The organism is Streptomyces xylophagus, from assembly GCF_000716435.1.
GTDB lineage: Bacteria > Actinomycetota > Actinomycetes > Streptomycetales > Streptomycetaceae > Streptomyces > Streptomyces xylophagus.
The window spans coordinates 513,324-569,966 of record NZ_JNWO01000007.1 but is presented as its reverse complement, the minus strand read 5'-3'; the positions used below and the strand labels follow the sequence as shown (position 1 = coordinate 569,966).

The following is a 56,643-nucleotide window of genomic DNA, read 5'->3' as shown; positions in this document are numbered from 1 at the left end:
GTTTCAGCGACTCGGAGGAGTGGCGCTTCGACTGGCAGCGCACCTACACCCGGGACACCTGGCTGGACCAACTGCCCACCATCGGCCTGCTGACCCGACTCCCGAAGGAGAAGCTGGCGGAACTCCTGGAGGGTGTCGGGGCTGCGGTGGACAAGGCCGGCGGCAGCTTCACCATGCGCTATGCCACGGTGGCGGTCACCGCGACGCGGACCGGTGCGGGTGCCTTGTGACGGCGGTCGGTTGGGCGAGTGATCGAGCGCTGCTCGGCCTGACGGCGACAGCAACTCAGGCTGAGTGGACGTGACTTGGCGCGGTGGCGGGCGGCTCACAGCGACCGGAGCATCTCCGCGAGCCGCGCCGCGACGGTCTCGGCCGCGCCCTTCTCGTACCGGGAGTTCATCGCCTCGTAGGTGATCCGCTCGTAACTCCCGGCGTCCGCCATGTACTTGGCGGCGCCGTTCACCATGGTGACCACACAGGTGGCGGGGAACGGCGACGCGGCCTTGAGGTCCAGGCCGGTGCAGGCGTTCAACTCGGCCTGGAGGCCGGTGAGTACGGTGTCGCCGGCCGGGCAGCTCCACGGCCGCCCGGCCGGCGCCCGCGCGCAGCCGCGTGCTCGTGGAAGCTGAGCGGCCTGATCACTCTCGTCTACATCGTCGGCCTCAACCGCATCCCGGAGCAGCTCCTCCAGGCGGCGATCCTCGACGGCGCCGGCGCGGTCCGCCGCACGGCGAGCGCGCTGAGCTTCGGCGTCACGCTGATGGTGATCGTCACGGCGGTCCCGCTGATGGGATGGCTGCGCCGACGGGAGGTGCCGATGTGAGCGCGATCGCCGTACGAACACGGGGAGTTGCCCGGTACGGGGGACTCAACTGGCCCAAGCACTGGAGCGCCGGGGCGAATTACCACACGGTGATCGACAAAGGCTCGTACTTCACCGGCCTGCGCAACAGCGCGCTGCTGGCCGTTCCGACGATCCTCGCCGTGCCGCTGCTCGGCTCGATGGCGGCTTGGGCGTACGCCCGTTCCGACTCGAGGACGCTGCGGTTCGCGTACTACACGTCCGCGCTGTCGATCCTGCTGCCCGTGCTCACCCCGGTGCTCTTCACCGGTGCGGTCATGCTGATCATCTCGGTCTGGAACGACTTCTACTTCGCCCTGTTCCTGCTGCGGGGTACCGAGTCGGCCACGCTGCCGCTCACCCTGTACTCCTTCGCCTCCTCGTCCACGCACGGTGTCAGCTGGAACCTGGTGTTCGCCCATGTGGTGCTGACCAGCCTGCCGCTCGTCCTCGTCCACCTCGTCCTGCAGCGCCGCGTCCTCGCGGGCCTCACGGAAGGAGGTGTCACCGGCTGAGCGCCCCCGTCAGGACACACAACCCACGTGCGCCAGCGCCTGCTTGAGCAACACTCCATGCCCGCCCGGCATCTCGCTCCGCAGCGCCTCCGAGGCGGCCTCCTCGGGGCTGAACCAGACGAGGTCGAGAGCGTCCTGCCGGGGTCGGCAGTCACCGGTGACAGGCACGACGTAGGCGAGGGACACCGCGTGCTGCCGGGGGTCGTGGTACGGGGTGACGCCGTGCGTCGGGAAGTACTCGGCGACGGTGAACGGCTGCAGCGAGGTCGGGATCCGGGGCAGCGCGACCGGACCGAGGTCCTTCTCCAGGTGACGGAGGAGGGCGTCGCGGACCCGCTCGTGGTGCAGCACGCGGCCGGAGACGAGGGTGCGGTTGACCGTGCCGTCGGGGCCGATGCGCAGCAGCAGGCCGATGCTGGTCACCTCCCCGCTGTCGTCGACGCGGACGGGAACCGCCTCGACGTAGAGGATCGGCATGCGGGCGCGTGCCTGTTCGAGGTCGTCGGCGGACAGCCAACCGGGCGTGGTATCGGTCATGTCAGACATTGCTTGATCATACTTTCAGTGTCCGTCGGATAGCCGGTAGACCCGGCGGGCATTGTCGGCTCCCGCCCAGCGTGCCAGTCGCAGCGCGTCGGGCAGACCCAGTTCGTCGGCGTCCACCCGGTCCTGGAGCAGATCCCCCAGACCCCGGCGGAACGCCAGCGCGCCGAGACCGTAGAACTCCGCCAGACCATAGGCGTCGGAGCTGTACAAAAGTTTGCGGAACGGTGTGATCTCCATCGCCTCCGCCAGCACTGCCCGCGCCCGGACCGGTCCCACATGGTGCAGGGTGAGCCCCATGTCCAGGTACACCTGTTCGAAGACGGCGGCCAGATAGCCGGCCTGACGCTGATACGGCCAGCAGTGCAGGAGCAGCACCGGGATCGTGCCGGAGGTCAGGTGCAGCCAGTCCGTGAGCAGGGCGGGGTCCGTCCGGTGCAGCCGGATGTCGTTGTCGCCGAAGCCAGTGTGCAGTTGGAGGGGAAGCCCCAGGTCGACCGCCGTCCACAGCAACTCCCGTACCAGCACCGGGTCTTCGAGCCGCCCACCACGGGCCAGCCAGGCACGGGCCGCCCGGGTCACCTCTTCCGCCGACGGCCTTGCCGGATCGAGGTCGAACCCGGTCCGATACGCGGCCACCGACTTCACCCCCACCACCCCCGGCCGCCGCACCGCGTCCAGCGCGTCCGCCCGGAACGCGTGCGCGTACCCGTCCGGCTCGACACCCCGCGCGGCCACGGACTCCGCTACGGCCTCAAGTCGTACGACCTCATGGGCTACGGCGCCCGCCGCCTCGGCGAGTTCGGCGGGCGAGGTGATGACGTGCGGCGCGAACCCCGTGTCGACGCAGAAAACGCCGGTGCCCGCGGCGGCCAGGAAGCGCCGGTTGACCTCGTGCGGCCCCAACTCGGCGCGCCGGGCCAGGTATTCGTCGGCGGGCGCGTGCCGCTCCAGGTCCAACAGCGGTGCGCAGTAACGGCGTACGGCGATCCCGACCGGGCTGTCGAACGTCGAGATCCCGCTGCCGGGCCAGAGGTCCCCCTCTGTGAGCAGCGATTCGAAGGCCGGCCGGTCGAGGTCGCCGGTGACCACTCCGTGGCAGTGGTGATCCACCAACTCCAGTGCGGCGAGCGCCTCGTGGACCGGGCCGGTGCCCATCGTCAGTACTTCCAGCGGTACGCGGCAGCCACTTGCTCGTCGTCCAGCTCCGCTACGGCCGCGATCTCGCCCTGCCGTACGGCGATCACCGCGTCGGCGAGGACCGGACCCAGCGCGGCCCGCAGGTGTTCGTCCTTGCGGAACTCCGCGACGGACTCGGCGAGGGAGGCCGGCAGACGTCGTACGCCACGGGTCTCGGCCTCCGAGGCGCCGAGGTGCGCGGGGTCTCCGGTGGTCTCCTCGGGCAGGGCGGCGGACGAGGTGAGGCCGTCGAGGCCGGCGGCGATCAGGCAGCCGAGGGCGAGATAGGGGTTGGCGGCCAGGTCGACCGGCTTCACCTCCAGGTTCGCCGCCTGGGCCCTCTGGCCCGCCGTACCGGTGACGACGCGCACCGCGGCCTCACGGGTCTCGCGGCCCCAGGCGGTGAACACCCCTGCCCACTGGGAGGGTTGGAGGCGGAAGTAGCTGGCGGGGCTGGGCGCCGTGACGGCGGTGAGGGCCGGGAGGTGGGCCAGGATGCCGGCCGCGAACGACTCGGCGTCGGCCGTCATGCCGTAGCGGCGGTCGCCCCCGGTGTGCAGGTTCGTCCCGTCGCGCCACGCGGAGAGGTGGATGTGCCCGCCGTTGCCGACGCCCTGTGCGAGGACGGCCGGCGTGAACGAGGCGCGCAGGCCGTGGCGTTGGGACACCGCGCGGATGGTCTGTCGTACGAGGACACTGCGGTCGGCCGCCGCGACCGGGTCGAGTGCGGCCACGGACAGTTCGAACTGCCCGGCCGCGTACTCGGGGTGGAACTGGTCCACGTCCACGCCCTGGGTCGCCAGGGCGGACAGCAACTCGGCGCCGTAGTCGCTCAGTTCGACCTGTCGGGTGGCGCTGTACGCCGGGCCGGTCGTGGCGGGGACGAACTCGCCGGCGGGTGTCGTGTCCAGGCCGAGCGCCCATTCGATCTCGATGCCCGCCCGGAAGGTGAGCCCGTGGAGCCGCTCCGCGTCGACGAGCGTACGGCGCAGGAAGGTGCGGCTGCAGCCGGGGTGCCGCTCGCCCTCCTGGGTGATGCGGTCGACCGGTGCCCAGGCCCAGCCGGGTTGTGCGGCCAGGACGGCCAGGTGGTCGAGGTCGGGGTAGAGGCGCAGGTCGCCGTCCGGGGAGCCGAGGACGTCGGTGGTGACGATGGAGTCGTTCGCGAGGAACGTGTCGAACACCGGGGACATGCCGACGCCCCAGGCCGCCGCCGAGGCGAGCTTCGCGGTCGGGACCGTCTTCACCCGGCCCACGCCCGCGGTGTCGACGTAGGCCAGGACGATCCCGTGCACGCCCCGCCCGGTCAACTCCGCGGCCAGCGCGGTGGCGCGCTCGACCTCGCCGGGACGGCCGCCGGGCAGGGGGTCGGCAAGGGTGGTCATACGTCCTCCACGGTCGCGTCCTGAACGGTAGGCGTCTCCGTGTCAGGGTTTCACGGCCACCGCGCCGAACTGCGGTACCACGGCCGGGGAGTCGGAGTCCGGGCGCCACCGCGAGCACGGGACGAGGCCCGGGTCGAGGAGGTCGAGGCCCTCGAAGAAGGCGGCGACGTCGGCGCGGCTGCGGGCGGTGATCGGGGGAGTGGCGTTCTCGTTCCAGAACTCCATGGCCGGGACGTTGCCCTCGCCGCCGAGGTCGGCGTCGTAGGTGGGATGCGTGAGGACCAGGAAACTGCCCGAGGGGACCGAGGCCATGACCCGGCGCACGACCTCGCGGGCCTTCTCGGTGTCGAGGATGAAGTTCAAGATGCCCAGCATCATCACCGCGATGGGCTGGTCGAAGTCCAGTGTGTCGGCGGCTCGTTGGACGATCGACGCCGGGTCGTGCACGTCCGCGTCGATGTAGTCGGTGACGCCCTCGGGGGTACTCGTCAGCAGTGTGCGGGCGTGGATCAGGACGAGGGGGTCGTTGTCGACGTACACGATGCGCGCGTCCGGGGCGGCGCGCTGCGCGATCTCGTGCGTGTTGTCGACCGTCGGCAGTCCGGTACCGATGTCGAGGAACTGCCGTACCCCGCGCTCGGTCGCGAGGAAGCGGACCGCCCGGCCGAGGAAGTCCCGGTCGGCACGCGCCACTTCACGGATCACCGGGAACATTCCGGCGACGTGCTCGCCGACCCGCTGGTCGATCTCGTAGTTGTCCTTGCCGCCGATCCAGTAGTTCCACACGCGCGCGTTGTGCGCCACACCGGTGTTGAGCCGGGTCGGTCCGTCTGCCGGGGTGTCGCTGTCACTCACGTCGTGGCTCCTTGTCGCCCGTGCGGTCGTCCCCGCCATTGTGCCGCCAGATGATCACTCGGCCCAGGGGTTCGCGACGATCGGGGCGAATCTTCTTCGGGGTGGCGAACTGTCAGTCCAGGTTGCCGGGTTGGGCGGGCGGTGTCCGTCCGGCCAGGACGTCCTTCAGACGCGAGGCGCCCTGCTGCACGGCGGCTTTCGTCGTGTCGGTCTCGGTGCCGTCGAGTCCGCCGGACGTGACGGTGATCGCGTCGGTGCCGACCCGGACGACGGCCAACTGCAGTGTGAGAGTGGTCGGTTGGCTGCTGCTCGTGCCGGTGACGGTGACCTGCAGACCTTGCCGGGCGTCGCCCACGGAGGGCACCGGGTTCTCGATGACCTGGACCGTCCGGTGGCCGCCCTTGGAGTCGGTCGCGGTGAACTGGTCGCACTTCACCGGCAACGTCTTCAGCCAGTTCAGGGAGGTGCCGAGGCGGGCGCGGTCGTAGGCGGCGACCTGGTAGAGCAGCCGGGAGTTGCTCTCCTCGAAGCCGGTCAGCGCGGACGCGCCGGACGGCTTGCCGAGGAGATCGTTGCCGTAGAGCGCGTCGAGCAGTTTCTGGCAGTCGGCGGCGTTCGTCTTCGCGGTGAGGAAATCTGCGACGTCGACGTTGCCGATGACCAGCTTGTCTCCCCAGCCGGCGGCGTCCTTGACCTGCGTCCAGTTGTCCTCGAGGTCGGCCTCGGTGATCAGCGCGGCCTTGGCTCCGGCTTCGGTGAGGGTTGGGGTGGCGGACTTCCCGGTGCGGGGCGAGGCGAGGGGGGACTCGGCGGCGAGCGGGGAGGCGGCGACGTCCGAGGCGCTGTCACGGCCCGCATCGCCGCCGCCCTCGCCCTGGCCGGAGCAGGCCGCGCAGGTCAGCAGCGCGCCCGTCGCCAGGACCGAGGCGAGGACACGGGCGGTGCGGGAAGGCGGGCGACGGTGCATGGCGAGGCCTCCAGGGGGAGTGGCAGGTCCCCTCAGCGCACCATCGGGCCGCCCGACCCTCCAGCGCAGGGGGCCGTTCGGGTGAGTCACCGCGGGTCAGGAGGTCGCGTTCCCGCAGGTGAGTGGTGTAGGGCGGGGCATCGCGTGCCCTCGGGCGAGCGGAATGCCAGGGCGTCCAGTCCCCTCGGGCGAGCGGCGCGTCAGTGGGCCTGGTCCTCCGGCGGGCCGGAATGCCGGTGCGGCAGATGCAGACGGTGTTCGTGGTGTTTATGGGGCGGACGGGGTTGGTGCTGCTCCGCGCGACGCGCCCGCTCGGCGAGCCCGGCCTCCAGCACATGCACCGTGCGCCCGCCGCATTTGGGGCAGATCGCGTCGGCGAGGGGTGACCTGAGGGCCTTCCCGTCCTCGTCGACGTACTCCTGTGTGGTCAGTCCGGAGGCGTCGGTCGGGTTCGTGAAGAACATGACCTGGAAGGTGGCCTCCCAGGAGTGGCCGCAGTCACCACAGGTGAACGCGAAGGTCTCCGGCACGGCTCGGGGTTCCGCGGTCATGGCAGGGACCTCCGTCGAGTGGGGCGCGTGGTCGGACGACCGGCACTGCCCCCAGCGCACAACGCCGTACGTCGTACGGCAACTCGAACGCCCCGCCCGGCATGCCCGCGCCCCCGCCCGCCCCGACACTGGCCCCAGGCCCCGGCACCGTGACGCGAAGGAGTGACCATGCTGCCCGGATTCCTCACCAGGGCGGTCGAGTTGCTGCTCGGCAGAGAGGGCCGCTCGCTCCACCTGAAGGCGGCGGGCGCGGCGACGGCGGTCCTCGGCGTGGTGATGCTCGTCGGCTCCTGGGCGGTGACCGTCGCCGAACAGGGAGCACGCGGCGCCAATCTGACGACGTACCCGAAGGCCCTGTGGTGGTCGATCGAGACGGCGACCACCGTCGGCTACGGCGACTTCTACCCGGTGACACTGTGGGGCCGCGTCGTCGGCTCGGTGGTGATGGTCGTCGGCATCACCACGTACGGCCTGGTCACCGCAGCGCTGGCCACGTGGTTCGTGGGCCGCGAACAGCGCCGCCGGCATCATCTCGCGCGCGGGGCCGAGGAGTTGGGGGAGGAGACGGTGCGGGCCCTGCACGAGCGGTTCGACCGGCTGGAGCGGATGGTGACAGGGAAGGGTGCGGACACGGCCTAGCGGCGCCGACCGGTTGTCACCCCGGGCCGACGCGTCCACGGTGAGCGGACCCGCGGATCAGGTACTCAAGTGCTCGTGCTGCACCTTCCACCCACCATCCCGTCTCACGAGCACGTTCGTGCCCCGTCCCTGTCCGGACCGAGGCCGGCCGTCGACCACTCCCGTCCAGAAGAAGCGATACCGGCACACGGCGTGGTCGGCGGCCAGGACGATCCACTCGAGCTCCTTGATTTCGTACACCTCGTCCTGGATGGCCACGAAGGTCCGCTCGATCGCTCCGGTGATCTCGCCCAGGCCCCGATGGGAACCGTCGGAGAACCAGTAGACGGCATCCGAAACGATCAACGGCGCCACCCGACCGATGTCGTGACTGTTGGCGGCCTGCTCGTACCGCCTCATGAACGCGGTGAGCTCGGCAGCAAGATCTGACATGGGGACAGTCCCTCTCCGGTGTCGGAGCCACGGCCGATTCTGGCGGGCTCGGACTTGCCCTCGGACCGGGGCTGAGATGCGCCGTGTTCGGAAAGTTCGGCACGCAGTCAACTCCCGGCATCAACCCCGGACTTCACGCTCCGCTCCGTGCTTTCGCGAGCCCCGACAAAGAGCCTTATGGCTGCGCGGGAGGCCACCGTCACACCCCGGCACACGCGACTGCCATGTGGCACGCCTTCATCAACCGTCACATCGTGTGAGCCGACGCCGACCGTCCTCCGGTGTACCCGACGAACCGCCGCGGGACCGATGAACCCGGAGCGTCAGAGCACGGTGTCCAGGCTCAAACCGTCCGCTGTGGGCTGCTGCGACTCCTACCCGATCAAGGGCAGCGCAGCGAACACATGCCCCTTCCACAGTCGCCGCGAAGCCTCCTCCGGATACGCCGTGACCACGGGCTCCGCGTCGAGTAGCTGCACCGCCCGCCGCTCGATGTCGTACGCGGGCCAGCCCGGGTCGCCCGTCCTCGCGAACGCCGTCCAGGACGCGCGGAAGCGGGACGACAGTGCCAGCGCCTCGGGGGAGGGTTCGACGTCCGCGAACAGCAGGTTGCCCAGGTCGGCGGTGAACGTGCCGAACAGCAGCGGAATGTCGAGGCCGTGGCAGGCGCCCAGGACGCCGCCCAACCCCGGTGCGGGCCAGGTGAGTTCGTAGACGTGCGCGCGACCGCCGGCGGCGAGCTGTGCCTCGGCCAGGTGGAGGCAGGGCATGCGGAACACCCGGTCGGAGTTGACGATCTCGTGCAACTCGCCCGGTGAGGCGTCCGGGAAGGCGGTGCGATAGGCCTGGGCGGCATCGGGCCCGGGCCCGAACCGGCGCAGCGCGGTCGTCGCGTCCTCCTCGGTGAGCTTCCCGAACTGCCCGTCGAGGACGGTGAACAGGCGGAACTCGTCCCGGTTGTGACCGAGGATCAGTTCCACGTCGCGGGCGGCACCGGCCGCGAGGCCCTGCCAGGGTGTGGTGGGCAGCACCTCGCCGTCGACGACGGGCGCGAAGGGACTCAGCGTGTGGGCGAGGGTGCCCCACCGGTCCTCGTACTGGTGCATCTTGTCGGTCAACGTCTCACCAGCCATGGGCAGTTGACGCGGGTCCACGGTCGAGAGGTCGGCGGCCGTGGGGCGCAGTCCCGCCTCGGCGGCGATCGCGGCCGCGATGTCCTTGGCCAGCGGGTCGGAGAAGAAGGGGCTCGGCACGCTCTGCGCGATGGCCCGCCGGAACAGTCCGGACGCGCTCGGCATGACCAGCAGCGAGGCCACCGACCCGGCACCGGCCGACTCGCCGAAGACGGTGACCTGTTCGGGATCACCGCCGAACGCCGTGATGTTCTCCCGCACCCACTCCAGCGCGGCGACCTGGTCGAGCAGCCCGCGGTTGGCGGGGGCGCCGTCGATCCGGGCGAACCCCTCTATTCCGACACGGTAGTTGAGGGTCACGACCACGAGGTCGCCGTCCCGCGCGATGTGCTGCGCGTCGTAGCCGGGGCTGCCCGCGTGTCCCAACTTGTAGGCGCCGCCGTAGATCCACACCATCACCGGACGCCGGGCCGCCGGATCGGGAGCGGGTGTCCACACGTTGACGGTCAGCCAGTCGTCGCCCGTCGGCGCCACCAACACACCTCTGCGGCCCTGGAATCCGGACTCCTGCGGGGGCGGGGGCCCGAAGTCGAAGGCGTCCCGCACGCCGTCCCAGCCGCGCACCGGGCGCGGTGCCTGGAACCGGGCGTCCCCGACGGGCGGTTCGGCGAACGGGATGCCGCGGAAGACGGCCAGCCCGTTCTCCAGCCGTCCACGCACGGCACCGGCGCCGAACCGCACCACGGGTTCGGGTGTCGAATCGGCTGCTGTGTCACGGGAGTTGGGTGTCGTCATCGTGGACTCCTCGCTGTGGCAGGGGGGACTGACGGGGCGTGCGGGCAAGCGGCGGGCGGTCGCCGTCCCGTCGGGTGCGGGGCGGCGACCGCCGTGTGCTCGATGAACCAGAATGCCTCAGGCCTTTGCCTCGGAGACCTCCTGAGCCGGGGCGGGTGTCACGTCGGCCGGTGCCTCGACAGCCTTACGGGGCTTGGGGATCAGGCTCGCGAGGAAGAAGGCGAGCAGCGCGGCCCCGGCGCCGATCGCCATGACGACCTTGAAGCCGTTCTCCGACGGGAGGGCGGCGCCGCCGAAGTCGGTGGTCATCTGGGCGAGGATCACACCGGCGATGGCACTGGCGAAGCTGGTGCCCAGGGACCGCATCAGGGTGTTGAGGCTGTTCGCGGCGCCGGTCTGGGACGGGTCGACCGCGCCCATGATCAGGGCGGGCAGGGCGCCGTAGGTGAAGCCGACGCCCGCGCCGATGATGCAGGACACCAGGACGAGGTGCCAGACCTCGGACATCAGCAGGATGTTGAGGGCGTACCCGGAGGCGACGATCAGCGCGCCGATCATCAGGGTGACCTTGGGGCCCTTGGCCTTGGTGACGCGGGCGGACACGGCTGACATGGCCATCATGACCAGGCCCTGCGGGGCGAGCACCAGGCCGACCATCAGCATCGACTTGCCCAGGCCGTAGCCGGTCTGCGTGGGCAGTTGGAGGAGCTGGGGGAGTACCAGGGACATGGCGAACATCGAGAAGCCGAGGGCGATCGAGGCCAGGTTCGTGAACAGCACCTGCGGCTTTGCGGTCGTGCGCAGGTCGACCAGCGGCTGCGGGCTGCGCAGCTCGTACCAGCCCCACGAGAGCAGGATCGTGACGGCGGCGACGCCGAGGATCAGGGTGGTCGCGCTGGTCCAGCCCCAGTCGGAACCCTTGGAGATCGCGAGCAGCAGGGAGATCAGTCCGGCGGAGAGTCCGAGCGAGCCGACCAGGTCGAAGCGGCCGCCGGTGCGGACCTTGGACTCGGGCACGATCGACAGGACCAGCAGGAAGGAGACGGCGCCGAGAACGGCGGAGACCCAGAACAGGATGTGCCAGTTGTAGTGGTCGGCGATGAAGGCCGCCGAAGGCAGACCCAGGGCGCCGCCTACGCCGAGCGAGGCGCTCATCAGGGCGGTGGAGCCGGCCAGCCGGTCGCTGGGCAGGACGTCACGCATGACGCTGATGCCGAGCGGGACGACCGCGGCGGCCAGACCCTGCAACGCGCGGCCGATGACCATCGGGATCAGCGAGTCGGCCAGGGCGCACACGATCGAGCCGGTGACCAGCAGGACGATGCTGGTCAGGAGCATGCGGCGCTTGCCGAACATGTCGCCGAGCCGGCCCACGACCGGGGTGGCCACGGCGGCGGCCAGCAGGGTGGCGGTGACCGCCCACGCGGTGTTCGACGCGGAGGCGTTCAGGTACTTCGGCAGCTCCGGGATGATCGGGATGACCAGGGTCTGCATCAGCGAGACGACGATTCCGGCGAAGGCCAGCACCGCGACGACGGCGTTCGACCTCGGCGGAGCGGAGGAACCCGCTTCGGCGGGTCGGGCAAGGGCGTCGGACATGGCAGTGCCTCCATCGGGAACGAGCTGTGACGATCAGGGACGAGTGACGACGATCAACGGCAAGCCGACTTGCTTGACTCACTCAACCATAATGAGATTGATTGAGTTAAGCAAGTGCATTCTGGGTGTGAGGCTGGGCGGGGGAGAGCAACGGCAGTTCGGTGACGACCTCGAAGCCACCCTCGGGCCGGTGACCTGCGCGAAGTCGGCCCCCGGCGGAGAGCGCACGCTCCCGCATGCCGATCACGCCGTACCCGCTGCCGGACGCGGGGGGCGCGGGGGACGAGGGTGCCGCCGTACCGCCGTGATCCGTGACGGTGATGCCCAGCCGGTCGTGCGAGTAGGTCAGCCGCACCTCGGCCGAACCGGCGCCCGCGTGCTTGGTCACGTTGGTGAGCGCTTCCTGCACGATGCGGTACGCCGTGAGGTCCGCACCGGCGGACAACGGCCGTTGCCTGCCTTCGGTGTTGACGGTGACGGACAACCCGGCGGGCTCGAACGAGGCTGCCAGATCTGCCAGTTGGGCCAGACCGGGTGCGGGCCCCGCTGGAGTCTCCGAGTCGTCCGCGTGACGCAACAGGCCGACGGTGGCCTTGAGTTCGCGTACGGCCGACAGGGTGGTGCCGGCGAGTTCACCGGCGATCCGCTCGGCCTCCTCGGGCCGGCTGCGCATCAGCCGTACGACCGTACCGGCCTGGAGGTTGGCCAGGACGAGGTGATGGGCGACGACGTCGTGGAGGTCCCGGGCGATCCGCATGCGTTCCTCGGTGACACGGTGCCGTGCCTCCTGCTCCCGGGTCCGTTCCGCGTGCTCGGCACGTGCCCGCACGGCCTCCAGGCAGGCCGCGCGGAGCCGGGTCGTGGTGCCGAGCGAGGTCGGCAGCAGCAGCCAGAAGGCCGGGCCGAGCAGTTTCAGGACCAGCGGCTCGTTGTCAGGCCCTACGACGAGGGACGTGCCGGCCAGCAGGGCGATGCCGGAGGCGGTGAAGACGTTCGCGGTGGTCCGGTCGGAGCGCAGGGCCAGCGTGTAGAGCGCGACCATCAGCGGTCCGATCACCAGGACCGTGAGGATGTACCCGAGCGCGGCCACGGCCATGGCGCAGCACAGGGTGACCACCACCGTGGTGCGCGGCAGGGTGCGCCGCCACAGCAGGGCGAGCGAGGAGACAGCCGCGACCAACACGCCGGGCCACCACGGGACTTCGAGGTCGTGGCCCGGGAGCGTCATCACACTGCCCGGGAAGGAGCAGGCGAAGAGCGCGGCGGCGACGACCAGGTCGACGGTACGGGGATGGCAGCGCAGCACCCGCTGCAGGCTGTGGATCATGGCGTGGGGGGTTCCTGTCCGAGAGGGCCGGCGCCCGCCGGTTCCCACCGCGCATGGCGGGAACCGGCGCGCCTGCCCCTACTCGTCGAAGGTGACGACGATCTTCTCCGCCGCGCCCGGCGTCAGCGCGAGCTCGAAGGCGTCCTCGACCTCGGCGAAGGGCACACGGTGGCTGATCAGCTTGGCGAACCGCTCGTGGTGCTCGACGATCTCCCGCGTGACCTCGAAGATCTCGGTGGGGTAGCCCTGCGAGGCGATCAGTGTCAGCTCGCTGCGCAGCATCCCGCCGAGGTCGATGTCGGCGCCCTTCTTCTGTACGGCGACCATGACCAGCTTGGCGCCCCACTTCGCGGAGTCGACCGTGGTGTTGACGACCGCGGCGACGCCGGCGGCGTCGATGTAGATGTCGGTGCCCGGGCGGGGCTGGCCGAGCGCGTTGGCGGCCTGGCCGTGCAACTCGGTCAGCCGCGAAGTCACGTCCTCCTCGGCGGAGTTGATCACGGCGTCCGCGCCGACGGCGAGCGCCGTCTCCAGGCGCGAGGCGATGACGTCGGCGACGACGACGTGCTCGACCCCGCGCAGCTTCAGCCAGATCGCCGCGCCCAGACCGATGGGCCCGGCACCGAAGATGACGACCTTGTCGCCGGGTTCCGCCCCGGAACGGTTGACGGCGTGCCGGGCCACCGCCATCGGCTCGTTGAGGGCGGCGACGTCGAAGGGCACGCTGTCGGGGAACACGGTGACGCTCTTGCCGATCTCGCAGTCCTCCAGCAGGAGGTAGTCGCTCATGGCGCCGTGCTTGCCGCCGCAGCCGATGATCCCGGAGGGCGCACCCTGCGGGTTGACGACCACCCGGTCACCGGCCTTCAAGCCCTCGACCTCCGCACCGACCTCGACGATCTCCCCGGCCGGCTCGTGGCCGAGGGGGACCGGGACCATGGCGCCACCGGCTCCGAACGGGCCGCCGCCGATGTGGAGGAAGAAGGTGTCGGTGCCGCAGATCCCGCAGGCGCGGATCTTCATGAGGGCGTCCTTGGGCCCGGGCACCGGACGCTCGACGTCCACCACGTCGATCTTGTCTACGGCGCCGGTCTGCACGGACTTCATCGTGGCCATGAGGGGACTCGCTTTCCATGTGCGTGAGGGGTGTCACCGGCCCCGGCGGCGGACGGGGGGAGTACTCCGGCCGCCGGGACCGGTGACGGCGCCATACTCCGTCCCCACGGCGTACGGCGCGACGGGGACACCTCCGCTTCGGTGACCCCGGCTCTGGACTTGCTTGAGTTAGGCAACCATAAATGCGTTACTTAAGTCAAGCAACCGTTTCGACCTTGCTTAACTCAGGCAAGTAGCTGTTACGGTGGACGCATGTCCACACCGCCACCCGCGCCGCCACCCGTTCCGGCGGACGTAGTCGAGATCGAGCGGGTCCTCACCCGGATCGCCTACCTGGCCGGGCGGGCCCGGCAGCACGAGCGTCTGATGGCGCTCGCCGGGCTGCCGCTGGACCGGGCCGCCGTGGCGATCCTCCGCTACATCGCCGAGAGCGAGCCGATGCGCCCCGGCGTGCTGGCCGTCCGGATGTCGGTGGAGGCCTCTCATGTCACGCGCCAGCTACGGCAGTTGGAGCAACTCGGCCATGTGATCCGAATCCCGGACCCCGACGACGGCCGTGCTCAGCGCGTCCAGCTCACCGACAGCGGACTGGCCGCCGTCACTCGCATACGGGACGCGAGTCGCCGCGGCATGGAGATGGCGCTGGCCCACTGGTCCTCCGAGGACCTACGGCACCTCGCGGCGCTCTTCCACCGGCTGGTCGACGACTTCGTCACCCACGCCGAGGCCGCCGTGGACCTCGAAGCCTCCGCCTGACGGCTCGGGAAACCGGCCGCACCCGATCAACTGCCGGGCCCCGGTGGCAAATCGGCATGGGTGCCGGCGTCTCAGGCCTTGAAGCCGACGCCGCCGTACAGCGAGATCGGGCCCTCGCCGAGTGGCGTCTCGCCCTCCGCGAGTTCGGGATGCCAGTCCGCCACGGACACGATGCCTGGTTCGACCGGCTCAAGTCCCTTGAAGAAGCTGCTGACTTCGGTGTGCGAGCGGGCCACCAGCGTCACCCCGCCCGCCGCGTACGCGGCGATGCCCCGCTCCACCTTCTCCGGCTCGAAGTCGGCGGTCATCGCGGACAGCACCAGACAACTGCCCGGCGCCAGCGCGTCGATGAGGGTGTCCACCAGCTCGTGCGCGCCGTCCGCGTCCGGGATGAAGTGCAGCAGGGCGATGAGGGACAGGGCGACCGGGCGGTCGAAGTCGAGGACGCGGGCGGCCTGTTGGAGGATCGTGAGCGGTTCGCGGGCGTCGGCCTGGAGGTACTCCGTCGCACCCTCGGGGGTGCCGCGCAGCAGTGCCGCGGCGTGGGCGAGGACGATCGGGTCGTTGTCGACGTACACGACCCGCGCGTCCGGCGCGGTGGACTGGGCGATCTGGTGGAGGTTGGGCGCGGTCGGTATTCCGGTGCCGACGTCCAGGAACTGGCGGATGCCCGACTGCCGGGCGACCAGCCGCGTCGCCCGCTGCATGAACCAGCGGTTGGCCCGCGCGGTCCGTGGGGCACCCGGGTCAAGTGCCGTGATCTGCCTGCCGAGTTGCTCGTCGACCGGGTAGTTGTCCTTGCCGCCGAGGAACCAGTCGTACACCCGGGCCGGATGCGGCTTCGATGTGTCGATCCGCTGGACGGCCGGTTCTGTCCCGGTCACGCGACGCTCCTCTGCTCGGCTGTGCCCGACGACTCCGACGGGTCGTGCGAGAAGTTTGGCACGGTCATGCCGACCGGGTGGTGCCCTCCAACACGCCGTCCAGGAAACGGATCAGGTCCGCGAAGACCTCCGCCCGGTTCGTCTCGTGGAACACCTCGTGCCGGGCGCCCGGATAGACGCGTTCGGTCAACTCACCGCCGCTCAACCGCTCGACGCCGACACGGCTCCCGGCGAGCGGGACGAGCCGGTCGTCGCTGCCGTGCAGCCAGAGCAGGGGGAGAGGGCCGATGTCCCCCGACTCTGAGACGGTCCCCAGGGTGCGGGCGAAGGCCTCCAGCGTCGGCCGCTTCATCGGGCCGTGCCAGACCAGCGGATCCGCCGCGTACGCCGTACCGACGCCCGGGTCGCGGGAGAGCGCGGTCGGGTTGATCGGGATGTCGGGGATCTCGGCGAGTTCGAGCAGTCGGCCCGGCAGTTCCCAGGTGCCGATCACCGGCCCGGACAGCACGAGCGCGGCGAGCTCGTCGCCGTGGCGCTGCGCGAAACGGGAGGCGATCAGGCCGCCCATGGAGTGGCCGATCAGGACGAGGGGGACGCCGGGGTGCCTGGCGCGGGCCAGGTCGGCGACGGTGTGCAGGTCCGTGACCACGTCCTCGAAGTCCTCGATCAGCGCGCGCTCACCGGCCGACCCGCCGTGTCCCTGGTGGTCGGGACCGTGGACGGCCGCGCCGTGCGTCCGCAGTACGGCGGCCAACTCGGCGTACCGGCCGATGTGTTCGCCGTACCCGTGCGCGACGAGGGCGATGTACCGAGGGTGCTCGTGCGGCCACTCGCGTGCGGTGATCGTGCCCAGGGTGCCCGTGAGGACGTGCTCGCGGGTGTCGGCCATGTGTCCTCCGGAGGTGTCGGGAAGGTCGCGGTTCCGGGGGATCTTTCCACGTGGTGGTGCCGGTGGAACGCTACCGGCACTTCCGTCGGCTCTCGACAGTGCAGGGGCCACCTGCCGAGACACTCCTTACGCGGCCGGATGTAAGGACATACCATCGGTCCTCGCATGAACACGATGACGCTCTGGCACATATCCGGCTGGGAATTCGCCGCGCTCGCCGCCGCGGCCCTGCTCGTCGGCTTCTCCAAGACCGCCGTGAGCGGGGCCAACACGGTCAGCCTCGCGATCTTCGCGGCTGTCCTGCCCGCCCGCGCCTCCACCGGCGTACTGCTCCCGATCCTGATCGTCGGCGACATGCTCGCCGTCCTCACCTACCGACGGCACGCCCACTGGCCCACGCTGTGGCGGCTGTTCCCGGCGGTCGCGGCGGGAGTCGTGATCGGGACGCTGTTCCTGGTGTGGGCCGACGACGCGGTCGTACGGACGTCGATCGGCGCGATCCTGCTGTTCATGGCCGGGGTCACCCTGTGGCGCCGGCGCAAGGCGGAGGCCGGGGCCGGGGCAGACGACGAGCCGGACTCGGTCGTCACCAGGTCCGGGCGGGCGAAGGCCCGCTCGTACGGTGTGCTCGGCGGCTTCACCACGATGGTCGCCAACGCCGGCGGCCCGGTGATGTCGATGTACCTGCTCTCCGCGGGCTTCCGGAAACTGGGTTTCCTCGGCACCTCGGCGTTCTTCTTCCTCATCGTCAACGTGACCAAGGTGCCCTTCAGCGTCGGCCTCGGCCTCATCGACGGCCACTCGCTCCTCCTTGACGCGGCGCTCGCGGCATTCGTCGTACCCGGTGCGTTGATCGGCAAATGGGCTGTGAACCGAATCAACCAGCGACTGTTCGAGCAACTCGTGATCGCGGCGACGATCGTGGGCGGCCTCCAGCTGCTCCTCCGCTGACGCCACCGACTCCTCGGACCCGTGACCTCGTACGCTCACCCCATGGCCTCGCACATCCTGGTCCTCGGCGGCACCACCGAGGCGCGTGAACTGGCCGCCGAGCTGGCGGCCAGGCCCGGGGTCAGGGTGACCACCTCCCTCGCCGGCCGGGTCTCGCGGCCGGGGGCACTGGCCGGTGACGTACGGATCGGTGGGTTCGGCGGGGCCGAGGGGCTGGCCGCGTGGCTGCGGGAGCATCGCGTGGACGCTGTCGTCGACGCCACGCACCCTTTCGCCGAGTCGATCACCGCGAACGCGGCGCGAGCCGCGACGGCGACCGGACTGCCCGTCGTCGTACTGCGCAGGCCCGGCTGGCGGCCGGGACCCAGAGACCGCTGGCACCCGGTCGACTCGCTGGCGGAGGCCGCGGACGTGCTGCCCGGACTCGGTCGGCGCGTCCTGCTCACCACCGGACGCCTCGGGCTCGCCGCCTTCGCTCACCTCGCCCAACTGCACTTCGTCGTACGGTCGGTGGAGCCGCCCGAGCCTCCGATGCCGCCGGATGCCGAAGTGCTGCTGGCACGCGGGCCGTTCACAGTGGCCGACGAGGCGGCGCTGTTGCGCGCGCACCGGATCGACGTCGTCGTCACGAAGGACAGCGGGGGAGCGGCGACGGCGGCCAAACTGACCGCCGCGCGGGAAGCGGGCGTTCCGGTCGTGGTCGTACGACGACCGCGGTTGCCGGACGGTGTGCGCGCGGTGCCCGATGTGGGTGGGGTGCTGGAGCGGCTGGGTCTCAGCCCGGAGCGATGACCGTGGCCCGGAGACGGTCCACCGCGCGCAGTACCTCGTCCCGGTTCTTGGCGCTCTTCATCCAGGCCGGGAGGCGGGCGACCAGTGTCATCTTGCGGCCGGTCTCGTACCAGGGCGCGCGTTCGCGCAGGTCGGCGGCGACGAACCGGCTGATCAGGTCCAGGTGGGCGAGGTTGTAGGCCCACAGACCGCCGTGCCGGGTCCGCGTCTGCAGCCACAGGGGCACGTGGAAGTAGGGATCTCGGGCGAGGTCCGCAGAACCGTACCGGAGGGAGAAGCTGCGGCCCGCGCAGGTCCGCGACAGGCCGCAGCTTCGGCAGACGAGGTGCCTCGGCGCGAACAACGCCGGGTTCGGCTCCTGGCACGGCTGCTGTACGACATGGGCGATCCGCTCGCAGCGCGGGCACCGCACCAGCATCGAGTCCAGGAAGTCGTACTTGGTGCTGCGCGGATCGCGGAAGCGGACCGGGGCGGAGGACATGCCGTGAGTGTCGCGCCCGCCCGGCCCCTGCGTCACCCGGTTTTCAGGAGTGGGCGCTCCCCGCCAACTCCGCCGGACGCTGCGGCAGTCCACTGCTCAGGTCCTCCACCAGGAGCCGCTTGGCGATGGAGTCGACCGCGGCGCGGAGGTCCTCGCCCGACGGGCGGCCGATGTCCTGCTGCACCCGTTCCTCCAGCCAGGTGCCCCACGCCTTGCCGATGACCTCGGCCTCGCGTTCGCCCGCGGCGGTGTGGGAGAGGAGGTTGCCGTCGCGGGTCAGGTAGCCCTCCTGGACCATGCGGTCGAAGACCGGGAGGAGCACCTCCGGCGGCATGTGCCGGCGGGCGGCGATCAGGCCGAGGCTCGCGTGGCCGACCAGCCTGCCGAACAGTTCGACCTGCATCACGGCCCAGGCGCCGGCGATGTCCAGCCGGGTGTCGGAGCCGGTGATGATCCGCCGCGCGGTGTCGAGGTCCGTGCTGCCGATGACCTTGCCCACAGCGGCTTCGAGGAGCCGTTGCGAGTCCGCGCCGCGCGGTGACGCGAAGCCCTCTCCCATGTCGGTGGAGCCCATCCGCGCGCTGTCCCGCAGCTCGACCTGCTTGAGGAACAGGGCGACGACGAAGCCGATCACCGCGACCGGGACCGCCCACCGGAACACCGTCTGGATGGTGTCCGCGTAGGCGTTGATGATCGGAGCCGCTGCGGCGGCCGGCAGTTTGTGCAGGCCCTGGGGGCTGGTTGCCGCCTTGGTGAGCATGGCCGGGTCCAGTGCGCTGGTTCTCGCGGCCGAAGCGATTCCGTCGCGGAGATTGGGGCCCAGGCTGTTGGTGTAGATCGTGCCGAAGACGGCGGTGCCGAACGAACTGCCCAGCGTACGGAAGAAGGTGACGCCGGAGGTCGCGGTGCCGAGGTCGACGTACTCGACGGTGTTCTGCACGGCGATCGTCAGGACCTGCATGCACAGCCCGATGCCGGTGCCGAGCACGAACATGTACAGCGACTCCAGCCAGGCGCCGGTGCCCGGACCCATGAGGGACATCAGATAGAGCCCGACGCCCATCACCAGGGAGCCGACGATGGGGAAGTAGCGGTACTGGCCCGTCTTGCTGACCACGTTGCCGCTGAAGACGGACGCGATCAGCAGGCCGATCACCAGGGGCAGCGTCCGCACACCGGAGATCGTGGCCGAGTCGCCGTCGACGTACTGCAGATAGGTCGGCAGATACGTCAGCGCGCCGAGCATCGCGAAACCGACGATGAAGCTGAGGATCGAGCAGACCGTGAACACCGGGTTCGCGAACAGCCGCATGGGCAGCATGGGTTGCTCGGCCCGGGTCTCGACCCAGCAGAAAAGTGCGAGCGCGACCGTGCCGCCGACGAACAGGCCGATGATGGTCGGCGAAGCCCATGCGTACTGGTTGCCGCCCCAACTCGTCGCCAGGATCAGCGAGCTCGCGCCGACCGCGACGAGCGCGATGCCCAGGTAGTCGATGACGGGCCGCATCGCCGACTTGACCACGGGGATGGTACGGGCCGCCGCGACGACCACGATGATCGCGATGGGGACGTTGACGTAGAACGCCCAGCGCCAGGTGAGGTGGTCGGTGAACAGGCCGCCCAGGAGCGGCCCGATGACCGTGGCCACGCCGAACACCGCGCCGATCGCGCCCTGGTACTTGCCGCGCTCCCGCAGCGGGATGACGTCGGCGATCAGCGCCATCGCCGTCACCATCAGACCGCCCGCGCCGATGCCCTGCACGGCCCGCCAGGCGATCAGCAGCGTCATGTTGGTGGCGAGACCGCACAGGAACGAACCCGTGATGAACACGATCGCCGAGACCTGGAAGACCACCTTGCGGCCGAACAGGTCACCGAACTTGCCGACCAGCACGGTCGCCACGGTCTCGGCCAGCAGATAGGCGGTGACCACCCACGACATGTGCGCGGCACCGCCCAGGTCCGACACGATCGTCGGCAGGGCCGTACCCACGATGGTCTGGTCGAGGGCCGCCAGCAGCATGCCCAGCATGATCGTCACGAAGACGACGTTGCGGCGGCGAGGGTCCAGCACAGGGGGCTGCTGCGCGGAAGGCAGCGCGGTTTCCTCGGCGACTGTCACGAGGTCACTTTCACACCAAGGGACCACCTCTGCACAGTGGGCGGGTCCGCTCGGGTTCCGCCCGGCGCGCTACTCGGTGCCCGGGTGCCGGCGCAGCAGATACGTGTCCATGATCCAGCCCTTGCGCTCACGGGCCTCGGCGCGCAGCCGCTCGATGCGCGGAGCGGCCTCGGCTATCGGTCCGGAGGCGAGGATCTCGTCCGGGGTGCCGATGTAGGCGCCCCAATAGATGTCGATGTCCTGGTCGGCGTACTGCCGGAAGGTCTGCTGCGCGTCCAGCATCACGACCACGTCGTCCACACCCTCTGGGAACCCCTCGGAAAGCCGCCGGCCCGTGGTGATCTGCACCGGCCGGGCCACCCGGTTCAGTCCCGTGCGGTGCCGGGCGACGAGCGCAGAGACACTGCTGATGCCGGGCACGACGTCGTACGTGAACGCCACCGCACCCCGCTCCAGGATCTCCTCCAGGATGCCGAGCGTGCTGTCGTACAGCGAAGGGTCACCCCACACCAGGAACGCGCCGCTCTCCTCCTCGCCCAGCTCCTCGGTGATGAGCCGTTCGTAGATGTCCGCGCGGGCGCTGCGCCAGTCGCCGACCGCGGGGGAGTACGCGGCGCCGCCGGCCTTCCGGTCCCGCTCCGGGTCGCGCGCCTCGACCAGGCGGTACGTCCCCTCCGGTATGTGCGCGTCGAGCATGTCCCGCCGCAACTGCGTGAGGTCGGACTTCACCTCGCCCTTGTCGAGGAGGAAGAACACGTCCGTGCTCCGCAGCGCCCTGACCGCCTGCAGGGTCAGCTGCTCGGGGTCGCCCGCGCCGATACCGATGACATGAATCTTTCGCACGCCCCCGAGTCTGCCCCACGCCACTGACAGTCCGTACACCGCACCGGCCCGGCCACGGCGTCCCGCGAAACGGCCGGGCTACGACACCCCGCGCAGCCGAGGCGCCCGAGCCCGCGCGTCCACACTCCCGCCGCCCCGCTCCACATCGTCCCCAAGCCCGCGCGCCCACGCGGCGACCCCCGCGAGATCCATCCCGTACGGCCGCTCGCGCCCCGTCACGGATGCCCACTCCTCTACGCCCCCGGCCCCGCGCCGCAACAGCCGGGCGCCGCCGGTGACGTTCCCCCGGGCCGCGTGCGTGAGGCCAACGGCGAGCTGGGCGAGCGCGCGCCACAGGGCACGCTCCTCATCCGGCCCCGACTTCCAGGCGTCCTCGAAGACCTCGTGCGCATGGAACGGTTTCCCCTCGTCGAGCAGCGCCTGCGCCTCGACGACGGTCACCTCCGGCGCGCGCACGACCCCCTCGGGCTGCCGTGCCACGCCGTCCGCGTCGTACGGCAACGGCCGCCCGAGCCCGTCCCGCGGCCGGGCGTTGCGCGCCCGCCCGTCGTCGTCCCGGTCCCGTGCTCCGGCCGTACCGCCTGACGATGTGTCGTCCATACGACGATTGTCCCGCGCCCGGTGCCGGCTTCGGCGCACCCCCGGGCGTGGGGTAAAGTGCTGTTCGCGCGATCACGCGGTTCACCGCGGGAAGCGCACCGGGACGTGGCGCAGCTTGGTAGCGCACTTGACTGGGGGTCAAGGGGTCGCAGGTTCAAATCCTGTCGTCCCGACGGTGCGAAGGGTCTTCACGGGCGAGAGCCTGTGGGGGCCCTTTTCGTATGGAGCGCTTCCGGTCCTCGACCACCAAGGGGCCTTCCCTTCCTCGGTCTCACGCCGCGGCGCGGGCCGCGCCCAGCAGTGCGGCGTCCCCTGCGGGGCCTGCGGGTTTCATCGCACGGGTACGTCGTGCGTCGGCACCCGGGTCGTCCGGTGTCCAGCCCCCGGCGGCGAGACCGGCGGACAGGGCGGGGGCGACGAGGTCCCAGGAGCGGGCCATGGAGCCCCCGACGACCAGGGCGGTCGCGCCGAAGTCCACCAGGTGCGGGCCCAGCGCCGTGCCCAGTCCGGTGAAGACGTCGTCCAGCACCCGCTGGGCCCGCTCCTCCCCGGCTCTCGCGCGTCCGGCGATGTCGTGCACATCGGCGGCGGGGTCGCCGTAGCGGGTGAGGATCGCCCGGCGGGAGACGGTGTCCTCCAGCGGGCGGCCGTCGATCTCGGTGAGGTCCATCCGCCCCTCGGGGGGTATCCCGGGACCGTTGTCGCGGATGCGGCCGTCGGCGAGGAACGCGGAGCCGACACCGGTGCCGAGCGTGATACCGACGGCGCGGCGGTGCCCGCGGACGGTACCCGCGGACCACTCGCCGGTCAGGAAGGCGTGGGCGTCGTTGAGGAACACGACGTCCCCGGGACGCTGCCGCAGTCCGTGGAGGAGCGCTGCGCGCACGTCCATCCCGTACAGGGCGTCGAACTTGCCCACGCCCTGGAAGAGGGCGATCCCCCGTGCGTAGTCGAACGGTCCGGGCACCGCCACGCCCCACCGCGCACCAGGAGGCACCCGCAGCTCGTCGGCGCAGTGTCGTACGGTGCCGAGGATGGCTTCGGCATCGCCGTCCGCGTCTAGCGGCCTGCGGGTACGGCTGGTGACACGCCCGTCGCGCAGGTCGACGAGCGCCGCGGTGACATGGGTGCCGCCGATCTCCAGGACAGGAATCAACGGACCAACGCCTTCACGACACGCACCGGGCCGACGCCGGTGGCTCGCAGGGTGTAGGGGCCGACCGCGGCCGGCACAGTGAGCGTCTCCGCGTAGGCCAGTTCGTGCCGGTCGCCAGCCGCGGTGTGCACCGTGACGCCTTCCCCTTCCACCACGTTCAGGATGTGGAACCGTCCCTGCGTGTCGTCGGGAGCCTCGGCGTCGGCGTCGAGCACGAACCGCCTGACCTCGTAGAACATCTCGGCCAGGTCGCCGATGACCTCCTCCCGCCAACCGGTGCCCTCGCGCAGGGTGCGCGGCTTCTGCACCAGGTCGCGGGTGACGGCCTCCCCGCGTCGGCCGGTCTCCAGGTTGGCGAACCCGTGCTCGTAGGGGAGGGGGCGCGGGTTGCCGTCGGCACCGGGTCGGAGCCAGTCGTAGAACCTCAGGCTGTACAGATAGGGGGTGGCGCTGATCTCCAGTACGAGGTTGCCCGCGCCGCTGGCGTGCGGGGTGCCCGCCGGGATCATGAACAACTGGCCCTGTTCGGCGGGGAAGGCCAGGACGTGGTCCTCGGGGTCCATGGGGACTCCGTCGGTGACGGCCCGTTCCACCTCCTTGCGGAAGGCGTCCACGTCGGTGTCCTCGTGCAGGCCGAGGAACACCTTGGTGTCGGTGCTGCCGAGGGTGAGGTAGTACGTCTCGTGCTGGGTGTAGTCCCAGCCGAAACGCTCGCGCATGTACGACTCCTTGGGGTGGCAGTGCACGGACAGGCTGCCGCCGCCGACGGTGTCCAGGTAGTCGAAGCGGATCGGGAAGGACGTACCGAAGCGGGCGTGCACCTCTTCCCCCAGCACGCTCAACGGCTCCAGCACGCACAGGAGTTGGAACGGCACCTCGGCCTGCGCCTCCGGTCCGGTGCCGACGAGGATGCCGGCCTCGGGGGCGATCAGTTCATAACCGAGCGCGGTGTTGCGGGAGTCGGGGTTGAAGCCGAGCTCGCGCTGTGCCCAATGTCCGCCCCAGGGAGTGGAGTTGAAGTACGGGCGGGTGCGGACGGGCTTGCGGGCCAGGTCGGCGTACGTGGCGCGCAGGCCTGCTCCGTCGATCCATGCCGGGTGGTCGGGGTGCTGCATGTCGAGCCAGGCGTCGAGGCGGTGGGCGAGCGAGTCGCGGTGCCGGTCGAGCATCGGCCAGTCGACGTAGAAGAGGCGTCTGAAGTCGGGCTTCTCGCCCGGTAGGCCGAGGTTGGTGCCCAACTCGCCCGCGCCGACGGCGGCTTCCGCGTAGCGCTTGGGCACGTCGGCGTACCAGAGCAGGTCGTGGTCGACGAGGGCGGCGCCGGGGCCGTAGACGAGGCGTAGCCCTTCCTGTGGTGGTGTGGATACCGGGAGGGTCTCGAAGAGGTCGTCGAGGGGGTTGTCGGCGAGCTTGCGGAAGTACGGGTCGTCGGCGTCCGCCGGGTGTTCGGTACGGCTTCTGACGAGCGCCGGCCGTGCGTAGTGGTTCCGGATGTCGAGCAGGGTGACGGGGACGCCGCGCCCGGTCAGTTCGTGTGCGAGGCGGTCGGCGAGGAGGGACCAGTCGACGGACGGGGAACCGTCGATGGCCAACACCGCCGGGCCGTCGGGGAGTTGGGAGGCCACTGCCTGCCATCCCGTGTGGAATGCGGCCTGCGGGGCGGGGGCGTAGCGCGGATCGAGCCGGTACACACGGTCTCCTTCTGCGGGCAGGGCGCCGTTCATTCCTTGCTCGATCCGGCGAGCATCCCGGAGACCAGCGTGCGCTGCGAGAAGACGAAGAGCACCAGCACGGGAAGGATGGCGATGAGGATGGCCAGGGCGAGTTCGGGGATGGTGACGTTCAGCCCGGCGCCCGCGACGGGGTTGAACGACGGGGTGGAGGTGAGCAGTTGGTTCAGGCCCACCTGGACGGGGAACTGATCGCTGTTCGGCAGGACGAGATAGGGCAGGAAGAAGTTGTTCCAGTTGCCCACGAAGCTGAAGAACGCGACCAGTCCGACCACCGGTTTGGCGAGCGGGAGCGCGATGCGCGCGAAGAGCTGCCATTCCGTGCAGCCGTCGATGCGCGCGGCGGACAGCAGGTCCCTGGGGAGGCTGCTCCCGAAGTAGATGTAGACCAGGTACACGCCGAACGGGTAGAAGGAGAAGGGGAGTATCACCGACCAGATGGTGCCGATCAGGTGGAAGCGGTTGAGTTCCAGGAAGATCGGCAGCACCAGGGTGGCCTGCGGCATGATCATGGTGACCAGGGTGATCGTCAGGAGCGTCTTGCGTCCGCGGAACTTCGTCAGTGCCAGCGCGTAGCCGGCCGGAACGCTGACGGCCAGCGTCAGGACGAGTGAACCGCCCGAGTAGATCGCCGAGTTGCGCAGCCATGTCGTCATGGCGCCGTCCTGGAAGGCGAACAAGTGCCGCCAGGCGGTGCCTATTTGATGGAACGAGCCGAAGGAGAGCGGGTTGTCCCGTACCACTTCGCCGGCGGTCTTCGACGGTGCCAGCAGCAGCCAGATCACCGGCAGTACGAAGAACACCAGCAGAAGGGCCAGGAGGAGTCCAACGACCAGGAAGGGGAGGCTCCTTGACGGGCGGACGCGTCGCCTTACCGCCGTCAGGAAGAGAGTCGTCTGTGTCATTTCTCGTCCAACTTGAACAGGTTCGAGCGAGCGACCAGCAGCCCGGCGGCGAGGAGGCCCACGGCGAGGAGGACGACCGCGATGGCGGCGGCGCCGTTGAAGTCGCCCTGCTGGAAGGCGTAGACGTAGGCCAGTTGGTTGGGCGACCAGGTGGGGCTCACTCTGCCGAGGCTGGCGGTCTGGAGCAGTTGGGGTTCGACGAACAGTTGGGTGCCCGTCGCGAAGGCCATGATCGTCATGTAGACGATCCACTGCCGGATCATCGGGATCTGGATGTGCCAGGCGGTGCGCCACGGGCCCGCACCGTCCATCCGGGCGGCTTCGATCACTTCGTCGGGGATGTTGTTGAGCGCCCCGTACATCACGACCATCCAGCCGCCGGCGCCGGTCCAGAAGGCGATCAGCATGAGGATCAGCGGCAGGTTGCCGGGGGCCAGGACGGCGGCGAACGTCTTGAACCCCATGGCGGTGAGCAGCCGTGAGACCGGGCTGACATCCGGGTCCAGCATGAACAGCCAGACCAGCACGCTCGCCACTCCGGCGAGGGCGCCGGGGATGTAGTACAGGAAGCGGAAGAGCGCCGATGTGCCCGGGCGGACTCGGCTGCGCAGGATCACGGCGGTCAGCACGACCAGGACGACGAGCGTCACCAGCCACATCACCAGGTAGATCAGCATGTGGGTGAAGGCCGGGGCGAAGCGGTAGTCCTGGATGACCTTCACGAACTGGTTGAGGCCGGTGAACTGGCCCCGGTCGTTGGTGAGCGCGAGGTAGAAGGAATAACCGGTGGGGAAGACGCCGAACGCGAGCAGCAGCACCGCGTAGCCGGCGACGAAGAGGTAGCCAGCGAGACCGCGGCCCGTGCGCCGCGGCGTGGTGCCGCGGCGCACGGGGGAGACGGTGACGCGCTCGGTCTCCAGCAAGGTCACTGATCGACCACCTTGTAGCCCTGGCTCTTGGCCTCGTTGGCGATCTCCTGCTGCCAGGCCGGCAGGGTCGAGGTCAGGCTCTTGCCCGCGGTCAGGGCGGGAAGGACGACGCTGGACCAGGCGGTGGCATCGGAGAACCTGGTGTTCGACCAGCCGGTCCACACCTCGTTCGCGGCCTGCTCGAACGGCCCGCTCACGTCATTGGCGAAGTAGTCCTTGTTGGCCGGGTTGGCCAGCCAGGTCTTCGCGGCCTGGGTGTAGGCCGGATAGGTGGGCGCGGTGGCCTGGTTCTCGTCGGAGGTGGTCAGCCAGGTGGCCAGGTCGGTGGACGCCTTGAGGTTGGCGCTGTGCGAGGACACCATCCACACACCGCCGCCGACGTTGCCCGTGGCGGCCGTGCTCTCGCCCTGCCAGGTCAACGGGGGCGCGGCGGCGATCTGCTTGGCCGGGGTCTTGAAACCGGCCTTGAACAGGTACTGGCCGTACCACGAAGGGCCGTACGCCATAAGGACTTTGGAGCCGCTGTTCTTGGCGAAGCCCTGGCTGAAGAAGCCCTGGGTGGCGATGGCCTTGGCGCTGATGAGGTTGTCCAGCAGCGTCGCCATCCGCGTGCACTTCGGATCGGCCAGGTCGGTGCGCAGGGTGTCGGGCTTCACCAGGTTGAACGCGGGGCACTGGCCCGACCAGAAGTACGACTCATGGGAGTTGGTGTCGCCGACCGAGCCGACCAGATAGCCCGGGTGCTCCTTGGCGACCTTCTTGCCGAGGGCCTCGTACTCCTGCCATGTCGCGGGGACCTTGTAACCCCACTTGTCCATAAGGGACTTGTTGTACCAGAGGAGGACCTGCGCGATGTCGTTGCGCATGCAGTAGGTGTGGCCGTTGAACTGACAGGGCGTCAGGGAGCCCTTGGCGAAACCGTCGAGCGTGCTCTGCGGTACGAGCTTCTCGTCCAGGGGTGCCGCGAACGGCTGTGCCCCGGGCTTGGTGGCCTCCGACGCCCAGGTCACGTCGGTCGGATTGCCGAACACCACGTCCGGCCAGCCGCTGCCGGTCCGGTCGAACAGCTGCACCTTCGACTGCAGATACGTCGATCCGTCGGCACCGCCGTCGTACGTGACGATCTTCATCTTCACGTCGGGGTGCGACTTCTGGTAGGCCTGCACCGACGGCAGCCTGGTCGAGTCGGCCCACACCGTTATCTGCGAACCCGCCTTCTGCGCGGCCGGCTTGAACGCCGACTGCTTGGAGGCGGAAGGGGTGGTGGTGTCGGCGCTGGCGCAGCCCGCCAGTGCCGCCGCGGTGGCCAGGGACAGCATGATGGCCGCCGCGCGGAGCAGCGAGTGACGCCGACCGGTTCTCGGAGATCGGGAAGACTCCATCGTCTTGCCTTGCCTTTCTGTTCTCGCGCCGCTCAGCGCGGTTGCTCGACGAACGGCAGGAGTTGGCTGCCGTAGCCGAAATCGAGGGGGAGGGCGATGCCGGGCCCCGTGGGGGCGTGCACCAGGCCCTGGTCGTCCACGTGGCGCTCCCGGACGACGTTCACCGAGGTCACCAGGGACTCGTAGTAGGTGGTGTTGGAGATGGCCATGCACAGGTGCTGGTTCGGGATGTCCGAACCGTGCACCTCGGCCCGCAGCCGGTAGGCGTCGGCGAGGTGGGCGGTGCGCATGGCGCCGGTGATGCCGCCCCGGAGGGTGGTGCCGGCCCGCACGCCGAAGGTGGCGGCACCGGCGCGGATGAAGTCCGCGGCGTTCATGTGGGCGCCGTCGGAGGTCTCGGCGACCAGCAGCGGTACGTCCACGACCTCGGCCAGCTTCTGGTACGCGGAGATGCTGAACTCCCGCATGGGCTCCTCGTACCAGAGGTAGTCGGCCTCGGAGAGTGCCCGTCCCAGCCGGATCGCGTCGGGCAGGTCGAAGCCGGCCGACCCGTCGTACATGAGGGGGACGGAGGGGCCGACGTGGTCGCGCAGCGCCAGACAGAGCTCGGCGTCACGGCGGGCGTCGCCCCAGGCGTGCAGCTTGATGCCCACGTAGCCCAGCGCCAGGCACTGGTCCGCCACGTCGAGGAACTCCGCGATGCTGGAGAACGTCGAGGTGGAGGCGTAGGCGGGGATGGCGTCTCTGAAGCCGCCGAGCAGACGCCAGACCGGTTCGCCGTGGTAGCGGCCGGCCAGGTCCCACAGGGCGGTGTCGATGAGGCCCAGGGTGGGGAGCGGGAGTTCGTGGATACGGTCCAGCTCCCACACCCGGTGCCACAGCCATTCCCGCTGGAACGGGTCGGCTCCGACCAGTTCCGCGCGGAAGACCCGGTCCACCAGGTCCCGCAGGGTGGAGTGGGCGCCGGGACGGGCGAACACCGCCACTCCCTCGGCGCCCTCGTCCGTCCCGATGTGCAGGACCGCGCCGTCGCCCACCGGAGCGCTGCCGCTCAGCCCGTCGCGCCAGCGGAAGGGCGGACTGGCTGCCGGAACATCGATCCGGTGTACTTCGACATGGGTGATCTTCATCCTGGCTTTCGTCTTCTGTAGGGAGACCTGCAAGGGAAACGTTTTGGCTGAGAAGCGGGGTGCTCAGAAGCCGCCGTACGCCTGGAGCGCGTAGATGCTGCCGCCGTTCCCGCTGGAACCGGTGACGGTCAGGCGCAAGTAGCGTGCGGTGACGGGGGTGTCGGCGAAGGAGTAGACGGTCGACGACGAGGTGGCGGCGGAGGTGTGGTCCTCGAACACGGACCAGGTCGTGCCGTCGGTGGAGTACTCCAGGCGGTACTTGTAGCCGCCGGACAACTCGAAGGTGGTCACCACGCTGGAGACTGCGGTGTCCTTGCCCAGGTCGACCCGGATCCAGGACGGATCGGGCAGGCCAGCGCCCTGTGCCCAGCGGGTGGAGGGATTACCGTCGACCGCCTTCTCGGGCGCGTGGTCCGCGTCGTACGCCGACGAGGCGATGACCGGCTTGTTCAGGGCCAGGTCGTTGTCGGCCGGCGTGGTGACGACAGCTGCCTTGCTGGGGTCGGAGGTGTTCAGCGCCTCGTCGCGTGCCACGACGGTGAAGGAGTACTGCGTGTCGGCGGTCAGGCCGGAGACCCGCAGGGTCGTGGCGTCGGTGACACCGATCCGCTTGCCGTCCTGGTAGACGACGTAGCTGGTCACGCCGGTGTCATCGGTCGCGGCCGGCCAGCTGACATCGACCAGGCTCGGCAGCAGCGGCTTGACCGTGGGCTGCCCGGGAGCGGTCGGGGCCGTGTGGTCCGTGACGATTCTGGGAGTGCCGTAGACCTGGAAGTCGTAGATGCTGCCGCCGTTCCAGCTGGAGCCGGTGACGGTCAAGCGTACGAAACGGCCCGCGACCGGGGTGTCCGTGTGGGCGTAGTCGGTCGCCGCCGTGGTGTTCGCGGCGGTGCGGTCCGCGAGGGTCTTCCAGTGGACCTCGTCGGGGGAGACCTCGATGCGGTACTTGTAGCCGCTGGCCTTCTCGAAGGTCGTGATCGCGCCGTTCACGTCGTACGACGCCCCGAGATCGACCTGGATCCAGGACGGGTCGGGCAGGCCGAGGCCCTGCGCCCAGCGGGTGGAGAGGTCGCCGTCGACCGCCTTCTCCGGGGTGTTGGCCTCCGAGTACGACGAGGCGGTGATCGGCTTCTTGAGAGCGAGGTCGGAGCCGGACGGCATGGTGACCTTGAGCGCCTGGCTGGGCTGGGACTCGTTGCCGGCGGCGTCGCGGGCGGTGATCTTGAAGGTGTACGTCTGCCCGGCGGTCAGGCCCGGGAGGCGCACCGTGGTGTTGCCGGTGGCGCTGACCAGCTTGCCGTCGCGGTAGACGGAGTAGCCGGTGACGGCGGTGTCGTCGGTGGACGCGGCCCAGGTGAGGTCCGCGATCGTCGGGAAGTCGGTGACCGCGCTCGGCGTGCCGGGCGTGCTGGGTGCCTGGTGGTCGGTGATGGTGGGACCCGGGTCGAGGTGACGGTAACTCGGCTGCAGGCCCGCGTTGTTGACGATGGAGGCCGGCAGTTGGGCGCAGGAAGCCACGGTGGTGTTGCCGCTGACGGTGCTGCCCGTGCTGTTGGCCTGGGTGGAGAAGGCGGGCTGGGTGGTGAAGTTGCCGGTGGCGTCGATGTCCATGCCGTGGTTGAGGAACAGCCACTGGTAGGCGACGTCGCACAGGGCGTTGCCGGTGTTCGTCCAGTACCGGCTGCCTTCGTCGTGGTAGATCGCGCCGTAGGCGGGCGGTGGCGTGCCGTGGATGTAGTTGCCGGACACCACACCGCCGGGGTTGGAGCTCAGCGTGTAGATGGCGCCGCCGTCGGCCTGCGACTTCATGATGTCGGAGATCTCGTTGTCCGTGACCTCGGTGTCGCGGCTGGTCGTGGGGGTGTCCCAGATCGGAACGCCCAGATTCCCGGGGTAGTTGGTGTCGCCGCCCTGGTCGGTGAGGCCCCAGCCCCAGCCGACGGAGATGCCGGTGTAGGGCAGGTCGTAGACCTTGTTGTGGGTGATGGTGGTGTGGTCGGTGTAGCCGGCCAGGATGCCGATGGAGCCGTTGTACTGGTCGGCGACCTTGGTGACCACGTTGTTGGCGACCTGGGTGTCCTTGGTGATGTCCCGGGGGTCGTCGGGGTGGGCGTCGATTACCTCAACTCCGCCGATCTGGATGCCGGTTGCGGCGATCTGGCGGAAGACGTTGCCCGTGATGTCGGTGCCCTGCGTGCCGGTGTTCAAGTTCAGCCCGACCGCGCCGAGATGGGTGAAGGTGTTGCCCTCGAAGCCGATGCCGTGGCCGTAGTTGACGTTGACGGCACCCGGAGTCTTCTGCCACTTCAGGCGGGTCGCGTCGAAGTCCGGGTCGTTGCCGACCATCCGGAAACCGGCCTGGCCCTCGATGAGGCCTTCGGACGAACTGGGCGCGAGCCAGGTGGAGTAGGAGAAGGCGATGCCCTGGAACGACACGTTGCTGACCGGGGCGGTCCTGGTGCCGTTGAGGTCCACCAGGTCCTGCACCAGCGGCACGGTGACGGTCGAAGTGGCGAGATTCTGGCCGGACTTGGGCATGTAGTAGATCTCGCCCGCGCCCTTGTCCAGGTACCACTCACCGGGCGTGTCCAGCAGTTCGCGGGCGTTCTCCAGCCAGGTCGGGTTCTGGATCTCCTGGCCCTGCTGGAGATGGGCGTTGTGCCAACACGGCTGCTGCATCGTCATCTTGTTGTCGGCGATCGACTGCACGGGGCAGCGCATCAGCTTCCAGCCCCAGGAGCTGACGACCTCCAGGTCCGAGGGACGCTTGTAGGCGTTGAGACTGGAGTCAGTGAAGGCGTAACCGGTGGACGTCTGGCTGAAGCCCGAGGGGTTCTTGCCGCTGCGGGCCCGGGTCTCCAACTCGCCGTCCACATACAGCTGGCGGGTGTCGATGTCGCCCACCTTGGCCTTGTAGACCTTCCCCGCCGAGTCGGCCGGGGTCCAGCCGGTGACCTGCTTGCCCCCGCTGATCACCGGGTGTGCGCCGGGGGCGGCCTCGTAGACGATCCGGTGTCCGTCGCGGCCGGAGTCCCGGGCGGTCAGGGCGAAGGTGCGGCTCAGTTGGTAGGTGCCGGACAGGAGCCGGACATGGATGTCGCCCTTGGCCTTCTGTTTGACGTCGCGCACGTAGTCCCGTGCGTGGTCGAGGGTCTTGAAGGGGTGTGCGGCGGTGCCGGAGCCCACGTCCCGGCCGGTCGGAGAGACATAGACATCGAGGTCCGGCGACCGGGGAGCCGCCTGGGCCGGCAGGGCAGTCAGCAGGGCTGCCACCGTGGCCACCGAGAAGGCGGCCGTCAAACTTCTTCGCAGCGGCACGAAGGCGCCCCTGCGCGCAGACGGATGAGACACACGTATCCAATCGCCTGAGGGAGGTTGATCCCCGCAAGTCCCGGTCGTCCACCGGGACTTGCAGGGCGTCGGGCGGCCCGATCGCTGTGCCGCGGCACATGCGGGGTCGGCCGGTTCAGGAGGCCGGGGCCTCCGGGGAGGGCGGTTGAGCCCCGGGACTGAACAGCCGGTCGCGAATCTTGTTCTCGAACTGGCTCTGGGTGGTGGCGATGTGCTCCACCATCAGCCGCTCCGCGAGATCGGCCGCCCCCGCGGCGACCGCCTCCGCTATGGCCACATGCTGATGCGCGGCGACTTCCAGCGATCCGGGCACGTCACCGTGGAAGAGCAGCACGTCGGACTGGGACGCCAGACGCCGCACACCGGCGACGCTCGCCCTCAGGAACACGTTGTGCGAGGCGGCGCCCACCGCGTCGTGGAACGCCGCGTCCGCCTTGGCGAAGGTGTCCACGTCGTTCATCGTGGCCGCGGTCAAGGAGCTCTCCGCGCTCTCCCGGATGGCCCGGACCTCGATCGGGGTGGCGTGGGAGGCGGCACGGCGTGCTGTCTCCGACTCGATCACCTTGCGGTAGTCCAGGAGCATGCGGACGTCTTCCATGCCGGTCGGCCGGAAGTGCGAGAACTCGTCGTCCAGCAGTCCGCCGACCGAGGCCGCGACGAAGATGCCCGCACCGCGCCGCACTTGGAGCCGGCCGATCGCGGCCAGCACCTTCACGGCCTCGCGGGTGACGTTGCGGGATGCTCCCAGGATCTCGGCCAGGCCCTGTTCGGTGGGGAGACGGTCGCCGGGCCGCAGGTTCTGCTGGGCGATGTACTCCAGCAGTTGCTCCGCGACCAGTTCATATCCCGGACGGTAGGCCGGTGTTGAGTCGCCCAAGGCGAATCCCCTCTTGCGCCACGAATCTTGTGCCACGAATGAATCAGGTTCATTTCCGTGGCCAATATGGCACTGCCGCTGTGAGTTGGGAAGAGATCGGACAGATCTCGGTCGGGAGCCATGCGTAGATCCTGATAAAGCGTCATTAACTATGCATATCCATCAGGGTGTTGCGTGAAATGGATCCCATCCTTAGGGTCCTGCCTGCCAGATGAAGCAGATCCTTCTCTATGCGGCGAGGGCCGTGGAAGCGGGAATCTCGTGAGGGCACGCCCACTCGGTCGTACGAGCGTCCAGGTCAGCGCGCTGGGATTCGGCGCCGCTCCCCTCGGCAACCTCCACAGCCCGATCGGCGACCGGCAGGCACAGGCCACCCTCGAGGCCGCCTGGGACGTGGGGGTGCGTTACTACGACACCGCCCCGCACTACGGCCTCGGACTGTCCGAACGGAGGCTCGGCGATGCCCTCGCGCACCGTCCACGGGCGGAGTTCGCCGTCTCCACCAAGGTCGGCCGCCTGCTGGAGCCCCACCCGGCACCCACCGGATCCGACCTGACCGCAGGAGGCTTCGCCGTCCCCGACACGCTGATCCGCCGCCCCGACTACTCACGGGACGGCGTACTGCGAAGCCTGGAAGGCAGCCTGGACCGCCTGAGACTGGACCGTGTGGACATCGTCTACGTCCATGATCCCGACGATCACCTGGACGCCGCCCTCGACCATGCCCTGCCGGCGTTGATCGCGCTGCGCGACCAAGGTGTCATCGGTGCCGTCGGCGTCGGCATGAACACGGTCGCCCCGTTGCTGCGCATCGTCGCGGAGGCGGAGGTCGACGCCGTGATGGTGGCCGGGCGCTGGACCCTTCTCGACCGCACCGCTCGCCCCTTGCTGGACGCGTGCGCCGCACGTGGGGTCGCGGTGGTGGCCGCCGCTCCGTTCAACTCCGGTCTGCTCAGCCGTCCCCGGCCCGCGAGTGACGCCACCTTCGACTACGGCCCCGCCCCGGAATCGGCGCTGCGTCGAGCGCGGCTTCTCGCCGAGGTGTCCCGCCGACACGGCACCGAACTCCCGCACGCCGCCCTGCGGTTCCCGCTGCGCGACCCCGGAGTGGCCTGCGTGGTCGCGGGTTTCCGTACCCCTGAGGAGGTCGTGTCCGCCGCCCGCTGGGCCGCCACCGATCTGACCGAGGAGGCATGGCTGGACCTCGACACGGCAGCCGCACAGGCGGTGGAAGTTCCGCCCTCGTGACAGTGGTTCCTCTCATTCCGTCACTTCCAGCCGCGCGGTGAGCTCGATCGCCCAGCAGGTCGGCCACATCGTCGGCGTTCGGGCCGATCACCGCGAGCCGGCGGACGGCCGGTCCCGGCGGCAGCACGCCTCCGCTGTTCTTCAGCAGCACGATCGACTCGCGCGCGGCGTGCAGCGACACCGCCTGGTGGGCCGGGCAGTGCACGGTCGCCTCGGCGTGGTTCGGGTCGGCGCGGGACCGGTCGAACAGGCCAGCCGGGACTTCAGGTTCAGGACCCGGCCCACCGACCGGTCGACCAGCCGTTCCGGGACGTCGCCGTCGCGCACGGCCGCGGACAGCTCGTCGAGATAGGCGTCCTCCCAGGTGATGCCCACGTCCACGCCGGCGGCCAGGGGCGGCGCCCCGGCCTGCCGCTGGTTCTCGGCGAGGCCCTCGGTGACCAGGGTGGTGAGGTCGCCGCCCTCGGCGATCAGCACGCCGGTGAAGCCCGGTTCGCCGCGCAGCACCTCGGTGAGCGGGAACCGCGAACCGTGCGTCGGGACGCCGTCGATCGTCGACTGGCAGGCCGGCGTCATCAGTGCGCCCTCCGCTCCGAATCCGGCCCGCCGAGGGGGCAAGTGCGTCCGGCGCAGGGCGCGTTCGCCGCTCTCGACCGAACTGCCTTCCAGACCAACGACGTTGGGCGTCTGCGCCGGGTAGTGGAACAGCGAGGCGGCGGCCCGGCCGGGTGCGGCGGGGGCCGTGCCACAGCGTCGCGACCGGCGAGCCTGTGCTGTCCCCGGCGGCGGCCCGCCGCCTGTTCGACTTCGTCGCCGACGACCCCGCGCCCGCCCGCCGCGAGCGCGCGCGTGCCGCGCTGGCGGCTCTCACCGAGCGGGAACGGGCGGTCGCCGAGGCCCTCGCCGACGGTCTCACCAACCAGGAGATCGCCGCCGCCCTCCACATGAGCGTCGCCACCGTGATGGCCCACGTCCCCCGACTGCTGAGGGCACTCGGCCTCAACAACCGTACCCAGGTGGCCCTGTTGGCGTACGACGCCCGTGCCGACCGGTGAGAGAGTGCCCCTCGACGACTTCGCGGACGGGCCGCCGGACTCCCGTGTCAGCCGATGCTCACGTCGTCGATGTAGCCGCGATAGCCACCCGTGGCGCCCGGGCGGTCGTAACCGACGAGGATCTTGCTGATCGACTGCCCCGCCTTGACCGCGCCGAGGTCCACGGTGACGTGGTTCCACGTGTCGAGTGTGAGGTGGCCGCACTGGTCGGCCGGATGGGTGCCGGCGCCCGAGTCCCGCAGGGCGCTGCCGTCGGTGAAGATCAGGTCGACGGCGACGCAGGTGCTGTCGTCGGAGCCGGCGGACACCCAGGGAGTGGTGGCGGCGGACTGCGGGAAGATCCAGTAGCTCAGCCTCGTGCCGGCGCGGACGGTGAGCGGGGCGCCGTTGAAGCCGTAGACCTGCAGGTACGCGTGGTCGTACGAACCGCCGTTGGCGTAGCCCGAGTACATCAGCGAGGCGTCGCCCGTGTGGGACTGCTCGCCCGTGCGTACGGCCGCCTGGGGACCCGTGAGGCCGCAGCACAGGCCGGTGATCCCGTAGTTGCCGTCGCCCTTGGTGTCGATGTTGTCGACGGTGTCGGTCCAGGTGGGCTGGGGCTGGCCGGTCTCGAAGCCGGTGGTGAGTGATGTGGTCGTCGCGGCCTCGGCCGGTTGCGCCAACTCGTGGTGGACGGTGGCCAGTTCGGTCCCGGCCGGAGCGAGGTCGATCGTCTCGCCGACCGAGGTGTTCAGCTTGATCGTCGTGCCGGAGAGGGTTCCCTTGTGGACGCCGTTCGCGTAGTACTCCATGCTCTTGCCGGGCCACGGGTTGGTGACCGTGACGTTTCCGCCGGACCGGCTGGTGAGCCGGACGTACTCGACCGCGTTGTTCCGGATGCTGCTGGAGACCTCGAAGTTGCCGTAGGCGAGCAGGCCGCCGAACTTGGCGTTCGAGTCGGTGGGCCAGTTCGGGAAGACCTTGATGTCGTGCTGGGCGGACTGGAGGAGCATCTCGTCGAGGCCCGAGGTGGTGACGTTGAGGTTCTCGATGCCGCCGCCGTAGTGGTGCACCGCCATGTTCGGGTACGAGTAGGCCGTGGCCTCCGCGTGCAGCTCCTCCATCAGCGTGCTGGGGTTGTAGCCGACCATCGCGGCGGCCGCGTACAGAGTGGCCGGGGAGTTGTCGCTGTGCCAGTTGTCGAGCTGCGCGACGGTGTTGCGCGCGGTCTGGAGCAGGTCGGCCGGGCTGTTCAGGCCGACTTGGAGGCCCGGGTAGACGGCCTGGACGGCGACGTCGTTGCCGTCGCTGACCCAGCCGGAGCCCTCGGAGGTCTGCCGGAAGACGGTCTGGCCGTTTCTCGTCATCGTGGGCAGCGGCGCGAGGTGGCTGTCGATGTGCTGCCAGGCGGGGATGAGCGAGGAGTTGATGTGCAGGTCTTTGCTCATGTCGATCAGGCCCTGGAACAGCAGGTGCACCAGGCCGAGGGAGAGGATGCTGTTGGTCTGCGGGTAGACACCGCCCTCCTGCGGCGCGTCGTTCTCGATGATGTACGTGCCCGTGGTCGCGTCCCAGGTCAGGTAGTCCTGCCAGAACAGACCGACCTGCTGGAGATAGGGGAGGACCTTGCGCGCGTAGGAGGCGCTGCGGGTGTACTCGTACTTCATGACCATGTCGCTGGCGAAGTTCACCGCGTCGGACTTCTGGTTGTACAAGTCGTCGGCGGCGCTGGTGCCGTTGGGTGAGATGCCCACGGGGTAGAGGACGCCCTTGTAGCCGGCCGCCTCGGCCTTCGCCTTGCCTCTCGGCATCCAGTCCAGGATCGGGTCGTCGTAAGAGCCCATCTGGGCAACGTGGTTGGTGGACAGCGCCGGGTAGAACGCCGCTTCGTAGTTGTAGTTGGCGTGGTAGTCGCCGTACCAATTCATGTTCCCGGTGAGCCAGTTGCCCCACAGACCCGGCGCGTACTTCCCGGCGCGCGAGACGGAGCCGAGCAGGTAGAGCGAGCCGTACCAGCTCTTCTCCACGGCCTGGTCGGGGATCTGCACGAACGACCGGGACCAGTACGCACGCCACCAGGACTCGTGGGCCGCGTACAGCTTGGACAGCGCGCCGTCGGTGAGCGCGGCTGCCGTCGCGTGGGCGACGGAACGGTAGTCGGGCGTGTCGTGGCTGCTCCGGATCGCTGCCGCGAGGGTGTACGTCGTGCCGGGCTTGAGAGTGAGGCTGATGCGGTTGCCCGACGGTCTCGCGGTGGTGCCGCGCACGCTCGTCGCGATACGGGCGTGCGGGTTGCCCGGCGCGTCGGTGGTGCCGGCCTGTACGTCGGCGTCAAGTACCGCGTTCTTGGCGGAAGTTGACGGAGTCTTCCCGAGTCCGTCCTGCACGGTGACGGTCGCGTCCTGGGTGCGCGAGCCGGACAGCCGCAGGGTGGTGACGAACAGGTTCCCGGTGGCCGAGACCCAACTCCTGGACGAGAGCGTCTGGTTGCCGAGTGTGTAGGTGCCCTCCACCTGCGCCTGGGCAATGTTCTGTACGACGTGATAGCTGGAGCCCTTGAGCCCCGGGACGGCCAGCACGATCCGGCCGAGCGGTTCGATGCCGTTGGTGGCGGTGGAGAAGAAGTCGTTCTTGCCCAGGTAGAAGGTCTGGTCGTCGATGGAGCCGCCGACCGCGACGCCGACGTCGCCGTTGCCCATCAGCGGGGCGTCGACGGTCTCGCCGTTCGACAAGGTGGTGGGCGGGGAATCCCACTCGCCCTTGAACTGCGCGACGGTGCGCAGGGCTTGGGCCGGCGTGGGGTCGCCGATGGTCTGTGCGGCTGCGGCGGGCGCGCCGCCTTGGAGGGCTGTCAGGCCGATGGCCACGAGGGCCGAGGCGAGCAGGGTGCTGAGGGGTCGCCGGTAGCGATGTGAGGATGCCACTGCGCTGTGACCTTTCTTCTCGTCCGGTGCCCCGCTCTTGGCGAGCGGGCGTTTCAGTGGGACGGGGTACGGCGACGCGACTCGCCGCACGCCGTGGTCAGACAGGCCGCGCCCAGCAGGGCGGCCTGATCCGGTAGGTGGGCCGGGGTGATGACGAGGTGTCGGGTGCGGGCCGGATCGGTCTCGTTGAGTCCCGCTCGCAGCGGTTCGGCCACGAGGTCCCATGCGCCCGCGATGGCACCTCCGACCACGAGAACCGTGGGTTCGAAGGCGGTGAGCGGCGGTCCCAGCACTCGTCCGAGGGCGGTGAAGGTCGCGGCGAACACGCCCGCCGCGGCCCGGTCCCCCTGCCGTGCGCGCCGGGCGATCTCCTGGACGTCGGGCGGCGACGCGCCGGTGGCCTGTGCATAGGCCCGTCGCAGGGCACGTCGGGACACGGTCTCCTCGATCGGCTGGCCCGCGTATCGCAAGGTGTGGACGCGGCCCTCGGGTGGGATCCCGGGCCCGTGCCGCACGATGCGGCCGTCGCGCAGGAAGCAGGAGCCCACGCCGGTGCCGAGGGTGATCCCGGCGACCGACCGGTGCCCCTGCGCGGCCCCGGCCCACCACTCGCCGAGCACGAACGCGTCCGCGTCGTTCCAGAAGCTGACCGCGGTGGCGCCGGGCAGCGCAGCAGTCAGGGCGGCCCGCAGATCGAACCCGCGCAGGGCGTCGAACTTGCCGACCCCTTCGTACCGCCCGATCCCGCGCTCGTAGTCGAAGGGACCGGGCAGCGCCACAGCCCACGGGCCCGGGCTCCGGACGGACAGGTGACGCGCGCAGCGGACGAGGGCGGACAGGATCTCCTCGGTACCGCCGTCACCGTCCAACGGCTCACGGAACGACCGCCCGTACAGGAGAGCCCGCGTCCCGACGTCCACACGCGCCGCGGTCACATGCGTACCGCCGACCTCCAGCACCGCTACGACGCTCTCGTCGCCGGATCTCATCGGACCAGCGCCTTCACATAGCGCACCGGTTCCGTGCCGAGGGCGCGCACGCGGTAGGCGCCGACCGAGGCGGGCACGGTCAGCGTCTCGGCGTAGGCCAGTTCGAAGCGGTGTCCGCCGCTCGTCTCCAGGAGGATTCCGTCCCCCTCCACGACGTTGACGATGTGGAAGCGGTGGTCCGTGTCGTCGTCCACGACGGCGTCCGGGGCCAGTTCGAGGCGCCGGACCTCGAAGAACATCTCCGGGAGCCGGCCGATGACGTCCTCGCGCCAGCCCTCGCCCGAGCGCAGGGTGTGCGGCTGCTGGACCAGGTCCCTCGCCACGGCCTCCCCCGACCGGGCGGGGTCGAGGTTCTCGAACGCGTGGCCCACGTGCACCGGCCGCCGCTTCCCCGCACGGTCGGTGCGCAGCCAGTCGTAGAGGCGAAGGCTGTACAGGTACGGCGTCGCGCTGATCTCGAGGACGACATTGCCCTCGCCGCTGCCGTGCGGGGTGCCGCCCGGGATGAGGAAGAGCTGGTGCGGATCGGCGGGGAAGGTCTGGACGTGGCGTTCGATGTCGAACGCCACGCCGTCCCGGACGGCCCAGTCCGCCTCGCGCCGGAAGGCCGCGAGGTCGGCGTCCTGGCGCAGGCCCAGAAAGACCTGACGGCCGGGGCCGCCGAGCATCATGTAGTACGTCTCGTGCTGGGTGTACGGCCACCCGAACACCCGCCGCATGTACTCCGGTTGAGGGTGGCAGTGGACGGACAGATTGCCCCCGCCGACGGTGTCGAGATAGTCGAAGCGGATCGGGAACGAGGTGCCGAACGTCGCGTGCACGTCCTCGCCGAGGACCGCCTCCGGATGCAGCGCCACCAGCGTCTGGAGCGGGACCTCGACGCGCGGACCGTCCGGCGTGCCGACGAGGATTCCGCTCTCCGGCGCGATGAGTTCGTAGCCGAGCGCGGTGTTGGGCGCCTCGCGATTGAAGCCGAGCTGTTCTTGGGCCCAATGGCCGCCCCAGGACGTGGTGTTGAAGGTGGGGCGGGCACGGAAGGGGCGCCTGGCCAGGTCGGTGAGAGCCTCGCGCAGGGCGGGGCCCGACAGCCAGGCGGGAGCCTCCAACTCCTGGGCGTTCTGGGTGCCTTGGGTGCCTTGGACGCCTTGGGTGTCCAGCCACAGGTCGACATCGGTGACGAGGGTGTCGCGGTGCCGGTCCAGGACCGGCCAGTCGATGTAGAACAGGCGGCGGGTCGTGCCCGGTCCGGTACCGGCCGGCTGCCCCAGGTTGTGGCCCGTCCCGCCGGTGATTCCGGCCTCGGCGTAGCGCTTCGGCAGATCCGCGTACCAGAGTCGGTCGTACGACACCAGGGCCGCCCCCGGTCCGCAGACGACGGTGACGGTGCCTGAGTCGGCGGGGGCTTCTGGCGTGGGCAGTCGGGAGAAGAAGTCGGCGAGGCCCGCCCGGGACAAGGGGGCGAAGTCAGGGTCGTCCGCCAGCTCCGCCGACGCGGTGAGGGCGAGGATGTCCGGCCAAGGGGCGAAGTGGTCGCGCATGTCGAACTGCTTCGCCGTGATGGCGCGGGCGGCCAGCGCGTCGCGGATGCCGGCGGTGACCGTCTCCCAGTCGACGGACGTCGGGCCGTCGACGGCGAGGACCAGCCCGGGAGTGAGATCGGCGACCGCGTCCCGGTATCCGGCGCCGACCTCTCCGGTGATGGTGTGGCATGGCTCGGCTTCGTAGCCACGGACTGCCGGCATGGCGGTGTCAGCCTCTCTGTGAGTAGCGCTCTTTCTGCGAATACCGCTCCGGTCGCTCAAGTGACTGGGCCGAGCTGCGTGAGCGTGCCGACGCCCTCGACGGACAGGTCGGCGGGCAGCGGCGGGGCGGTGCCGCCGGTCGCGAACGTCGGGTTGATGTCGAACAGCGCCGACAGCACCGCCTCCGCTCCGGCCGCGCCCGCGATGTTGTCGCGGGTGGCGGTGCCGCGCTCGGCCACTCGGGCCCGGTGCTGCCCGTCAGGATCGGTGACGATCTCCATGGCCTGACCCCACAGCCCGCCCGACGCGGCGGAGGAGAGGTCGCGCAGGAGGGCGATCGCCCGGTCGCGGTGGCCGAGGCGGGCAAGACCGTGGGCGGTGACGCCGGGCCAGGCGGCGAAGGCTCCGGCCGCGCCGTGGTCGGGGCGGTCGGAGGCGGCGGCGATCGGATCGTCGGGACTGAGCGCCCGCATCCAACTCCCCACCAGCAGGCGGCCGGTGACGAAGTCGGCCATCTCCCGCCGAGTCCCGTCCGGGAGTTCGCGGTGCAGGGCTGCCGCGACCAGACCGAAGTCCAGACAGTGCCCGATCGTGTCGGTCCCGTCCGGGCGGAGTATCTTCCAACGGCCCGATCCGGCGTACAAGTCCAGGAGCGCGTCGGCCAGTTGACCGGCCTCGGCTTCCGTACGGTCGGCATCCTCGTCGCGGCCGAGGCGTCGGTACAGCCCGGCCAGTGAGCGCGTCGAGGCGACGTAGGCGCCGTTGAAGGAGGCGACGACACCGGTGTAGGTGGGCACGCACTCCAGCAACTGCCATGGGTCGTCACCGAAGTCGGCGAGTACGCCGCCGGTCGCCGGGTTCCGCCGCTCGCGCCAACCCAGGCCGAGCCGCTCGAGGTGCGCGAGGACGGTCATTCCTCCGGTCGTCTCTGCGGCCGCCCCTACGGCCACTCCTCCGGCCGCCCCGCCGATCGGCCCTCCGGTCGTCTCGTCAAGGAAGGCGAAGTCGCCGGTGACGCAGACGTAGTGCTCGATGAGCCGGAACAGGGCGTAGTCGGTGGAGCTGTAGGCATTGCCGAGGGGGCCGCCACTGAGGTTCTCGACACCGAAGGAGTCACGGTAGGGCCCGGCAAGCACCCGCAGCAGCCAGGACCGCAGTCCCGCCGGTTCCAGCAGGGCGTACAGACGGCTCCACTCGCAGTGGTCCCAGAAGTAGGTGGTGGTCGGCCCGAGCCGGGGGCCGCCGGTGAGGAACACCGGTTCGCCGGGCCGGATACGGGTGTTGCGCAGGTACAGCGCCTGCAGGGCGCCCATGTAATAGGTGCGCGCGAGTCCGGCGTCGTCCGTCGTGAAGGTCGGCAGGTGCCCGGAGAACTCGGAGTTGCCCGGGGTGAACATGCTGGTCCAGAGTCGTCGCCAGCCGTCCTCCCCGGCACGCATCGTCGCCTCGAAGTCCTCGGCGGCGCTGCGGGCTTGGGCCGAGACGGCGTCGGCTTCGGTACCGTAGGCGCAGGCGATGCCGAGGGTCACGCTCCGGCCGGGCTCGATCCGGCAGGTCCAGCTCGCCTGGGCACCGGCGCCCTCGGTCCGCAGTTCGCCGGGCGGTCCGGCGAAGGCGTAGACGGCGTGCGCCGGCGCCCGGGAGTCCGCGAAAGCGACCGCTCCGTCGTCGATGCGGGACACCCAGCGCCGGGACTCGGTCCAGTGCCGGGTACGGGCGATCTCCGCGCCCGCGAGGCGCAGCACGACGTGGTCGGCTTCGACGTCCACGCGGACGTGATGCCAGTCCCCGACGGGGAGTTGGGCGTCGGTGGACTCGCGTTCCCCGGTGATGCCGAGCCACAGGCGGCCGTCCTCGATGCCGATCTGGAGCGAGTCGGGGTGGTTGCCGTGGGTGAGAACCGTCCCGGACTGGCCCGCTATGTCGAGCCGTAGTTCGAAGGCGATGGTGAGGCCGGGGGAGAGGGCGAAGGTGTCCAGAGTCGTCTCGCCCTCGGGCGTCAGCATGATCGGTTCGTCGGCCCGCAGGAGCAACTCGCCGTCCAGTGCCGCTACTTGAAGCGCGCGCACGGCTCCGGCGACGCCGATCCGCTGCTCCGGTTCCTTGTCGTGGCTGACGTGCGCCGGGAGCGCGTCGTCCAGGAGCATCGGGCCGTGGTCCTCGTCGCGCTGGATACCCGGGACGCGGGGTCTGCCCAGGCGGAGGCGTCGGGGTGCGGGGGAGAGCAGATAGTGGGGCCGGCCTCCTCCCGTCGTGGCCCGGATGCGCTCAAGTGCCATGAAGTCGTGGTGCATTCCGTGGTTCCACGGGCCGTCGTACAGCCAGCCGTAGCCGACTTCGGAGTGAGCGACCATCGCGAAGAGGTCCTGGGTCAGCTCGACCGTTCTGGCCTCGCCGCTCTCGTTGGTGACCTCGATCCGCCACAGGAGCAGGTCCCGGGACAGTGCCATCCGGGTGTCGGTGGTCAGCAACAGCCCGTCCTGGCGGCGGTGTTCGCGCAGGACGCCCCACGGCTTCCACAAGTACCGCTGTGCGGCCGGGACTTGGCCGTCCACGCGCAGCTCGCCGGTGTGGTAGCCGAAGGTGAACGGTGGGGCGGCCAGCCAGGACAAGGAGGTCAGGTCGTGGTTGACGTGGGCTTGGCCCTGCTGGTTGCGCAGGGAGGGCAGGTGCGCGATCTCGTCCGCGCCGACCCAGTGGCTGGCGACGTCGGCCAGGTCCGGGACGCCGGTCCTGCCGAGGTCCGCATGCCTGGCTTCGGTCTTCGTGGTCACTTGGTCGCTCCCGAGGTCAGTCCGGCGATGAACTGCTTCTGCAGCGCGAGGTAGCCGGCGACCGGAACGACCGCCGCCAGGAACATCACGCCGAACAACTGGGCGTAGTTGGTGGAGAACTGACCGACGGACAGATAGAGCCCGGTGGTGATCGTCTGGCCGTGCAGCGGGCCGAGGATGAACTGCGGATTCATGAAGTCGTTCCAGATCCACAGCGACAGGAAGATCGTCACGGTCGCGGTGGCCGGGCGCAGCAGCGGCATGACGATCGTCCGCCAGATCCGCAGGCTCCCGGCGCCGTCCACGGTCGCGGCCTCGATGATCTCGCCGGGGATCGACCGCAGGAAGCCGGAGTACACGAACACCGCGAACGACAGATAGCCGCCGCCGACGTTGGCCAGGACCAGGCCCGGATAGGTGTGGTCCAGGTGCAGGAAGGTCAGGATGCGGATGGTGGGCAGCAGTACCACCGCGGGCGGGATCATCAGGCCGGCGGCAAAGCCCGCCAGCACGATCCTGCGCAGGCGCGCCGAGCGGCGGAACAGCCAGAAGCTGAGGGCCGAGCCCAGCGGGATGATCAGCAGCACCGAAACGACCACGGTGACCGCCGAGTTGGTCAGTCCGATCTGGACGATCCGGTCGGGCCGGGCGAGCGCGTCCGTCAGGTTGTGCGTGGTCGGCGGGGCCGGGGGAGCGGCCGGATCGCGGACGATCTGGGCCTGCGTCTTGAAGGCGTTGACGATCGTGAGGTAGACGGGGCTGACGAAGGCCAGCGTGAGCAGGGCGGCTGCCACGAGGTGTCCCCGTGTGGCCCAGGCGCGGCGGTTTCCGCGCGGCGCCGGTACGGTCCGCGGTGTCACCGATCGCCTTTGCGCTGTGGGCCGTTGGGATGTCGATGTGCTCACAGGTCCACCTCCCGGCGGCGCAGCAGGGCGGTCACGGACAGCGCGATCACGATCGAGACGACGAGGAGGAGCATCGCGACGGCCGAGGCGTAGCCGTAGCGGTCATCAGTGAAGGCGAGCTGGATGATGTAAAGGGCAGTGGACTGCGTGGAGTTGGCCGGACCGCCGGAGGTGAGCACCGCGATGATGTCGTAGAGCTTCAGCATCGTGATCAGCGAGATGGTGACGCTGATGGTGGTGCCCGGGGCCAGCATCGGGAACGTGATCCGGCGGAACCGCTGCCAGCGGCCGGCCCCGTCGACCATCGCGGCCTGGTACAGCTCGACGGGGATCGACTGCAGCGCGGCCAGGTGGACGACGGTGGTGAAGCCCGTCAGCACCCAGGTCGCGACGATCCCGACGGACAGGACGGCCAGGTGCGGACTGCCGAGCCAGGTGATCGGCCTGTCGATGATCCCCAGCGAGAGCAGGACGTTGTCGAGGATGCCGTCCCGGGCCAGGATGTAGCGCCAGACGAAGCCGACGATGACGCCTGACAGCACCTGCGGCAGAAACGCGACGGTACGCATCATGCGGAAGCTCAGCGACGTCCTGTTGAGCAGCAGCGCGAAGGCGATACCGGCGGCGTTGGCCGCGATCGTCACCGTGCCGGCCAGCAGGAGCGTGAAGCCGAGGCTGTCGGCCAGGGCGCTGTCGTGGGCCATCTCCCTGTAGTTGGAGAGGCCGACGAAGTCGGACCGCGCCAGCAGCGGGTTCTCGTTGGTGAGGCTCTTCCAGGCGCTCATGAGCACGGGAACGACGATGAACAGGACGTACAGGCCGAGTGCGACGAGCGCGATCGCGCCCAGGGCCGGGTCGCCACGGCGTCGGCGGACGCGGGTGGTCATGGTGGGGGTGGTCATGGTGGTTCCCTCGGGGGAGAGCTACGGAGCCGAAGCCGAAACCGGACTGAGAGCCGAAGCCGAAACCGGACCAAGAGCCGTTACGGCGGGGGCCGTTGAGGTGGCCTACTTGGTCGCCGAGTCCCAGGCCGCGTCCAGCTTGGCCAGCTGCCCGTCGATGTCGTCGGACGAGTACAGCGCCTGACTGGCCGCGTAGAAGGCGTTGTTGAGCCCGGAGGGCATGGAGTCGTCGTTGGTCGCCCAGCCGAACGACGAGACCTTCGTGTTCTGCTGGGTGACGTACGAGTAGGAGTCCTTGAAGACCTTGGTGACGTTCACGCCGTAGTCGTCGAGGGTCTTGCCCTTGAGCATCGGGAACGCGCCGTCACCCTCGATGAGGGCCTTGTAGTTGGCCGGGGCCAGCGACCAGGCCTCGGCGAACGCGGTCGCCTTCGCGGGGTCCGGCGTCTTGGCGCTGATCGCCATGGAGCCGCCCACCGAGAACGGCACCACGAGCGACCCGTCCTCGGTGGGGGTGAGGAAGGCGCCGAAGTCGTCGGCGTGATCCTTGGGCACCGAGCCCAGGAACCAGCTGCCCATCATGTACATCGCGGTCTTGCCGGAGGTGAAGTCCGTGATGGAGTCCGCGTACTTGACGCCGAGGGCGCCGTCCTCGAAGTAGCCGCTCTTGGCCATCGCCCGGTACTTGCCCACCGCCGCCTTGACGTCGGCGTCGGTGAACTTGACCTTGCCGGCGTAGCGTTCCTTCAGCCAGTTCGGGTTCTTGCCCAGCACGTCCGCCGACAGGATGCCGACCAGCGGCATCGACGCGGCGAACGGGTCGCCGCCGCCCAGCTCGACGGGCGTGACACCGGCGGCCTTGAGCTTGGCGCACACGGACATGAACTCCGCCCAGGTCTTGGGGGGTTGGGCGATGTGGGCCTTGGCGAACAGCTTCTTGTTGTAGAAGACCTCGGGGATGATCTGCGAGTTGGTCGGCGGGATGTAGACCTTGCCCTTGTAGGCGTTGCCCAGCGGCAGCAGGAAGTTGGCGTTCACCCACTTCTGGTCGTACGGCTTGAGCAGCCCGGCCGTCGCGAACGTCGACGGGGTGATCGACTGGAGCAGATCCGGGAACTGCCCCGAGGCCTGCAACTGCTTGGCGTACGCGTCCCGGTCGGTGCTCGGCGCGACGATCTTCTTCACCGTGACGCCCGGGACCTTCTTCTCCGCATCGGCGATCGAGGTGTTCCAGAACGTCGCGGTCAGGCTGGGGGTCTCGAAGGTGAGGTAGGTCAGGGTGCTGCCGGCCTTCGCGCCACCGGTCGACGCGGCGGAGCATCCGGTGAGGGCGAGCGCTGCGGCGAGGCAGACAAGGGTCGGACGTTTGCGCCTCATGGAAGTCTCCTGAAGGGACGATGCGGCCCGACGGACGGAGGCGGACCCAACTGGATCGACGCCGTGGCATCCTTCGAGATAACGTTATCGCGAGGATAGAAGCGCGTTGCGGGAATGTGTCAAGGGCCGGTCTGATATCGGTCCGATGTTTCGAGGAGGAGCTGCCGGATGACGCGAGCACGGCGTGACAGCGGGGGACGGCCCAAGCGCCCGACGATGGTCGACGTCGCGCGTGAGGCCGGGGTGGCCCTGCGCACTGTCTCCCGGGTGGTCAACCAGGACCCCACGGTGGGGCCGGAGTACGTCGTCAAGGTCGAGGCCGCGATCGCCGCGCTGAGCTACCGTCCGGACGACCGCGCCCGCCAACTGCGTACCGGCGTCACGGGAACGATCGGCGCGGCCGTCCGCCGGATCGCCGAGGTCAACCCCGAACTGGCCGCCATCGAACGGACCGCCAGGGACGCGGGACTGACCCTCTTCGCCGCCTCCACGGACTTCGACGAGACCAGGGAGCACGACATCCTGATCTCCATGTGCCGGCAACGCCTCGACGGCATCATCGTCGAACCGTTCGGCGAGAACCACGCCTACCTCCAGCCCGAACTGGACGCGGGCGTACCGCTGGTGGCCATGGACCGCCCGATGAGCGGCATCTCCGTGGACTGCGTCATGTCCGACAACGCCTCCGGCATCGGCATGGCCTTCCACCACCTCCACCAGCACGGCCATCGCCGGATCGCCTACATCGGCGACAGCGAACGCGTCCTCTCCGGCCGGGAACGTGCCGCCGCCTTCCGTGCCGCCCTGCGCGCCCACGGCGAGGCGGTCGAAGGCCTGGTACACCCCGGCGAGATCACCCCGGACCGCGTGGCCGCCGCCCTGGACACCGCACTGCACGGCCCGGACCCGGCGACCGCCCTGGTCACCGGCAACATGGACACCACCCTCGCGGTGCTACGGCACCTCGGCCCCCAGGCGGCCTCCCGCCTGGCCCTCGTCGGCTTCGACGAGGTCCCCCTGGCCGATCTCCTGCAACCCGCCCTCACCGTCATCGCCCAGCAGACCGCCGAGATCGGCCGGACCGCCGTCGAACTCCTCCGCGCCCGCATCGCCGACCCCGGCCGTCCTGTGCAGACCGTGGTCGTCCCGGTCACCTTGAAGGTCCGCGGTTCGGGGGAAGTGCGCGCTTGACGTCCGGGGTCGCGGCGGTGTCCGGGCGTCCGGGTCGCCCAGGTCATTCAAGATAACGTTATTTGAAATCGGTCGGTGTGGGCCCGCGACCGGTCGCGGCACAAGCGCCTGAACTGCCCAGCCGTGCGACGGCAGCACGACCGACTTCCTCTCTGCTGATAGCCCGTCCCTCCCAACGCAGGTCAGCGATCTGCCCCTGCGGCAACGGCATCTGACGTGCGGTGGAGCGTAGTTGACCGGTCGGCTAGCTTCGGAACCACGTTCCCTTCGAACCCGGAGTACAGCGATGAACGACAACGGACGTCAGGACGGCATCCACCCCTTCCCGGCCGGCATGGAGACGCGCGAGATCGAGACCAACGGCGCCACGATCCACGTACGCGTCGGCGGACAGGGGCCGGCGGTCGTCCTGCTGCACGGCTTCGGCACGACGGGCGACATGTGGGGTCATCTGGCGAGCGCACTCATCGACGACCACACGGTCATCGCGCCGGACCTGCGGGGGCTGGGCCTCTCGTCGAAGCCCGAGGGCGGCTACGACAAGAAGAACCAGGCGGCGGACGTGTGGGGCGTCCTGGACGCGCTGGGCGTGGGCACGATCGAACTGGTCACGCACGACATCGGCATCATGGTCGGCTACGCGGCTGTCGCCACCCACCCCGAGCGCGTCAGCCGATGGGTGGCGATCGACGCGCCGCTGCCCGGCATCGGACCCTGGGACCAGATCAGGCAGGATCCCGCCATGTGGCACTTCGGATTCGGCGGCCACGACATGGAGCGCCTGGTCGCCGGCCGCGAGCGCATCTACCTCGATCGTTTCTGGAACGAACTCTCCGTGGTCCCGGAGCGGTTCGACGAAGCGAAGCGCGAGCACTATGCGGCGCTCTACGCGCAGCCCGGCGCCATGCGGGCGAGCTTCGCCCAGTTCCTGGCGTTCGGTCAGGACGCGGCCGACAACGAGAAGTTCCTCGCTCAGGGCAAGCTGCGGATGCCGGTCCTGGCCTTCGGCGGCGAGGCTACCTTCGGCCCCGGTATCGGCGAGGTGCTGCGGTGTGTCGCCGAGGACGTCGAGGACGCGGTCATCCCGGACTGCGGGCACTGGATCACGGAGGAACAGCCGGAGGCCACGACGGATCTGGTCGTCGACTTCCTGCGCCGGGCGCACTGAGATTCTGCGGGGGTGTCGGTAGGAACACCCCCGATCCGGTCCTCAGGCCCAGGGACTGTGCGGGCCGGCGGCGGCAGGATTCATGGCGTACCCAATCCACCGCACGGAAATCCGGGGGACCCCATGAACGAAATGTCGGCAAGGCGTCTGACGGGCGGCGCGGGAATCGCCGCCGCCGTCGCTCTCATCGTCGAAGTGCCCCTGTACTTCATCTATTCGGGGCCGCCGCCGGACGCCAACGTTCTGGCCAGGCTGCTGATCGGGATTGTCGCGCTGGCATTCCTGCTCGTGTTCGTGACCGCGTTCCGCGAGCTGGTGAAGCGCGTGAATCCCGAGTACGAGTGGGTCGGTTCGCTGGCCTTCACGGCGGGGCTGGTCTACACGACGGTCACGCTGGTCTCCAGTGGTCTGGAGGCCGGTGCGGTGATCGCCGCGGACCATCCGATCGACCCGACGATCGAGGTCAGCGGCACGTACATCCTCTACGGGTCGATCTCCCGGCTCATGCTGGCGTTCTTCCTGAGCGCGCTGGGATTCGCCGTCTCCCGCACGAACATGCTGCCGCGCTGGACCAGCAGGTCGGCCTATGTCCTCGCCGGGATCAACCTGGCTTTCGTGCCGTCGCTGTTCTTCGGAAACACTCCGGCGCATTTCTACGCGGCGAACGGCTGGGGCACCACCGCGCTGATGGGCGCGATTCTCAGCTATTGGCTGCTGGCGCTCGGGATTTCCACCTACCGCAGCGCGAAGACGGCGGTTTCGGCTTCGGCATCGGAGCCGGCATCAGCAACGCGGTACTGACTCCGACCGCGGTGCCCGTCCCACGGAATGCGTGGGACGGGCACCGCCGTATTTCGCTACCCGGTCCCGCGGCGATACCCAGGGTGGGTATGCTGACGCCCATGGCCCGCCCCGGACACCCCGCGCTGCCGCAGCCGACGCTGCGGAACTGCGGGCTGCTCGTGGCCGCCCTGCTGCTGGGCCTGCTCGGTATGCACGGTCTCGGGCCCGTCCCCATGGCGGAACCCGCGCCCGGGCACACCGCGACGGTCACGACCGTAGCCCTCGGCGAGAAGGCGTCGACGCCGGATCCCTGCGATCTCGACTCCGGCGACTGCGGCAGCCACATGGCACACGCGGACGCGACCTGCGCCTCCGCCTCCGTCGCGGGGACCCCGGCTGTGATTCCGGTGCTCCAGCCCGATGTGGCGGCCTGCGCCGAAGTGCCGGACGGGCGGACGTCGTTGACCGACGGCGGTCCCGAAGGCGGCCGGGCCCCGCCCTCCCTCGCCGAACTCCAACTCCTGCGGATCTAGAGCGGCCCGCACGCGACTTCGCGTGCGTCGGCATGCCCTGAACAGACACCATCCCAGGAGTACCACCATGACCGCACAGCGCAGGTTCGTCCGTCGTGCCCTTCTCGCCGCTACCGCCTCGGTGGCCGCCCTCACGCTCGCCGCATGCGGCAGCAGCGGCGGCGACGGCAAGGCAAGCAGCGGGACCGCGACGGAGACCGCGACCGGCAGCCACAACGCCGCCGACGTCTCGTTCTCCAAAGAGATGATCCAGCACCACCGTCAGGCGGTGGAGATGGCCGGGCTGGCGGCCGGTCACGCCTCCTCGGCGCAGGTGAAGAGCCTCGCCACGAAGATCAAGGGCGCGCAGGACCCGGAGATCAAGACCATGTCCGGCTGGCTCACGTCGTGGGGCGAGCAGGTCCCCGAGGACATGTCCGGCATGGGCCACGACATGTCGTCCGCGGCGCCCGGCATGATGAGCGACGCCCACATGGGCGAGCTGGAGAAGATGTCCGGCACCGAGTTCGACAAGATGTTCCTCACCATGATGGTCGAACACCACGAGGGTGCCGTCGCCATGGCGAAGACCGAGAAGGCGGACGGCGAGTACGACCCCGCCACCAAGCTCGCGGCCAACGTCATCACGGCTCAGAGCGCCGAGATCGCGCAGATGAACAAGATGCTCGGCAAGGGCTGAGGCAGGCGCTGAACGGGGCCTGGCCGCGGACCACGCGGTCGGGCCCCGGCTCAGGAACTCTCCGCGGCCTCCCGCCGTAGGCGCTGCTCCTCGAACAGCCGCAGGAACTCCTTCGCCTGTTCCTCCGCGACGCGCCGCTGCTCGGCCTCCTCCTCGCTCAACTCCCGGTCCTCGTCGAGCAGTCCCTGCTCGCGCAGTTGCTTCTCCTGTACGGCGGTGGGCAGTTCGGGGTCCGGATCGGAGGGGCGCGGGCCCTCGGGACCGTCGGGGCCGACGCGCACGAGCCGTTCTACGCGCACGATCCGCGTCCGGCACCCGTCGATCTCGATCTCGTCGCAGCGCTCGGCGTCGATCCGGTCGGCCAGCCGCGCGTACTCGGCCCGCGTCTCCTCGTCGAGTTGCTCCATGACCGGGGCCATCACCCGCAGATAGGTGGTGAGCGTGTCCCGCGACCCCTGCGGGCTCGGGTTGGTCATCTGCGTCGGCTGCCAGCCGCCGTTCGCGTATTCCGCCGCGGTGAACTCGGCGGGCAGCAGCACGCCCCCGGGATGCGTCTCCAGCGCGCGCCGCGAGTCCTTCCGTACGGCGGCGGGAGCCGTGCCCCGGGCGTGGACCAGCGACAGCAACTCCATCCGCAGGATGCCCTCGGACATCCCGGTCGCGGTGAACGGGTCGATCACGAACCCCTTGGTACGGCTGCGGTATTCGTGCCCGTGGCCGACCTTCGCCGGGTCGGGGTCGGACGGCCGGGGCGGCTCGGGTCCCGTTGGTCCCATCCGGATGAACTGGTCGGCCCGTACGACCCGGAACCTGCGGCCGAGCACCGCCAGCTCGTTCACCGGCTCCCAGTCCAGCCGCTCCGCCATCCGCAGCCACTCCTGCTGCGCGGCCGTGTCGCCCGCCTCGCCGGCGTCCCGCGCCCGTTCGCGGAACGTCATCGCCATGGTGTCGCGCGAGCCCTGCGGGTAGGCGCTGGAGAACAGGGAGACGATCCGCCAGCCGCCGGTCTCCAGCTCCTCGGCCACCCCGAACACCGGGCCGCCGCCACCGAGGACGTTCGGATAGGCCTCGCGGGCCTGCCACGCCTCCACGTCCGCGAGGGCCGCCGCCGGGGCGTCCGGCAGCGCCTCCATCCTGATCATCCGGTATCCGGGAACCTGATCACCGTGCTCAGACATGCTTCCAGCATGCCCGGACAGCGGGACGGTACGCGACGAATCAACGCAACCGGTACACCAGTTGGGCTCGCGGACCACGGGCTTCGAACGCGCGTCCCGCGCCCAGGAGTGATAGAGGTCGGACATGAACAACGTGATCGTCTCCTCCCGCCCGGCCGGTGCCCGATGACCGCCGGCGCCGACACCCCCGACCGCCGGGGCCGCACCGGACTCGACCGCACCGGCCTCGACCTGACCGGCAACCCCCGCGTCAAAGTCCGCGACGTGACACTGCTGTCCAGCCACTGGTATGTCGAGCGCACCACGACCTTCGACTTCCGGCACGCCGACGGCACCTGGACCACCCAGGAACGCGAGACCCACGACCGCGGCAACGGCGCCACCCTGCTCCTCTACGACGCCGACCGCGAAACGGTCCTGCTCACCCGCCAGTTCCGCTTCCCCGTCTACGTCAACGGCCACCCCGACGGCATGCTCGTCGAGACCCCGGGCGGACTCCTCGACGACGAGGACGAGCACCCGGAGGAGGCCGTACGACGCGAGGTGGTGGAGGAGACCGGCCACACCGTGGGCGAGGTGGAGCACGTCTTCGACGTCTACATGAGCCCCGGCTCGGTCACCGAACGCATCGGCTTCTACGCCGCCTCCTACGGCCCCTCGACCCGCACCCACGAGGGCGGCGGCCTCCAGGAGGAGGGCGAGGACATCGAGATCCTCGAACTGCCCTTCCGCAGAGCCCTGGAGATGATCCGCACCGGGGAGATCGCCGACGCCAAGACGATCATGCTGCTCCAATGGGCGGCACTGGACGGGCCGTTCGCCAAGTAGCCGCCCAGGGCCTTGACTTGAAGTGCGCTCCAAGAGGAAGACTCCCGTTCGTGCCCGGAGGACCGGGTGCGAACGGGAGGGATCATCATGAAGTACCGCACCATCGGCACCGATCCGGCCCACCGTCGCGAGGTGAGCGTGCTCGCGCTCGGCGCGATGCTGTTCGGCTCCCGCACCGACGAGGCGACCTCCTTCGCCGTGCTCGACCGCTATGTCGAGGCCGGGGGAAACTTCATCGACACGTCCGACAACTACGCGTTCTGGACCGACGGAAGCCAGGGCGGCCAGAGCGAGAAGCTGCTCGGACGGTGGCGGCGCAGCCGCGGCATCGGCGACGAGATCGTCATCGCGACCAAGCTCGGCGCGCGCCCGCTGGCACCGGGCACGGGATTCGTCGACAACCCGGAGGGCCTGTCCGCGAAGGTCATCCGCGAGTCCGCCGAGCGCAGCCGTGAACGCCTCGGCGTCGACAAACTCGACCTGCTGTACGCGCACATCGAGGACCACGGCGTTCCGATACAGGAAACCGTAGAAGGATTCGCCGAGTTGGTGGCCGAGGGCACGGTCGGTCTCCTCGGCGTCAGCAACCACGCCGCCTGGCGGGTGGAACGGGCCCGCGCACTGGCCGCCGCGGCCGGACTGCCCGGCTACGAGGTGCTCCAGTACCAGCACAGCTATCTGCGCCCGCGCACGGACATCCCCCACGAGCTCTTCCCCGACGGCAGCCTCGGCGGAGCCACCCCCGACCTGCTCGGCTACCTTCGCGCCGAGCCCGCCCTCACCTTGGTCGCCTACTCACCCCTCCTGGCCGGCGCCTACACACGCCAGGACAAGCCCTTGGGCGCCGAGTACGACCACCCCGGCACCCCCGCCCGCCTCGCCGCGCTGCGGGAGGTGGCTCGGGACACCGGCGCGAGTGTCAACCAGGTCGTACTGGCCTGGCAGTTGGGCGGTCCGCTGCCGATCGTCCCGCTCGCCGGGGCGTCGTCGGTGGCCCAGCTGGAGGAGAACCTCGCGGCCGTGGACCAGGAACTGAGTGTCGAGCAGCGGGAACGGCTGGACTCCGCCGGAGCGGTCAGGGCCTGACCAGCAGCTGGAAGTCGAACGCGTACCGGGACGCCCGGTAGATGTGCGTCCCGTACTCGACCGGCCGGCCCGTGTCGTCGTAGGCCGTGCGCTGCATCGTGAGCAGTGCCGCGCCCTCCTTCTCGTCGAGGCGGGTGGCCTCCTCGGGGGTGGCCGAGCGGGCGCCTATCGTCTGGTGGGCGCTGTGCAGGGTGATGCCGGCGGTGCGCAGCATCCGGTACAGGCCCGTCGACTCCAGGCGGGCGGTGTCGAGGGGGAGCAGGCCCGCCGGGAGGTAGTTGCAGAGGAACGCCACCGGCTGGCCGTGCGTGGAGCGCAGCCGCTCCAGGAGCGTGACCTCGCTGCCCTCCGGGACACCGAGGGCGGCCGCGACATCCGCAGTCGCGGGCACGCCCTCGTTGCGCAGCACCTGCGTGGTCGGCCCCTGCCCTGCCGACTCCAGGTCGTCGTAGAGGCTGCTGAGTTCCAGCGGTCTCTTGACCTGGCTGTGCACCACCTGAGTGCCGACCCCGCGCCGCCGGACCAACAGCCCTTTGTCCACAAGGGATTGGATGGCCTGGCGGACGGTGGGGCGGGACAGGCCGAGGCGTACGGACAGGTCGATCTCGTTGCCCAGGAGGTTGCCCGGCGCGAGGGTCCCGTGCTCGATCGCCGCCTCCAGCTGTTGCGCGAGCTGGTAGTACAGCGGCACCGGACTGTTGCGGTCCAGGGCGAAATGCAGGGCATCGAGCGGGGACCCGGTCGCGGCACGCGCGTAGTCACCGGTCTTCGCCACAGGGGCACCTCCTCACGGATCGTGACGGTTTGTCAGGAGTTGCTGGGGAAGCCGAGGTTGATCCCGCCGTCGGCCGGGTCGGGCCAGCGGGTGGTGATCACCTTGCCCTGCGTGTAGAAGGCGATGCCGTCGTTGCCGTAGATGTGGAGGTCCCCGAAGAGGGAGTCCTTCCAGCCGCCGAAGGAGTGGTAGCCCACGGGCACCGGGATCGGCACGTTCACGCCGACCATGCCCGCCTTGACCTCCATCTGGAAGCGCCGGGCGGCGCCGCCGTCGCGGGTGAAGATCGCGGTGCCGTTGCCCCAACGGGAGCTGTTGATCAGGGTGATGGCCTCGTCGTAGGACTCGGCGCGGACGACGACCAGGACCGGTCCAAAGATCTCGTCCTTGTACGCGTCCGCCGTCAGCGGCACCTTGTCGAGGAGGGAGACGCCGAGGAAGAAGCCGTCCTCGTGGCCCTCGACCGAGAGACCGGTGCCGTCGACGACGACCTCGGCGCCCTGCGCGGCGGCCGAGGCGACGTACGACGCCACCTTGTCGCGGTGCTCGCGGGTGATGAGCGGGCCCATCTCGGAGGCCGGGTCGTTGCCGGGGCCGATGCGCAGCTTGCCGGCGCGCTCGGCGATCTTTCCGACCAGCTCGTCGCCGGTGTCGCCGACCGCGACCACGACGGAGACAGCCATGCAGCGCTCGCCGGCCGAGCCGTAGGCCGCGTTGATCGCCTGGTCGGCCGCGAAGTCCAGGTCCGCGTCCGGCAGGACCAGCATGTGGTTCTTGGCGCCGCCGAGGGCCTGCACGCGCTTGCCGTGCTCGACCGCCTTGAGCTGGATGTACTTCGCGATCGGCGTCGAGCCCACGAAGGAGACGGCCTC

At 69.9% G+C, this 56,643-nt stretch carries 53 protein-coding genes and 1 tRNA gene (2 of these 54 running past the window's edge); 17 read left to right on the top strand and 37 right to left on the bottom strand.

Annotation, left to right across the window (positions count from 1 at the left end):
- Positions 1-230, top strand: the 3' end of a protein-coding gene (locus OO70_RS17535) for a class I SAM-dependent methyltransferase (protein ID WP_407702779.1). 670 nt of this gene lie to the left of the window's left edge; only the last 230 of its 900 coding nucleotides appear in the window; its start codon lies off the left edge, out of view; the stop codon is at positions 228-230.
- Between the two features lie 95 nt (positions 231-325).
- On the opposite strand, the gene OO70_RS17530 is transcribed toward OO70_RS17535, so the two are convergent.
- Positions 326-532 (bottom strand): hypothetical protein, encoded by a 207-nt coding sequence (locus tag OO70_RS17530; RefSeq protein ID WP_043671292.1) that lies wholly within the window; start codon positions 530-532, stop codon positions 326-328.
- Positions 533-819: 287 nt separating this feature from the next.
- On the opposite strand from OO70_RS17530, the gene OO70_RS17525 reads away from it, so the two are divergent.
- On the top strand, positions 820-1,356 hold the full coding sequence (locus OO70_RS17525; protein ID WP_158711487.1) for an ABC transporter permease family protein: 537 nt from the start codon (positions 820-822) through the stop codon (positions 1,354-1,356).
- 9 nt (positions 1,357-1,365) lie between these two features.
- On the opposite strand, the gene OO70_RS17520 is transcribed toward OO70_RS17525, so the two are convergent.
- The 6 genes from OO70_RS17520 to OO70_RS17495 form a co-directional block, all read right to left on the bottom strand.
- On the bottom strand, positions 1,366-1,893 hold the full coding sequence (locus OO70_RS17520) for an NUDIX hydrolase family protein (RefSeq protein ID WP_019070873.1): 528 nt from the start codon (positions 1,891-1,893) through the stop codon (positions 1,366-1,368).
- 24 nt (positions 1,894-1,917) lie between these two features.
- Positions 1,918-3,057: an amidohydrolase family protein gene (locus tag OO70_RS17515; RefSeq protein ID WP_043671290.1), complete on the bottom strand. Its 1,140-nt coding sequence runs from the start codon at positions 3,055-3,057 to the stop codon at positions 1,918-1,920.
- Positions 3,058-3,059: 2 nt separating this feature from the next.
- Positions 3,060-4,463, bottom strand: coding sequence for a glutamine synthetase family protein (locus tag OO70_RS17510; RefSeq protein ID WP_043671287.1), 1,404 nt, complete (start codon positions 4,461-4,463; stop codon positions 3,060-3,062).
- A gap of 42 nt (positions 4,464-4,505) precedes the next feature.
- Entirely contained in the window at positions 4,506-5,318 is an 813-nt protein-coding gene (locus OO70_RS17505) for an SAM-dependent methyltransferase (RefSeq protein ID WP_043671283.1), read from the bottom strand.
- Positions 5,319-5,430: 112 nt separating this feature from the next.
- A complete protein-coding gene (locus OO70_RS17500) occupies positions 5,431-6,285 on the bottom strand; it encodes a hypothetical protein (RefSeq protein ID WP_043671280.1) in 855 nt (284 codons plus the stop codon).
- 200 nt (positions 6,286-6,485) lie between these two features.
- On the bottom strand, positions 6,486-6,836 hold the full coding sequence (locus OO70_RS17495) for a hypothetical protein (protein WP_043671277.1): 351 nt from the start codon (positions 6,834-6,836) through the stop codon (positions 6,486-6,488).
- On the opposite strand from OO70_RS17495, the gene OO70_RS54630 reads away from it, so the two are divergent.
- Together OO70_RS54630 and OO70_RS17490 are read left to right on the top strand one after the other, a co-directional pair.
- Positions 6,835-7,002 carry a hypothetical protein gene (locus tag OO70_RS54630; RefSeq protein WP_158711486.1) on the top strand — a complete coding sequence of 56 codons (168 nt, stop codon included), beginning with the start codon at positions 6,835-6,837 and terminating at the stop codon, positions 7,000-7,002. The genes OO70_RS17495 and OO70_RS54630 overlap by 2 nt on opposite strands.
- Positions 7,003-7,004: 2 nt before the next feature.
- The gene (locus OO70_RS17490) at positions 7,005-7,475 is read left to right on the top strand and encodes a potassium channel family protein (protein ID WP_043671274.1); all 471 of its coding nucleotides are present in this window, start codon (positions 7,005-7,007) and stop codon (positions 7,473-7,475) included.
- A 57-nt stretch (positions 7,476-7,532) separates the two neighbouring features.
- Here the strand turns inward: OO70_RS17490 and OO70_RS17485 are convergent, their stop codons facing one another.
- The 5 genes from OO70_RS17485 to OO70_RS17465 form a co-directional block, all read right to left on the bottom strand.
- Entirely contained in the window at positions 7,533-7,907 is a 375-nt protein-coding gene (locus tag OO70_RS17485) for a YybH family protein (RefSeq protein ID WP_234336858.1), read from the bottom strand.
- A 374-nt stretch (positions 7,908-8,281) separates the two neighbouring features.
- On the bottom strand, positions 8,282-9,835 hold the full coding sequence (locus OO70_RS17480; RefSeq protein WP_043671271.1) for a carboxylesterase/lipase family protein: 1,554 nt from the start codon (positions 9,833-9,835) through the stop codon (positions 8,282-8,284).
- 117 nt (positions 9,836-9,952) lie between these two features.
- Positions 9,953-11,434 (bottom strand): MFS transporter, encoded by a 1,482-nt coding sequence (locus tag OO70_RS17475; protein ID WP_043671268.1) that lies wholly within the window; start codon positions 11,432-11,434, stop codon positions 9,953-9,955.
- Positions 11,435-11,540: 106 nt separating this feature from the next.
- Complete coding sequence (locus OO70_RS17470; protein WP_043671265.1) at positions 11,541-12,761, bottom strand: sensor histidine kinase; 1,221 nt, start codon at positions 12,759-12,761, stop codon at positions 11,541-11,543.
- 78 nt (positions 12,762-12,839) lie between these two features.
- Entirely contained in the window at positions 12,840-13,877 is a 1,038-nt protein-coding gene (locus OO70_RS17465) for a zinc-dependent alcohol dehydrogenase (protein WP_043671262.1), read from the bottom strand.
- A 252-nt stretch (positions 13,878-14,129) separates the two neighbouring features.
- On the opposite strand from OO70_RS17465, the gene OO70_RS17460 reads away from it, so the two are divergent.
- A complete protein-coding gene (locus OO70_RS17460; protein ID WP_043671259.1) occupies positions 14,130-14,633 on the top strand; it encodes a MarR family winged helix-turn-helix transcriptional regulator in 504 nt (167 codons plus the stop codon).
- 71 nt (positions 14,634-14,704) lie between these two features.
- Here OO70_RS17460 and OO70_RS17455 read toward each other — a convergent pair whose 3' ends face one another.
- Both OO70_RS17455 and OO70_RS17450 read right to left on the bottom strand, forming a co-directional pair.
- On the bottom strand, positions 14,705-15,517 hold the full coding sequence (locus OO70_RS17455; protein WP_043671257.1) for an SAM-dependent methyltransferase: 813 nt from the start codon (positions 15,515-15,517) through the stop codon (positions 14,705-14,707).
- Between the two features lie 64 nt (positions 15,518-15,581).
- Positions 15,582-16,406 (bottom strand): alpha/beta hydrolase, encoded by an 825-nt coding sequence (locus OO70_RS17450; protein ID WP_043671255.1) that lies wholly within the window; start codon positions 16,404-16,406, stop codon positions 15,582-15,584.
- 165 nt (positions 16,407-16,571) lie between these two features.
- Between OO70_RS17450 and OO70_RS17445 the strand changes: the two genes are divergently transcribed.
- On the top strand, positions 16,572-17,357 hold the full coding sequence (locus OO70_RS17445) for a sulfite exporter TauE/SafE family protein (RefSeq protein WP_043671252.1): 786 nt from the start codon (positions 16,572-16,574) through the stop codon (positions 17,355-17,357).
- A gap of 42 nt (positions 17,358-17,399) precedes the next feature.
- Positions 17,400-18,149, top strand: a complete 750-nt coding sequence (locus OO70_RS17440) for a cobalt-precorrin-6A reductase (protein ID WP_043671250.1) — start codon at positions 17,400-17,402, stop codon at positions 18,147-18,149.
- On the opposite strand, the gene OO70_RS17435 is transcribed toward OO70_RS17440, so the two are convergent.
- The 4 genes from OO70_RS17435 to OO70_RS17420 all read right to left on the bottom strand — a co-directional run bounded on the left by OO70_RS17435 (position 18,133) and on the right by OO70_RS17420 (position 22,195).
- Positions 18,133-18,630: a hypothetical protein gene (locus OO70_RS17435; RefSeq protein ID WP_043672662.1), complete on the bottom strand. Its 498-nt coding sequence runs from the start codon at positions 18,628-18,630 to the stop codon at positions 18,133-18,135. The two genes, OO70_RS17440 and OO70_RS17435, sit on opposite strands and share 17 nt — an antisense overlap.
- A 43-nt stretch (positions 18,631-18,673) precedes the next feature.
- Positions 18,674-20,752, bottom strand: coding sequence for an MDR family MFS transporter (locus OO70_RS17430; protein WP_043671248.1), 2,079 nt, complete (start codon positions 20,750-20,752; stop codon positions 18,674-18,676).
- Positions 20,753-20,821: 69 nt separating this feature from the next.
- A complete protein-coding gene (cobF, locus tag OO70_RS17425; protein WP_043671246.1) occupies positions 20,822-21,595 on the bottom strand; it encodes a precorrin-6A synthase (deacetylating) in 774 nt (257 codons plus the stop codon).
- Positions 21,596-21,673: 78 nt separating this feature from the next.
- Complete coding sequence (locus OO70_RS17420) at positions 21,674-22,195, bottom strand: DUF309 domain-containing protein (protein WP_043671245.1); 522 nt, start codon at positions 22,193-22,195, stop codon at positions 21,674-21,676.
- Positions 22,196-22,294: 99 nt separating this feature from the next.
- On the opposite strand from OO70_RS17420, the gene OO70_RS17415 reads away from it, so the two are divergent.
- Positions 22,295-22,368 (top strand) — tRNA-Pro (locus OO70_RS17415).
- 98 nt (positions 22,369-22,466) lie between these two features.
- Here the strand turns inward: OO70_RS17415 and OO70_RS17410 are convergent.
- The 8 genes from OO70_RS17410 to OO70_RS17375 form a co-directional block, all read right to left on the bottom strand.
- Positions 22,467-23,351: an ROK family protein gene (locus tag OO70_RS17410; RefSeq protein ID WP_043671243.1), complete on the bottom strand. Its 885-nt coding sequence runs from the start codon at positions 23,349-23,351 to the stop codon at positions 22,467-22,469.
- Positions 23,348-25,042 (bottom strand): class I mannose-6-phosphate isomerase, encoded by a 1,695-nt coding sequence (locus tag OO70_RS17405; RefSeq protein WP_043671240.1) that lies wholly within the window; start codon positions 25,040-25,042, stop codon positions 23,348-23,350. The genes OO70_RS17410 and OO70_RS17405 overlap by 4 nt, the downstream gene beginning before the upstream one ends.
- 29 nt (positions 25,043-25,071) lie before the next feature.
- The gene (locus tag OO70_RS17400) at positions 25,072-25,986 is read right to left on the bottom strand and encodes a carbohydrate ABC transporter permease (RefSeq protein ID WP_043671236.1); all 915 of its coding nucleotides are present in this window, start codon (positions 25,984-25,986) and stop codon (positions 25,072-25,074) included.
- On the bottom strand, positions 25,983-26,915 hold the full coding sequence (locus tag OO70_RS17395) for a carbohydrate ABC transporter permease (RefSeq protein ID WP_043671233.1): 933 nt from the start codon (positions 26,913-26,915) through the stop codon (positions 25,983-25,985). Before OO70_RS17395 ends, OO70_RS17400 begins: the two co-directional genes overlap by 4 nt.
- On the bottom strand, positions 26,912-28,297 hold the full coding sequence (locus tag OO70_RS17390) for an ABC transporter substrate-binding protein (RefSeq protein ID WP_043671230.1): 1,386 nt from the start codon (positions 28,295-28,297) through the stop codon (positions 26,912-26,914). The genes OO70_RS17395 and OO70_RS17390 overlap by 4 nt, the downstream gene beginning before the upstream one ends.
- 32 nt (positions 28,298-28,329) lie before the next feature.
- On the bottom strand, positions 28,330-29,427 hold the full coding sequence (locus OO70_RS17385) for an enolase C-terminal domain-like protein (protein WP_043671228.1): 1,098 nt from the start codon (positions 29,425-29,427) through the stop codon (positions 28,330-28,332).
- A 63-nt stretch (positions 29,428-29,490) separates the two neighbouring features.
- A complete protein-coding gene (locus tag OO70_RS17380; protein ID WP_407702778.1) occupies positions 29,491-32,745 on the bottom strand; it encodes a discoidin domain-containing protein in 3,255 nt (1,084 codons plus the stop codon).
- Between the two features lie 148 nt (positions 32,746-32,893).
- Positions 32,894-33,655: a FadR/GntR family transcriptional regulator gene (locus OO70_RS17375; protein ID WP_043671225.1), complete on the bottom strand. Its 762-nt coding sequence runs from the start codon at positions 33,653-33,655 to the stop codon at positions 32,894-32,896.
- A gap of 261 nt (positions 33,656-33,916) precedes the next feature.
- On the opposite strand from OO70_RS17375, the gene OO70_RS17370 reads away from it, so the two are divergent.
- Entirely contained in the window at positions 33,917-34,903 is a 987-nt protein-coding gene (locus tag OO70_RS17370; RefSeq protein WP_043671222.1) for an aldo/keto reductase, read from the top strand.
- A 141-nt stretch (positions 34,904-35,044) separates the two neighbouring features.
- On the opposite strand, the gene OO70_RS17365 is transcribed toward OO70_RS17370, so the two are convergent.
- Entirely contained in the window at positions 35,045-35,611 is a 567-nt protein-coding gene (locus OO70_RS17365; RefSeq protein WP_078651436.1) for a glycoside hydrolase family 3 N-terminal domain-containing protein, read from the bottom strand.
- Between the two features lie 62 nt (positions 35,612-35,673).
- Here OO70_RS17365 and OO70_RS56030 point away from each other — a divergent pair, with 62 nt between their 5' ends.
- Positions 35,674-35,958: a response regulator transcription factor gene (locus OO70_RS56030; protein WP_051741317.1), complete on the top strand. Its 285-nt coding sequence runs from the start codon at positions 35,674-35,676 to the stop codon at positions 35,956-35,958.
- Between the two features lie 47 nt (positions 35,959-36,005).
- Here OO70_RS56030 and OO70_RS17355 read toward each other — a convergent pair whose 3' ends face one another.
- The 7 genes from OO70_RS17355 to OO70_RS17325 form a co-directional block, all read right to left on the bottom strand.
- Positions 36,006-38,861: a glycosyl hydrolase family 95 catalytic domain-containing protein gene (locus OO70_RS17355; RefSeq protein ID WP_234336857.1), complete on the bottom strand. Its 2,856-nt coding sequence runs from the start codon at positions 38,859-38,861 to the stop codon at positions 36,006-36,008.
- A 53-nt stretch (positions 38,862-38,914) separates the two neighbouring features.
- Entirely contained in the window at positions 38,915-39,850 is a 936-nt protein-coding gene (locus OO70_RS17350) for an ROK family protein (RefSeq protein ID WP_043671215.1), read from the bottom strand.
- Complete coding sequence (locus tag OO70_RS17345; protein ID WP_043671213.1) at positions 39,847-41,592, bottom strand: class I mannose-6-phosphate isomerase; 1,746 nt, start codon at positions 41,590-41,592, stop codon at positions 39,847-39,849. Before OO70_RS17345 ends, OO70_RS17350 begins: the two co-directional genes overlap by 4 nt.
- Before the next feature lie 56 nt (positions 41,593-41,648).
- The gene (locus OO70_RS17340; RefSeq protein WP_043671210.1) at positions 41,649-44,366 is read right to left on the bottom strand and encodes a LamG domain-containing protein; all 2,718 of its coding nucleotides are present in this window, start codon (positions 44,364-44,366) and stop codon (positions 41,649-41,651) included.
- On the bottom strand, positions 44,363-45,160 hold the full coding sequence (locus OO70_RS17335) for a carbohydrate ABC transporter permease (RefSeq protein ID WP_043671208.1): 798 nt from the start codon (positions 45,158-45,160) through the stop codon (positions 44,363-44,365). The genes OO70_RS17340 and OO70_RS17335 overlap by 4 nt, the downstream gene beginning before the upstream one ends.
- A gap of 107 nt (positions 45,161-45,267) precedes the next feature.
- Positions 45,268-46,173, bottom strand: a complete 906-nt coding sequence (locus OO70_RS17330; RefSeq protein ID WP_234336856.1) for a carbohydrate ABC transporter permease — start codon at positions 46,171-46,173, stop codon at positions 45,268-45,270.
- A 105-nt stretch (positions 46,174-46,278) separates the two neighbouring features.
- Complete coding sequence (locus OO70_RS17325) at positions 46,279-47,550, bottom strand: ABC transporter substrate-binding protein (RefSeq protein WP_043671204.1); 1,272 nt, start codon at positions 47,548-47,550, stop codon at positions 46,279-46,281.
- Between the two features lie 168 nt (positions 47,551-47,718).
- Between OO70_RS17325 and OO70_RS17320 the strand changes: the two genes are divergently transcribed.
- From OO70_RS17320 to OO70_RS17300, 5 genes are all read left to right on the top strand, one after another.
- Entirely contained in the window at positions 47,719-48,741 is a 1,023-nt protein-coding gene (locus OO70_RS17320) for a LacI family DNA-binding transcriptional regulator (protein WP_043671202.1), read from the top strand.
- 286 nt (positions 48,742-49,027) lie between these two features.
- Positions 49,028-49,909, top strand: a complete 882-nt coding sequence (locus tag OO70_RS17315; protein ID WP_043671200.1) for an alpha/beta fold hydrolase — start codon at positions 49,028-49,030, stop codon at positions 49,907-49,909.
- 123 nt (positions 49,910-50,032) lie between these two features.
- Entirely contained in the window at positions 50,033-50,710 is a 678-nt protein-coding gene (locus OO70_RS17310) for a hypothetical protein (RefSeq protein WP_043671198.1), read from the top strand.
- 101 nt (positions 50,711-50,811) lie between these two features.
- Positions 50,812-51,225 carry a DUF6153 family protein gene (locus OO70_RS17305; protein ID WP_051741402.1) on the top strand — a complete coding sequence of 138 codons (414 nt, stop codon included), beginning with the start codon at positions 50,812-50,814 and terminating at the stop codon, positions 51,223-51,225.
- A gap of 67 nt (positions 51,226-51,292) precedes the next feature.
- Entirely contained in the window at positions 51,293-51,904 is a 612-nt protein-coding gene (locus OO70_RS17300; RefSeq protein WP_043671196.1) for a DUF305 domain-containing protein, read from the top strand.
- A gap of 50 nt (positions 51,905-51,954) precedes the next feature.
- On the opposite strand, the gene OO70_RS17295 is transcribed toward OO70_RS17300, so the two are convergent.
- Positions 51,955-53,082 (bottom strand): DUF5954 family protein, encoded by a 1,128-nt coding sequence (locus tag OO70_RS17295; protein ID WP_043671194.1) that lies wholly within the window; start codon positions 53,080-53,082, stop codon positions 51,955-51,957.
- 165 nt (positions 53,083-53,247) lie between these two features.
- On the opposite strand from OO70_RS17295, the gene OO70_RS17290 reads away from it, so the two are divergent.
- Together OO70_RS17290 and OO70_RS17285 are read left to right on the top strand one after the other, a co-directional pair.
- Complete coding sequence (locus tag OO70_RS17290) at positions 53,248-53,910, top strand: NUDIX domain-containing protein (RefSeq protein ID WP_043671192.1); 663 nt, start codon at positions 53,248-53,250, stop codon at positions 53,908-53,910.
- 87 nt (positions 53,911-53,997) lie between these two features.
- Positions 53,998-54,996, top strand: a complete 999-nt coding sequence (locus OO70_RS17285; protein WP_043671189.1) for an aldo/keto reductase — start codon at positions 53,998-54,000, stop codon at positions 54,994-54,996.
- Here OO70_RS17285 and OO70_RS17280 read toward each other — a convergent pair.
- Together OO70_RS17280 and OO70_RS17275 are read right to left on the bottom strand one after the other, a co-directional pair.
- Positions 54,986-55,771: a GntR family transcriptional regulator gene (locus tag OO70_RS17280; protein ID WP_043671185.1), complete on the bottom strand. Its 786-nt coding sequence runs from the start codon at positions 55,769-55,771 to the stop codon at positions 54,986-54,988. The genes OO70_RS17285 and OO70_RS17280 overlap by 11 nt on opposite strands.
- A gap of 32 nt (positions 55,772-55,803) precedes the next feature.
- Positions 55,804-56,643, bottom strand: partial view of a CoA-acylating methylmalonate-semialdehyde dehydrogenase gene (locus OO70_RS17275; RefSeq protein ID WP_043671182.1) — the 3' portion only. It continues 654 nt past the right edge of the window; the window shows 840 of its 1,494 coding nt (coding positions 655-1,494); the start codon falls outside the window, past its right edge; it ends in the stop codon at positions 55,804-55,806.

What these genes read in the sequence shown, in the direction of transcription:
- OO70_RS17520 (WP_019070873.1), bottom strand. Translation starts at nt 1,893, where the DNA reads ATGACCGATACCACGCCCGGTTGGCTGTCCGCCGACGACCTCGAACAG.
- OO70_RS17515 (WP_043671290.1), bottom strand. Translation starts at nt 3,057, where the DNA reads ATGGGCACCGGCCCGGTCCACGAGGCGCTCGCCGCACTGGAGTTGGTG.
- OO70_RS17510 (WP_043671287.1), bottom strand. Translation starts at nt 4,463, where the DNA reads ATGACCACCCTTGCCGACCCCCTGCCCGGCGGCCGTCCCGGCGAGGTC.
- OO70_RS17500 (WP_043671280.1), bottom strand. Translation starts at nt 6,285, where the DNA reads ATGCACCGTCGCCCGCCTTCCCGCACCGCCCGTGTCCTCGCCTCGGTC.
- OO70_RS54630 (WP_158711486.1), top strand. Translation starts at nt 6,835, where the DNA reads ATGGCAGGGACCTCCGTCGAGTGGGGCGCGTGGTCGGACGACCGGCAC.
- OO70_RS17495 (WP_043671277.1), bottom strand. Translation starts at nt 6,836, where the DNA reads ATGACCGCGGAACCCCGAGCCGTGCCGGAGACCTTCGCGTTCACCTGT.
- OO70_RS17490 (WP_043671274.1), top strand. Translation starts at nt 7,005, where the DNA reads ATGCTGCCCGGATTCCTCACCAGGGCGGTCGAGTTGCTGCTCGGCAGA.
- OO70_RS17485 (WP_234336858.1), bottom strand. Translation starts at nt 7,907, where the DNA reads ATGTCAGATCTTGCTGCCGAGCTCACCGCGTTCATGAGGCGGTACGAG.
- OO70_RS17480 (WP_043671271.1), bottom strand. Translation starts at nt 9,835, where the DNA reads ATGACGACACCCAACTCCCGTGACACAGCAGCCGATTCGACACCCGAA.
- OO70_RS17475 (WP_043671268.1), bottom strand. Translation starts at nt 11,434, where the DNA reads ATGTCCGACGCCCTTGCCCGACCCGCCGAAGCGGGTTCCTCCGCTCCG.
- OO70_RS17470 (WP_043671265.1), bottom strand. Translation starts at nt 12,761, where the DNA reads ATGATCCACAGCCTGCAGCGGGTGCTGCGCTGCCATCCCCGTACCGTC.
- OO70_RS17465 (WP_043671262.1), bottom strand. Translation starts at nt 13,877, where the DNA reads ATGGCCACGATGAAGTCCGTGCAGACCGGCGCCGTAGACAAGATCGAC.
- OO70_RS17460 (WP_043671259.1), top strand. Translation starts at nt 14,130, where the DNA reads ATGTCCACACCGCCACCCGCGCCGCCACCCGTTCCGGCGGACGTAGTC.
- OO70_RS17450 (WP_043671255.1), bottom strand. Translation starts at nt 16,406, where the DNA reads ATGGCCGACACCCGCGAGCACGTCCTCACGGGCACCCTGGGCACGATC.
- OO70_RS17445 (WP_043671252.1), top strand. Translation starts at nt 16,572, where the DNA reads ATGAACACGATGACGCTCTGGCACATATCCGGCTGGGAATTCGCCGCG.
- OO70_RS17440 (WP_043671250.1), top strand. Translation starts at nt 17,400, where the DNA reads ATGGCCTCGCACATCCTGGTCCTCGGCGGCACCACCGAGGCGCGTGAA.
- OO70_RS17435 (WP_043672662.1), bottom strand. Translation starts at nt 18,630, where the DNA reads ATGTCCTCCGCCCCGGTCCGCTTCCGCGATCCGCGCAGCACCAAGTAC.
- OO70_RS17420 (WP_043671245.1), bottom strand. Translation starts at nt 22,195, where the DNA reads ATGGACGACACATCGTCAGGCGGTACGGCCGGAGCACGGGACCGGGAC.
- OO70_RS17400 (WP_043671236.1), bottom strand. Translation starts at nt 25,986, where the DNA reads ATGACACAGACGACTCTCTTCCTGACGGCGGTAAGGCGACGCGTCCGC.
- OO70_RS17390 (WP_043671230.1), bottom strand. Translation starts at nt 28,297, where the DNA reads ATGGAGTCTTCCCGATCTCCGAGAACCGGTCGGCGTCACTCGCTGCTC.
- OO70_RS17385 (WP_043671228.1), bottom strand. Translation starts at nt 29,427, where the DNA reads ATGAAGATCACCCATGTCGAAGTACACCGGATCGATGTTCCGGCAGCC.
- OO70_RS17350 (WP_043671215.1), bottom strand. Translation starts at nt 39,850, where the DNA reads ATGAGATCCGGCGACGAGAGCGTCGTAGCGGTGCTGGAGGTCGGCGGT.
- OO70_RS17345 (WP_043671213.1), bottom strand. Translation starts at nt 41,592, where the DNA reads ATGCCGGCAGTCCGTGGCTACGAAGCCGAGCCATGCCACACCATCACC.
- OO70_RS17330 (WP_234336856.1), bottom strand. Translation starts at nt 46,173, where the DNA reads ATGACCACCCCCACCATGACCACCCGCGTCCGCCGACGCCGTGGCGAC.
- OO70_RS17325 (WP_043671204.1), bottom strand. Translation starts at nt 47,550, where the DNA reads ATGAGGCGCAAACGTCCGACCCTTGTCTGCCTCGCCGCAGCGCTCGCC.
- OO70_RS17320 (WP_043671202.1), top strand. Translation starts at nt 47,719, where the DNA reads ATGACGCGAGCACGGCGTGACAGCGGGGGACGGCCCAAGCGCCCGACG.
- OO70_RS17315 (WP_043671200.1), top strand. Translation starts at nt 49,028, where the DNA reads ATGAACGACAACGGACGTCAGGACGGCATCCACCCCTTCCCGGCCGGC.
- OO70_RS17310 (WP_043671198.1), top strand. Translation starts at nt 50,033, where the DNA reads ATGAACGAAATGTCGGCAAGGCGTCTGACGGGCGGCGCGGGAATCGCC.
- OO70_RS17305 (WP_051741402.1), top strand. Translation starts at nt 50,812, where the DNA reads ATGGCCCGCCCCGGACACCCCGCGCTGCCGCAGCCGACGCTGCGGAAC.
- OO70_RS17300 (WP_043671196.1), top strand. Translation starts at nt 51,293, where the DNA reads ATGACCGCACAGCGCAGGTTCGTCCGTCGTGCCCTTCTCGCCGCTACC.
- OO70_RS17295 (WP_043671194.1), bottom strand. Translation starts at nt 53,082, where the DNA reads ATGTCTGAGCACGGTGATCAGGTTCCCGGATACCGGATGATCAGGATG.
- OO70_RS17290 (WP_043671192.1), top strand. Translation starts at nt 53,248, where the DNA reads ATGACCGCCGGCGCCGACACCCCCGACCGCCGGGGCCGCACCGGACTC.
- OO70_RS17285 (WP_043671189.1), top strand. Translation starts at nt 53,998, where the DNA reads ATGAAGTACCGCACCATCGGCACCGATCCGGCCCACCGTCGCGAGGTG.